Origin of the sequence: Gracilibacillus kekensis, from assembly GCF_900143085.1 — a bacterium.
GTDB lineage: Bacteria > Bacillota > Bacilli > Bacillales > Amphibacillaceae > Gracilibacillus > Gracilibacillus kekensis.
The window spans coordinates 15,526-73,196 of the sequence record NZ_FRCZ01000006.1; the positions used below are offsets into that span (position 1 = coordinate 15,526).

A 57,671-nucleotide genomic window follows, 5' to 3' on the forward strand; every position below is an offset into this window, starting at 1 on the left:
CCTCCGGCTCCTTTCTTTATAAAAGAAGAGATGAAGCAGTTGATGATATGGTATGAACAGGCTGAAACAAAAAAATTACACCCGGTTACTCGTGGGGCTATGCTACATGCTATTTTTGTTGGGATTCACCCATTTATTGATGGAAATGGTCGGACATCACGTTTGTTATTAAATTTAGAACTCATGAAAGCTGGTTTTCCACCAATTGTTATTAAAGTGGAAGATCGAATAACTTATTATGAAGCATTAGATAAAGCACATACACAAAAAGAGTATGATGACTTTATTAACTTAGTCGCGGGCGAAGTAGAAGATTCATTGGACCTATATTTAAGTACAATAAATAAAAACATTTAGTAAAATCCACAGTAAAGATGTTATGTTCTGGGTTTTAAAGATATCAGGGAGGAATATATAAAATTGTGATATACCGAATTTTTAACAATTATAGAAACATCGTCAAAGATAGTACACACTCTCTACTCAGGAAGGCATAATTTAATAGCTGCTCAAACTTTTGATGTATAATGAGAAGAGGTGGGATTAAATTCTATTGTTGCATCCAACAGATACTATGTTAATTCTAGAGTGAAGTCTTGTCCGGAAGATAAAAGAAGCGATTTATTAATACGTTTAAGTATTTAGGTATGATCTAAGCTGTTTTCGATTCACTTTGTAATATTTAGTGTCATTATAGTTTTTCATTTATTTTAATTGAGGATTTCAAAGAAAATTCAAACAAAGATAAGTTGGAAAAGTGACCGGAAACATTAAAAGTTACTAGAATTGAAATATCATAAAACCTTTAAAATGTTGATTTTAAAGGTTTTATATACATTGTTTATAGTTATTTTTAGATGTGTAAGCTGGGCGGCATGATGTAATATTAGAAAGCGGAAAGGGCTTGCCAGTCGCGACACGCATAAGCAGAGCACCTGCACTTAGGTCATTGAAGTGGAACTGCTTATGACGCGAGCTACTAGCTCTTGTTGCTGGACTGCCTATCCAACTCTTCATATGAGTGGTTTTTTAAGTAAGAAGAGAGTGTAATGCCTAACATTTTGCTCACATTGAAGATATTAACGGAGGCTTCTCATGAGTTCACTGAACTTTTTGGAAGCCTCTTTTTTCATTTCCTGCGCAAATCAAGGTATTGATGTCCCTGATGAGAAACCAAAAGTTGGTAAACGAATTCTGATATTTTTGGAATATTCCTTACTTGGGTACAAAATGATTTTGTTCTAGTAAAATCCATAATTGCTCAGTGATGTCTTCTGGGGAATAAGGCATTGATTCTATTATCCACCACTCTATTACACTAATTGTTGCCGAGGGTAAAAACTGTATAAGGATCTCCTTGTTTATATTTTGATTTATCCCGTTCAACTCCAATTGTTCCTTCATTCCTGCTTTCATGACATTTAATATTTTTTTTCGGAAAGTGGGGACACCTTTATTTGTTAACAATATATGGAAAGTAAATGAATGTTCCTCCAAATAGTTAAATGTCCGTAGTAAGGATGACTTAGAAGGGTAACTACCAGACCCTTCAGGTAGGCAAAAATTGAGCAATTTCTGTATTTTCCCTTCTATACATTGTTCTAATAAATCGAACTTGTCTTCGTAATGTAAGTAGATTGTACCTCTATTAACATCTGCTCTCTCCGCAATCGAATTAATGGTGATATCTATAAAATCATTTTCCGCCATTAAACTAATTAGTGCTTCCTCTATAGCTCTTTTAGACTTTTTAATTCTTTTATCCATAAAATTCTCCCTCAAGAATTATTTAAGCAAAATTAAACATGATATTTTTATTATAATTAACAAATGTCTAAAAAGAAACAGATGATTATTTTCTTTTCGTTGAACAAATATCTTTAATCTGTTCATTAATAAACAAAAGTGGTGTAATTAACGATTGATTTGAGGCCAGACTGTCACTAAACTTATAGATAATAAACATTTGTTGAATAAACACATAAATCTACCAATTTCTCAAAAAAACTTTTAACGATGAAGAGAGGTATTAAGATGAAAGTATTAGTTTATGGAGCCGGCGTTTTAGGTAGCCAGCTTGCCTACTCACTGGTGCGTGGGGGAAATGATGTTTCCATTTTAGCCAGAGGAAAAAGATATCAACAATTGGAGGATGATGGAATTGTTATTCGTCATTATCGCCGACGAACAAATACTGTCGTTACAGTTAATGTGATCGATAAACTGCAACCTGAAGAACACTATGATCTCATTTTTGTTGTGATGAAATATAATCAATTCTCAGCGGTTCTTCCGATATTAGCTGGAAACATAAGTAACAATATTGTGATTGTTGGGAATAACGCTGATGCAGAACGTATGCAAGCAACTCTCAATGAAAATAGCGAAGTCAAAAAGAATACTGCGTTTGGTTTTCATGTTAGTGGAGGGAAAAGGGAGGAAAGCGGTCGTGTTATTTCCATACGTGGAGGAGGTGGACAAATGGTAATAGGTGGTTTAGATGGTGATTTATCATTTAAATCTGCCATAGAACAGGCTTTTAAGGAAGCAAAGTTTAAACTAAGTTATAATGAAAATATTGATGCATGGCTTAAAAGTCATTTTATACCGATTGTTGCTATGAACTCAATTCATTATATAAATAACTTTGACTTTAAAAAAATAGCTAAGGATAAGAAGGCATTAATGCAGATGGTTTATGCAATGGATGAGGGCTTTATGGTTTTAGAAAGAATGGGATATCGAATTGATCCAGCATTTCAAGTGAAACTGGTTCGTCGCCATCGTAATTTTACCTACAACGGTTTGAAAATATTTCATAAACTTCCGATGATTAAATTGTTTGAGAGCTCCTTTAGTGAAATTGAAGCCTTGTATGAAAAATTTGATGAATTGAAAGAACAAGCAAATATTTCAACTCCAAATTGGGATGACTTAAAAAAACGATCAACTGCTAAATATAGAGATGAGGTTATTCGTTAGTCATTCTCACAGATAATGTATAATCTCGCTTAAACATTTTGCTAACACACTCCAATGAAAAACGGTAAATACTCGTTATAATTATTCAAACCAGCAATATACACAACGTTAATTAATCGCATTTTTTACAGCTCTTGATAACTATAGAAAAGTTAGAAGAGTTAACCAGATTACCTGACAGTGAGGAAAAATTGTTAATTGCAACAGGAAAATATGCAGGAGAAGGGTTTGATGATTCTAGATTAGATACACTCTTTCTTACAATGCCAATCTCTTGGAAAGGAACGTTGCAACAGTATGTAGGACGGCTTCATCGGGAACATAGTGGTAAAGACGAAGTGAAAGTATTTGATTATGTTGATTCAAATGTTGAAGTTTTACAGAAAATGTTTGAAAAGCGGTTAAAGGGTTATAAAAATATAGGTTATCGTATACGTGGTGAAAACAAAGAGAAAAACCAACAAATTCAGTTATTCTAGTGATTTTAAAAAATAAAGAGATCAAAACAATATGTAAAGATTCTACTGTTTTTTTGAATGTTTTTAGTATTAATGAAACCAGTAGAAATAGATTGGTGCGAATTAGAAATACCTTTAAATAGTCCTAGAAGGAATTACTGTTGGTGGCAAAACGCTACGTGAACACTTGGAGGTTATTAATCATTCATTTTGTAGAGGAGATTGTGCAAAAGGATGAACCTTTATCAGAATGGCAAATTAAAAATATACATCGTCTTGTACTAAAAGGAATTGATGATGAATATGCAGGGGTTTATAGGGATCAGCAAGTTTTTATTTCTGGTGCTAAACACATTCCTCCGGCTCCTTTCTTTATAAAAGAAGAGATGAAGCAGTTGATGATATGGTATGAACAAGCAGAAACAAAAAAATTACACCCGGTTACTCGTGGAGCTATGCTGCATGCTATTCTTGTTGGGATTCACCCCTTTATTGATGAAAATGGTCGTACATCCCGTCTGTTATTAAATTTAGAACTCATGAAAGCTGGTTTTCCATCAATTGTTATCAAAGTTAAAAATCGAATTGCTTATTATGAAGCATTAGATAAAGCACATACACAAAAAGAGTATGATGACTTTATTAAGTTAGTCGCGGACGAAGTAGAAGATTCATTAAACCTATATTTAAGTACAATAAATAGAAACACATAATAAACTATACAGTTATGCTAAAATTTTGCTGAAGAAATCCTAGTATATTCAAATATAACAGAGCCTTTTCATTATTGATTAACACATATGAGAAGGCTCTATTCTATATCACTAAGGCGTTGATGTCGATTTAGAAAGAGTAGTAAGATAAATTTATTATATGTCTAATTAATGACTGTTTACAAATACTAGTTCCTATTTAAGGTAACACTATGTACTTAATAGAACAAAGGGATAAATACATATACTCGATCATTGCATAAAATAATGGCATAATAAACATAAAATATAAAAGTAAGGATGACTAGATGAGACAGTTAATAGATGTAAAAATAAAATCAAAGTCGGTTAAAGCCATAAATAATGGTTATCCGTTACTCTCAAAAGAAGCTGTTAAAACTTCAGAAGCGAAGATAGAAGAGGGGAGCATCTTGCGTTTAATCGATCCGGCTGGTAAATATATCGCAACAGCTTATTACGGTATACAAAATAAAGGAATAGGCTGGGTTTTAACGCATAAAGAACAGGAAAAAGTCGATTTGAAGTTTTTTATTAAAAAAATTAGCGAAGCTGTGGCAAAGCGGGAAAGTTTTTATGAAGCAGAAGATACAACTGCTTTCCGCGTGTTTAATGGGGAAGGAGACGGTATCGGTGGATTAATTATTGATTTCTTTAACGGCTTTTATATGGTGAGTTGGTATAGTGAAGGCATTTATTCTTTCCGTGAATCTATATATCAAGCGTTGAGTGAAGTGGTAGATGTTCGTGGTCTCTATGAAAAATTACGTTTTAATAAAAATGGACAATACTTGGAACAGAATGATTATGTGTCAGGTGAAAAGGGAGAATTCCCTTTAATTGTTTCGGAAAACGGGATGAAATTTGCGGTAGATCTAAATGATGGGGCAATGACAGGTATATTTCTAGATCAGCGTAATGTACGAAAAAGATTACGTGATCACTACTCAAAAGGGAAAACTATTCTTAACACTTTTTCATATACTGGTGCATTTTCTGTAGCAGCAGTTCTAGGAGGTGTGACAGGGACCACGAGTGTAGACTTAGCAAAGCGTAGCCTGCCAAAAACAATCGAGCAATTTGCAGTCAATGATATTGATTATGAAGCACAGGACATTAAGGTGATGAATGTCTTTGACTATTTTCGTTATGCGGTCCGTCATGAGTTGAAATTTGATGTTGTCGTATTAGATCCACCAAGCTTTGCACGAACAAAGAAAATGACATTTAGTACGGCTAAAGATTATCCGAAACTATTAAAAGATACCCTGAAAATCACCAATGACGATGGAGTCATTATTGCGTCCACCAATAACGCTAGCTTCAATATGAAAAAGTTTAAAACTTTTATTGATAAAGCATTTACCGAAACTAACACACGCTACAAAATTATAGAGGAGCACCAGTTGCCAGAAGATTTTATTGTTCCACATAACTATCCGGAATTTAATTATTTAAAAGTTGTATTTATAAGGGTAATGAACTGAGGGCTAACAACCTTCAACTAGCTTCACTGACTAGAACCTATTTTTCATTATGATCGCTCGTCATAATTGATCTAAAAACAAGCATATAGTCATTCTCACAGACTAAATAAAGTAAGTTAACCGACCTTGCCTTTGCCGAGCAGGGGACAAAGGCAAGGTGGATGTCATTTACATAAGGGAAGACCGTTATCATCCGTAAATGATAACGGTCTATAGATGGATTAAAGCTGTTTGTTCAGCTATTTTAATCTCTCTCTTAAAAAATGATTAATGAGATAAGCACTGGTTTCCAAATCTTCCTCAAGAGGGAAATGTCCTGTATTTAATAAATGGACATCGCAATCTTTTAAATCTATTTGGAAAGCTAAAGCCCCTTGAGGGCCAAAGAACATGTCATTTTTTCCCCAAGCAACCAATGTAGGAGGTTGATAAGTTCTAAAAAACTCCTGCCAATTTGGATATTGTTTAAGGTTGTTTCTATAGTCGTAATACAAAGCAAGCTGTATTTCATCATTTCCAGGACGATCTAAAGCTATTTGATCCATATTCCATGCATCTGGACTAATTCGATCAGGATGACGAGTCCCATCTATATATTGATACTTTGTAAATTCTAAAGTCAAAAGCGATTTTAAATTATTCTTATTCTCTTCGGTAGGTTTTTCCCAATATTTTCGTATAGGATCCCAAGCAGGCATTAATCCTTCCTCATATGCATTGCCGTTTTGCGTTATAATAGCTTGGATTCGCTCAGGGTGTTTAGTTGCCAATCGGAACCCTACAGGAGCTCCGTAATCATGTATATAGATACTGTATTTTTCTAAATTTAATTTCTCTACGAATTGATTAATTAGAAGTGCGATGTTATCAAAAGTATAATCAAATTCATCCATTCCTGGTTGATCACTATTCCCAAAGCCTGGGTAATCAGGTGCGATAATATGGTATTCATTCATCAGAATCGTTATTAAATTCCGATACATATGAGAAGAAGAAGGAAAACCATGAAGCAATAAAATTGTAGGATTATTTCTTTCACCAGCTTCTCGATAAAAAATGTTAATGTTATTAATATTTACTGTTTTGTACTGTACTGACATATTTTCACCTCATTAAATTATTAAAATTTGTGTGACAATCGATTAAATACAAAAAATTTAGTTAATATTTATCCATTATATTTCACGCCCTTTTATAACCTCTAAAATAATCTTTTAACAGTTATACAATATCATGAATTCTATAACTTGTAAAATGTCTTTTTAGAGGTTAACATAATAAGTGAGGTGAAAACATGAATAAAATACAATTTACACTAGGTGGAACTGCGTGGATTAACCTGGTTAATACGAGATATCTATCAAATGAAAAAGAGGTTGATATTCTTCTTGAATCATCAAAAACTTTTAAATGGCTAGAGGAGAATCACTTATTACGGGAGTATGATGTAAAAGTATTAGAAGACAAAGAATGGTTAAATTTATTGACTAACGAGCTGATTTCACTTCGTGACCTTTGCAAAATGATTCTCTCTGACTTAAAACAGCAAGAAAAACTTTCTGTAACAACGATTGAACAATTGAGCAGAATGGTTCAGGAAATTAATGTTAACTTAGCAGTTATCCCAACGAAAGAAAAAATAAAATTGGTGTCCGAGGGCAAAACTACCAGAGATCATGTGCTGTACAATATTGTTTACTCAATAACTCACACATTGAATAGTATTTCTAACGAACGTATTAGAGAGTGCGAACATCAGGATTGCATTCATTACTTTGTTGATACATCAAAACCCGGAAAAAGAAGATGGTGCAGTATGGAGCTATGTGGAAATCGTCAAAAGGCAGCCGAATTTTATGCAAGAAAAAAGAATAAGAAGTAATATATAGTAATGGATTAGAACAATTATATCGTGTGAAATTTAAGCTTTAGAAAAATTATAATGGGTACTATCTTCTTGGTGATATAGCTTGCGCAAACTCGTGCCTTCAGTCGTGAGTAAGCAAGCTTCGGTTAGTGCATCGTTTTAGCGATGCTCATCAACTACGGGGATAGCTTGGTAAATAAGAGAAACCGCTGCTTGTAAAGAAATAAACGAGCAAGTAGGCTCTCTTCCCAAGAATCTCGTGACTTTAGTCATGAGAGGTTCAAATGCTTTGTCTACTTCTGCTAGCATTTCATAGGTACCTGCATATGTTTCACATACATCTCCAGGAATGGGAAATGGTCTGTGATTTTCCGTAATTGATTAAATTCATCATGTAAGTTAGGCTTATTTCCCTCAGCATTATTTACTTTTTCACTGATTCTTTCAAACAATTCACGTACTTCAAAGGCTTCTGGATGATTTTTACCATGGGCACGTGTAATCGCAGTGGTGAATAACTCGAGCTTTTCGAAATGGTTTGTGATTACTTCGTTAAATGTTTTTTCAGTCATCTTTTCTCCCTCTTTTTTAATTTTTTTGATTTGCTAAGCAGATTTTACTTTTGATTTGACGACCGGATAACCGAGGTCTTCAATTGCTTTTTCAATATTGTTAATAGCGACTGCTTCTGAATCAAAATTCACTTTTACCTTACTTGCATTAAATAATACCTTTAAGCTGTTTTGATCAATTCCGTTTATACCTTTCACCGCATTTTCGATTTTTTGCAGACATGATGGACAAGATAATGTTTCTAATTGAATAACTGCTTTTTGCATGATTCCTTCTCCTTTCAAAATATCTTTGGTTTTGTTTGAATTACCTCTTTTGCTTTACAATTTAAGTATAGCTCAGGTCCAATGGAATGAAATTGACGCGTATCAAGTTTTCGAGTAATTAAAGTATTTTATTTTTCTCTGTCTGCATACTCCCAAAAGTTCTATTCTAGTCTCATGCCCTTTTTAAACGGTATCGGAGCAACCTCATTCCATTTATAATAACGACTAAGATACTTAATTCGTGAACCAGCATTCCAATCGACATGTTCATCCATTCGCTAAATAGTAGGCTGGCAAGTAGAATCAATACGACACCGACTGCAATAATGATGTTTTGTTTCATGTTGTTTGAGGTTGATTTGGTCAGGCCTAATGCATGTGGTAAACGACTAAAGTCAGAGTTCATTAACACAACATCGGATGTTTCAATGGCAACATCTGTTCCACTCTCCATAGCGATACCAATATCCGCCAAGGCTAATGAAGGACTATCATTCACTCCGTCACCGACAAAGGCAATGATTTGGCCTTCTGCTTGCATTTTTTCAATATAGGCTGATTTTCCTTCTGGAAGCATATGACCATGTGCTTCAGTTAACCCAAGTTCTTGAGCAACCAAATCTACGGTTCCTTGGTTGTCCCCTGAAAGAACAACTAGATTTTTGACTCCTAGTTTTTTTAAGTGTTGAAGATCTTTTTTTACACCTGGACGGATTTGATCGCGAATACCCATCAATACTTTTAATTCGCTGTCGATCGCAGTTAACACAAGAGAGTTCCCGTTTTTCTCAAACCGTTCGACGTCTTTTTTTGCTTTTTCGCTTAATTCCACATTTTCTTTTTTCATTAAAGCAACGTTACCAACAGCTATACGATGATCGCCGATTTTTGCTACAATCCCGCCCCCTTTAACAACTTCGGTTTCTTCAACCGTATAAAAACTAGTCTTGCCAATATCTTGCAGGACAGCTTTTGCCAGTGGGTGATCCGATTCACGCTCCACACTTGCTAAGTATCCTAAAACTTCCTCGTTATTGTTTCCATAAACTTCTTTTTCGGCAACTTCAGGATTCCCTACTGTCAATGTTCCTGTTTTGTCAAAAACGATCGTATTTACTCTGCTAAAGTCGTTGATCACTTCACTACCTTTTAGAAGTACACCATTGCGTGCACCGTTTCCGATTCCAGCGACGTTCGATACTGGTACCCCGATCACTAATGCTCCTGGGCATCCTAAAACAAGTATCGTGATCGCGAGTTCAATATTTTTTGAGAATAACCAAACAATAAAACCAAGGATTAGAACAGCTGGCGTATAGTATTTTGAAAATCGATCAATAAATCGTTCTGCTTCTGATTTGGAATCCTGTGCCTCTTCCACTAATTCGATAATTCTAACAAATGTGGTATCTTCTCCAATACGGTCCGCTCTAATTTGAATGGTTCCGTTTTCTAAGATCGTTCCTGCAAATACTGCTGAATCAACTTTTTTACTCACCGGCACAGATTCTCCAGTAATACTTGCTTCATTAATATGGCCTTCACCAGTTAACAAGGTACCATCTACCGGAACTTTTGCACCGGTTTTAACCAACAGAATATCATCTTCTTCTACAGCATCGACGTCTATTTCTTCAAATTCTCCATTTTCCATTTGTTTAATAGCATTTTCTGGAGCAAGTTCTGTTAATTCCTTAATGGCAGAGCGTGTTTTATTCAAAGTTCGTTGTTCCAAGTAAGAGCCAAATAAAAATAAGAAAGTGACAATGGCGGACTCTTCATAGTTTTGAATCAATACTGCCCCAATAACGGCAATAGTGACTAATACATCGATACTGACTACTTTTACTTTTAATGCCTGATAAGCTTGAATCGCAATTGGTGCTACACCAAGAATGGATGCAATAATAAGCGATCCATTGAAGAGGAGATTGTTTTCTAAACCAAATCGGCCCAAGAATCCTAATGCAATTAAAATCGCACTGATCAGTGTAATGAAATTCTTCTTGCTTAGTATAAATTTTTGCATATGAATTACCATCCATTTCTATTTTATTTTTGTTCTTGTTGATGACTCTAGTATAGGGTCCTTTTTTAAAATAGAAATTGATGCAAATCAAGTTATGAAATTAATCTGACTAAGAAAAAAAAGTGGCTTTAATCATCTTGTATTTAAAAAGAGAACAATATGGATACTAAATATGAACCATGAGAGAAGAGAAAGTAATGAGAGAATTTAGGACGGGATAGAGGAGTTAATTTTAGAGTATTAGTGAGTTCATAAGAAAATTTTAAAATTTGTAATAACATGTAGAGAATTTTATCAACAACATGATCCTGTTACGAAATGCAACTCCCAATATGAGAAAATAACCCACTCTCTAATAGTAAATAGAGAGTGGGTGTGCTGAGTTATAATGTAATTTAATCAATAACACGTGCGACTTTTTCATTACAATGTTTACAGTAACCTTTAAGCCAAATGTTATAATTAGTGGAATCAACCTCGTAATTAACTATTGTTGTTTCTCCGCAATTGCTACAAAATACATTGCTTTCAAGTTTTTTACGCAAGTCACTTGGCATTTCCAACCATCTTTTTTTGCTAATTCATCGTTAGGCATAGTAATCCCCCTTTTAATTTCTATATAACGAAATGATTCAACTCTATTTTTCCTTACTTAAGTTTAACAGCATTATCAGTTAGTAATCCAATTTAATTAGTTGAATTTTAATTTTAATTATAAAAGATTCCTTCTAGGAGTCTAAGAGAACAAGGGATGGCTTGGTTTATTGATTATATAGTTGGAAAATAGGGTTGATAATTTGGATTAGCAAAATAGGGTGGTCTAGGTCCAATTATCGGTACCTTCCAGAGGGAAGGGTTATCATTATATAACAACATTTCTTTTTTGTGAGATTCTTTTACTAATAAATACACTACTTCAGGATTGTAATAATATTTCATTTTTTCACCTCCTGAAATTAGACTATGCACATTTCTTAGCAGGGAACCAGTTTGATTTGGCGAGAATTCTCATAAGACAAACATGATCAACGCCCAAAATACATAAAGTACTTCATACGGTAAAAAAGGTTGGAAGGAGGCTGAATCGGTGGATAATAAAGATCCGAGCAAGCAGAAGTATCCCATGCATCCCAATTATGGGAAGATAACTCGTTATGAAGAGGTTGCCTTGACGGTTCCAGAACAGCGGCAATTTCGGCAACCGGGAGTAGAAGAATTGATGGTCCCAAGGCCGATTATTGAAAATCCCAACTACAAGGGGAGTGGAAAATTACAGGATAAGGTTGTACTTATTACTGGTGGTGATAGTGGGATAGGCGCAGCTGCAGCAATTGCTTTTGCAAAAGAAGGAGCAGATTTAGCTATTGCTTACCTCGATGAACATAATGATGCAATCAGAACGAAGAATCGAATTGAAGAATTGGGCAGAAATTGCTTGCTATTGCCAGGGGATTTAAGAGATAAGGAACAGTGCATACACATTGTAGAAAAGACAATTGAAACATTTGGCAGGCTCGACGTTTTATGCAATCATGTTGGTATCCAATTTCAACAATTAAGTTTAGAGGATATTACCGATGATCAATTTGATGATACGTTTAAAGTTAATATATATTCGCATTTTTATACTACCAGAGCAGCACTAAAATACTTAAAAGCGGGAAGTTCAATCATTAATACCTCTTCTGTTGTTGCGTTCTATGGGTATGATCAATTGATCGATTATACAGCAACGAAAGGAGCAAATATTGGATTTACCCGTGCTCTTGCCAGAAACTTAGTTGATAAAGGGATTAGAGTAAATGCAGTTGCCCCTGGTAAGTTTTGGACCCCATTAATACCTTCCAGTTTCTCTGCCGATGAAGTCACACTTGCAGGTAATCCAATGGATCGTCAAGGGCAACCATTTGAATTGGCCCCAACGTTTGTTTATCTTGCCTCAGATGATTCTCGATTTGTCACAGGTCAAACATTACATGTAAATGGTGGTCAAATATTTGGTTAAGGTAAGTGTAACGGTGTAAAAGTTAGGTAGTGGCTAACTTCGTGATACGTTTTGGCGAGTAAAGTGAGTCTAAAACTTGCACTCAAAAAAGTCTCTCTTTACTTGTAGCTATTAATATTTCTTTCTAATTAAGCATAAATTGATCCATTTTGTACATAATAAAGCTATAATTTGTATAATTGGAGGTACTTATGACAGATAGAAAGATATATCTAACATCAGGTGAAATTGCTTCTTTATGGACGGCATATATGAATGAAAGTATGTTGAAATGCGTACTGCGTGTTATGTTGCAACATATTAAGGATTCTGAAATAAATGAAGTCATTCAGAGCGCTTATGACGTTTCTTCGAATAATCTGGAACAATTGCAAACTATTTTTGAACAGGATGATTACGCAATACCAAGTGGATTTAATGAATCAGATATTAATTTGGATGCACCGTGGTTGTATACTGATACATTTTGTTTAAATTATATAGCTCACCTGTCAAGAGTTGGAATGCTAGGCTATAGTGGCTCTCTCTCTTTGACTACGAGGAGCGATATACGAGATTACTTCACTCAAGTTTTGAATCAGTCTGTGAGCCTTTTTAATCATTCAAGTGAGGTTTCCTTATCAAAAGGAATAACGGCTAGGCACCCCTATATGGAAGTTCCAAAAGAACAGGATTTTGTAGAAAGTAAAAAATATATGAGTGGATTAAATCCATTTAATGAAACAAGACCACTAAACGCTGTTGAAATTTCTCATTTGTATTTAAATATTATGACAAATTCGATAGGTGTCAAATTGTGTTTATCATTCGCTCAAACTTCGCCAACGAAAGAAGTACAAGAATTTATGTTGCGAGGGAAAGAGGTTTCAAAGAAACATATTAAAATTTTCGCTGATACCCTTTTTGACGATGAAATAGAGGCCACGCGTCTTCCAGACCTTTCTGTTAGTGATTCTACTACTCAAACGTTCTCGGACAAATTAATGATGTTTCATATGTCACTGATGATGACAGCAGGAATCGGCAATTATGCTACTGCAGCAGCAACAAGTCAACGAAATGATTTGGTACTTAGTTATGAGCGACTATCATTGGAAGTAGCAAAGTTAGCCAAAAGCGGAGCAGAAATTATGATTAAAAATCATTGGTTAGAGCAACCACCAGGAATTAAAGATAAAGAAAAGTTGGCTAGAAAAAAATAAAAAAGCTGTTCATTCAGCTTTTTTTATTTTGCTTCTTTTCCCATATATATCTTTCTAGTAATTATTTGTATCAGTAACCCTACTGAGACCCCGGGTATTACGCTTATTATTGGAAGCCAAATAGGTCCTAATACTATCTCAAATATAGCAAAACTCGATGAGTAAATGGTTCCTACCGTTACAAAATAAGCAGAAAAAACAAAAGGCAAAAAAGAATAGGGTTTTTTCCCACCGCCAGCATCTCGATAGGCATCCCACATTGCAAAAAAATATAAACAAGGATAAAACAGAAGCCATTGATAGTTAGCGTGATCAATAGCTGCTTGAATTTCTCCGTAAAAGCTTAAAATCAGCACAGTGTTTAAATTACCTAGTACATTAACTAAAAATTCTAAAATAATGAGGATAATTCCTTTAACTATTTTTCTGTTTAGCAGTTGACCAAATCCAGGTAGTGCGATGCTCCATAATAAAGCTTCAGATGCCTTCACTTTGTTTAACCTTTCTGAAGGAATGAAACAAATGTTTTATAAGAGATACAATGTTATGTTTTTGATTCATTTCCACACCTTCTTTAAATAATTGTCAGTCCTATACCGGTAAGTCAGTAGTTCTAATGGATTTGACTTCTCAAGGGTAAATGACATCTTTAATATAGCTTTTCCTATGTTTTAGAGCATCTACCTACTGGATAGGTGTTCTGAAAATGCCGATCCTGATTGTGTCGACCCAAGTATAAGCATTTTTCTAAAAATGGTTGAACAAAAAAAGTATTCCTTTTTTGCTTCACCTGTTAACCGACTAAAATAAGAGTACAGCAATCTTATGTTTCATATAGCTAACAGAATTTGCATCAACGAATCTTTTATATAAATCATTTCAATGGTTATTAATCTCTTCTTTTTTTTCCCAACTTTACATGTTTCTATACTAATTAAAAACAGAAATTCTGTCAGTGGTAGTTATTGCTGAATTTATCTTGGGTAATTCGTGTATGTCTTCTTCGCAAAGGATCGATACAAAAAACGGGCACTAGCCTGTTTGCGAATGGTGGCTCTTAGAATACGATCTTGAGGCTCTTGGCTATTTTCACATTTGACGAAACCCAATTTGAGTAAATATCAGAAAGATACTGTTCGTTTAGCCTCCACTAATTACTAAAATGAAGCCAATTGACAAAAATATACATACTAACTTATAATTTTATACCATAAAGACCACTTTTCTAAAGGAGGTTTATATGAATAATAATTCTAAAAATGTAACCGCTTTCGATGATGAGGTCTGTATTAAGAAAAATCATCGCATGCTTCTCATGGTAGCAACTGCTATAGTGCTTTTTTATCTGTTAATTCCCTTTGTTTTATCTATTTTTTTAAAGGAGACAACATCCTTTTTTCTTTTGTTTGCTTGGGTATACGTCATTTTTCTGTTTCTCATGACATGGGGGATAGGGGTCTGGCATTACTTTTACATGAAAAAATATCATCTGATTTTAGAGAGAAATGTTAAACAGACCAATTAGGGAGAGTATTTATGAATTTTACTTATTTTATTTTCTTCGTTGTTATTGTGATAGGTACCCTCGTTATTACTCATTGGGCGGCTGAACGAAGCAGAACAGCGCATCAGTTTTATGTAGCTGCAGGGAGTTTGACAGGCATGCAAAATGGTATGGCAATTGCTGGAGACTTTATCAGTGCTGCATCATTTCTCGGCATTACGGGATTAATTGCATTATATGGTTATGACGGTTTCTTATATGCCTCGGGTTTTTTAATTTCTTACGTAATATTAATTTTATTAATTGTGGAGCCTGTTCACAGGCTTGGAACGTATTCTGTAGCAGATGTAATCTCTGCAAGATTTCCAGGCAATCGAATGCGAGCGGTTGTTTCAATTAGTGGTATTAGTATTTCGATATTGTATATGATTCCACAGCTAGTGGCCTCAGGTTTATTAATTCGGCTTTTACTTGGTGTGGATTTTCGAGTATCTGTGGTCATTATCGGTATTTTAATGACAGTTTATGTAGCCTTTGGTGGAATGGTCGCAACATCCTGGGTGCAAATTATTAAAACGGTGTTACTAATGGGTGGAACATTACTCGTTGTATTTATTTTACTTTCATGGATGAACTGGAATTTCTTTGATTTAATAAATCAGGCAGTTGAACAGAGTCCACATGGAACTGCTTATTTTTATCCAGGTAATTTGTTTACACATCCCATCGAGAAGGTATCACTCACCTTGACTTTATTACTTGGCACATCAGGGCTTCCACATATATTAATTCGTTTTCTTACCGTTAAAAACGCAAAGCAGGCTCGATTGTCCGCGATGTCCGCTTCATGGATCATAGGTATCTTTTACATTATGACACTTATCTTAGGAGTGGGAACGATTGCTCTTGTGGGTAGTGAAGCTTTAACACAAGTAGACCAAAGTGGTAATTTGGCTGCATTGTTACTCGCTGAAGCTGTAGGTGGCGACTTTTTGATTGCTTTTGTGATGGCAGTAGCTTTTGCTACTATCATTGCAGTGGTGACCGGATTAATTTTTGCCGCTACGTCTTCCTTTGCGCATGATATCTATTTTCACCTGTGGAAAAAGGAAAAGGTAGAAGAAAAGAAACAGCTCCAAGTCGCACGTAGGGTAGCTGTTGTCATCGGAATCGTATCGATACTTTTATCAATTGAAATGGAGCATAGTAATGTTGCTTTTCTTGTATCGAGTACATTTGCAATTGCAGCATCTACTCTATTTCCTTTATTAATTTATACAATTTATTGGAAGCGTTTTAATAGGAAAGGTGCTTACGCAACGCTTCTCATTGGATTTTTCACGTCCATCGCCTTAGTTGTGACTGGTCCAGAAGGGTTTGGTATTTCACCACTTGCTAATCCTGGAATTATTACCATACCGGCCGGTTTTGTTGGGGGAATCATTGGTTCGTTGATAGGTAAAGAAGAGGAACAAGGCTATCAGCATTTGCTTGTAAGGCTTTACAGAGAGAAACAGGAGGCTGTCTCGCATGATTGATCTCACCATTGTGCTATTTGAACGAATAGGTTTACTATTGCTGGCAGTTTTCATGTTGACACAAGTGCCAGGGTTTCGTACATTATTGGACCGGGATATCGCATTGGATACAGTGATTTACTTAGCGATCGTTTTTGGATTTATTGGAATATTAGGGACCCATACCGGTGTTTTAATTAGAATGGATACATTAATCGTGGAATCCCGAATAACAGACGTAACTTCTAACGAGGTACTGATAGGATTCAGTATGGTGGTAGTCATGATTGCGGGACTATTAGGTGGCCCGTATGTGGGTATTGGGGCAGGTGTAATCACAGGTATTTACCTATCATTTTTAGGAGGTGAAGCTTGGATCGCCAACAGTCTCATTAATCCGTTGGCAGGGCTAATTACAGGGTGGACAGGTCAGTTTTTTTCAGAAGAACGGGTGATTGCACCAGGAAAAGCTTTGTTTATAGGGATGTTTCCTCCTGTTTTACATATGGGAATGCTTTTGATTTTTATTTCTGATCAGGAAACAGGTATTGAGTTAGTCAATACGATAGGTATTCCGCTTGTAGTGACCAATGCGATTGCACTGGCTATATTTACAATGATGATCCGAGCAGCCCTTAACGAAACCGAAAGAGAAGCGGCAATTGAAACGAATCGTGCTTTATCGATAGCAGAAAAAGCAATCCCTATTCTTCAAGATACTTCTTTAATCACTCAAGCAGACAAAATGGCAGCCTTATTATATGAAGAATTGGATGTAGCTGCAATTGCGGTGACAAACAAAGAAAAGGTTCTTAGCCACGTTGGACTAGGAGATGACCATCATCGACAAGGGGAACCACTTAAGATGAGACTTTCCCAAAAAGCACTTGATACGGGCGATATCCAAGTGGCGTATGATCGAGAAGATATTCAATGTCGCTTTGAACCATGCCCATTAAAAACGGCAATTATGATACCAATTTACAGGTCCGGAGAAATCATTGGTCTTATCAATTTATATTTCAGACATTCCCAGCAGATCCGAGCAGTTGAAATTGAATTGGCCAAAGGGTTGGGTACTATAATATCCAATCAAATTAGTGGTTTTGAAGCAGAACGAATGAAGGAACTATTAAAAGAAGCAGAAATACGGAATTTACAAGCTCAGATTAACCCTCACTTTCTATTTAATACGTTTAATTTGCTTCATTCCCTGATGCGCGTTAATCAAGAAAAGGCACGTCATATTTTGATACAACTGAGTCATTATATGCGGTCGAACTTAAGTATTGCCAGCAAGTCACTTATTCCTTTGAATACAGAGTTAGAACATGTGAATGCCTATGTGGAAATTGTCACGGCTCGTTTTATGGATCAATTAAAAGTAAACAAAAGGATTGATCAAGGCTTAGATGAAGTGATGATACCGCCTGCAACTTTACAACCTTTAATAGAAAACTGCATTCAGCACGGATTAAAGGATAAACAAATGAGAGGGAAAATCGAATTAATTATTACAAGGGAAGAAGACTGGGTATTTATTGAGGTAACAGACAATGGTAATGGTTTTGCAGAAAATAGACTCAAGCTGCTGGGACAAGAGCCAGTGGATCCAAAGAATGGTAATGGTACAGCCTTATATAATATTAATGAACGTTTAAAAGGAATTTTGGGTGAGGAAAGTCAATTACACTTTCAAAATCACCCTATAAGAGGGAGTTCTGTTTCTTTCAAAATATTACTGAATAAGAAGGTGAAGGATAAATGAAGCTACAAGTCATGATTGCAGAAGATGAACGTTTGGCACGAGAAGAATTAAGTTATCTGCTTCAACAGGAAGAGGATGTGTTATTGAGTCCTAGTGCAGAGAATGGCGAGCAATTATTACAGTTATATCGTGAATGTAAACCAGATGTATTATTTCTTGATATTCATATGCCAGGCTTAACAGGTTTAGAAGTCGCTAAGATTCTGAGAAGTGAAGATGGAAAAGAGCCTGTCATTGTTTTCACCACTGCTTATGAAACATATGCCGTGGAGGCATTCGAGCTTCAAGCTACTGACTATTTGTTAAAACCTTTTGATGAAAAGCGGTTATCAACCACTTTAATGCGTGTTAGAGAAGAACTTCCGAAAAGGATGAATAAAAAGCCAAAGATTGATAAACTGATTATTTCCACAGATAAAAAAATGATGGTTATTGATCCATTAGAAGTCGGATATGCTGTGAGAGAAGGCAGACAGGTCCTTCTTCATACATTAACAAATGAAGTATTTGTAACAAAAATGAATCTGAAAGAACTAGAAGAAAAACTACGTGCATTTCCGTTTTACCGGCCACATCGCAGCTATCTTGTGAATCTAGATGCAATAGAAGAAATTACACCTTGGTTTAATGGTGCCTATAATATTGTATTAAAAGACAAAGTGAAATCACAGATTCCGATGAGCAGAACAGTAGCGAAAGACTTTTTTGATTTTTTACAGGGTTTATCGTAACCATTCAGACAAACAAAACAACATTTTAAACAAGAAAGTCTGCATTTCACAGAAATTAAAAAATTTAATACGTGATATTTAATATACTAAATACAATTGTTAGAGTATTTAGTATTTTTTATGGTTCATAAGTGGATGGGATTTGTGAACGTATAATGGATAGGAACGCTGAATAAACAACAGGGATCGTATTAACACCATCAATATGTAAGCGTTTACTAACATAACTAAATACTCTAACTAAAAACAGGAAGGATGGGGTGATAGAAAATGAAACAGACTCTTAATGAGAAACAAAGGTGGTACTGGAAGAAAAACATCAAATTAATATTGAGCTTGTTAGTGGTTTGGGCATTAGTTGGATATGGTGGAGCAATTCTATTGGCTGAGCCACTCTATCATGTTCGCTTTTTTAATGTGTCACTATCTTATTGGATAGCACATCAAGGTTCGATCCTTGTATTTATACTATTAATCTTAATTTATGCTCTTCGTATGGATAAACTCGATAAGAAATATAAAGCAATGCTGAAGGATGGGGAATAAAACAGTTTACATGGTGACAAATGATCGATGGAGTAATAACCTACTCTGATCATAGTCTCACTTTATACAGGAGGGGTTTTATGAGTGTAGAAGCAATTACTATTATATTGGTTTTAATTACGTTTGCGATATATACGGGCATTGGTTGGTGGTCAAGAGTTAATGACACATCTAACTTTTATGTTGCTGGTCAAGGTGTCCCTACTGTTGCAAATGGGGCAGCCATTGCTGCTGACTGGATGTCAGCTGCATCATTTATCTCAATGGCAGGGCTTGTAGCATTTCTAGGATATGACGGCACGATTTATTTAATGGGTTGGACGGGTGGATACGTTTTATTGGCTTTGCTACTTGCTCCATATCTGCGTAAATTTGGGAAGTTTACTGTTCCTGATTTTATTGGGGATCGTTTTTATTCAAGCAGTGCTCGTTCTGTAGCTGCAGTAGCTACGATTTTTATCTCACTTACTTATATATCGGGACAGATGCGTGGGGTAGGAATTGTTTTTAGTCGTTATTTGCAAGTAGATATTGTGGTGGGCGTATTGATTGGTATGGCGATCGTTGGTTTCTTTGCATTATTAGGTGGTATGAAAGGGGTAACCTGGACACAAGCAATTCAATATTTTGTTATTATTATCGCCTTTATTATCCCCGCTGTTGCGATTTCCTTGCAATTAACAGGTAATCCGGTTCCCCAATTAGCCTTAACGACAAGTGATATTGTTGATAGATTAGGTCAAATTCAAGTTGATCTTGGTATGACAGAATATATGGCACCTTTTACAGATTTATCTTTACTGAATGTGTTCATGGTGACACTTGCATTAATGGCAGGGACTGCAGGTCTTCCACATGTTATCGTTCGTTTCTATACGGTTAAAAGTGTTCGTGCTGCCAGATGGTCAGCTGTATGGGCAATTATTTTTATTGGCTTGCTTTATTTAACTGCACCTGCTGTTGGAGCATTCGCTAAATACAATTTAATTGATACAATTGCCGATAAACCAATCGAAGAGGTGCAGAGTATTGAGTGGGTTAGCAAGTGGGAAACTACTGGATTATTACAATTAGATGATCAGAATGGCGACGGAGTTGTTAATTTCACTGGTGGGGACGATAATGAAGTCGTAATTGATGGAGACATTATTGTGTTATCTACACCAGAGGTTGCCAATCTAGCTCCTTTTATTATCGCTTTAGTTGCCGCAGGTGGTTTAGCTGCAGCATTATCAACGGCATCAGGTTTACTTATAACCATGACAAGTGCAGTTTCACATGATATTTATTATCGAATTTTTAATAAAACAGCCTCAGAAGCACAACGGCTGCGTGTCGGTCGAATCACTTTATTAATTGCTCTAGGGATTGCCGCGTATGTGGGGATTAACCCACCAGGATTTGCTGGAGAGGTTGTGGCACTCGCCTTTGGTTTAGGGGCGGCAAGTCTCTTCCCAGTAATTCTTTTAGGTATTTTTGATAAACGTATGAATAAAGAAGGGGCAGTTGCTGGTATTATCACCGGTTTGAGTTTTACATTAATTATGATTGGTGCAATCCTCTCTCCATCTATTATTGGAACAGAAGAACCGATTCTCAACAGTTTCTTTGGCATTAATGCTCAAGGGGTCGGTGTAATTGGTATGTTGCTTAATTTCATAGTTAGTTTCATTGTTTCAAGAATGACACCAGAACCACCTTCAGAAATTCAGCAATTGATCGAAAATGTACGAGCACCGGAGTTAGACGAACAACCAGAACAGTCTGTTAACGAAAAATAAAAATGTAATCTTGTATTAAGGAGTGGTGAAAGGTGAACTGGACATTGATTTTAGGGAGTTTGATTATCTTGGTATATCTACTCCACCCATGGATGAATATAAAGACCTTTCAGAAGGTAATAGGGATTACGTTATTTCTTGAAATTTTTTATATAACAGGTCATTATTTAATGGAATGGCCATTCCCAACACCGATTGTTTTTGGACAGCTTTTTGTGGTTGCTGGACTAGGTGTGGCTTTAGGTGTGTGTTTCTCAAGAATTTGGCCATTACCACTTGAAAAAGGGTTTGAACGAATATTTCGGACATTTTTACTCGTCATTCCATCACTTGGTTTTGGTATGGGGTTACAAATAATTTTACAAGGAGCCTATGCAACACAGGCAATTTATTTGATTTTTGCGTGTGCAGCATGGTTAGGGTCAGGTAGGTTCGTAAGGGAAGAAAAAAACCTTCCAGTACAAAATAAAAGAGTAGAACAAACGATTTAAGTAAAAGAAAGCTTCTCAAACGTTCAGCATACGTTGAGAAGCTTTTTTTGTTAAAGATTAAAAACAAAAATATAAATAGACAAATTTCTACAATACATGTTACGATAATGGTAATAGGAAAAAAGTCACGTAAAGATATCGGCAAACCTTTCGAAAGAGTGGGACGCAAAGCTAAAGGGGCTAACCATTAATGTAATGAATGCCAGCCAGTTGCGCTTATAAGGAGAAGTTAGAAACCTTTGCAGCGGAGGTTTCTTTTTTATCTATTTAAAAATTGTGTTAGGGGTGATCACTATGTTTGTTTTACCTATACTTTATATTGTATCTTCTTTTATATTAATAAGTGGAGCTACAGTTATATACAATGGTAACCGCAGAAGTATAAAGTATAAGACATTTGCCTTGATATTTGTGGCAATGGCTGTTTGGCAACAGTCTGCTCTGCTAATTTCACTCCTGCCACCTGAACAAGCCAATGTTGTTTTTATATATGGTCTAATTCCAACAATTCTTGTTACTTTTCTATTGCTGTTACACGGTGTTTACCTGATTACAAATGTTTATTCACGAAAATATGCATTTTATTATAAATTGCTTTTCATTCCACCTGTAATCAATATATTGTTATTACCTGTTGATGGTTGGTTATATCAAGGTGAGGTTTTGGTTTATAGTGAGCATTCTTTACCGGGTCCTGGAGGCTTTTTAAATTTTGGGATTATGTTTTTCTATTTAGTAATAATGATTGCTTTGTTAATGCCAAAAATTCTACAGAAAAATCGTCCAAGTCAAATCTGGATGACCGGTCTGGTTTCATTTGTCTTATGGTCTTTAGTTATCGTTGTGTCTGGTGAGATGACGGGAGATTGGGATAGTTTTTCACTTGTTCCATTAGGTATTAATTTTTGGGCATTTGCCGTGTATATAAGTGTTCACCAATATGACTCACTACCTTCCTATGAAAGAAGATACAATCTATTATTTGAACGAGCACCTATTGGGATTATGATAACAGACAGTAAGGGCACGATTCATGAAGTTAGTCCACGAGTTTCAGACTTTTTGGAATTGCCATTAGACGATCTTCTTGGTCAGAAAATCTACAAATGGTTAGAAAATGAGGAGCAAGAAAAGATGCTCAGCGTATATTTTGATAATTTTGAAAAAAGAAAGGCATTTCAAAATGAAGAGCATTCTTTCTATAATGAGAAGCGTCAGATAAAATGGCTTGCGATTAGTTCAGAGTTTACCGAAATGGAAGGAGATCCCTATCAGTTACTGATGATCCATGACATAACGGGAACAAAACAACGTGAGAAACAGATTCATGACTTGGCCTATTATGATCATCTTACTAATTTATATAATCGCGTATCCTTCAACCATACTTTTGAAAATTGGCTGAAAAATAAGTCTACATTTGCTCTTCTTATTTTGGACTTAAACTCTTTTAAAAGCATTAATGATAAGTATGGCCATTACACAGGGGATCAAGTTTTGATGTATTTTGCAGAGCAGTTGAATACAAGTGTTGGGCCATCCGATTTTGTTGCCCGTTTATCAGGTGATGAGTTCGTCATCATGTTAAACGATGATAAACAAACTGAGTATGTGATAAATAAGATAAGATCCAACTTAAAAGAACCATTCGAACTTGCTGATAATCAATCATTACTGATTTCCTCCAGTATAGGTGTCGCTATTTATCCAAGGGACGGAGAAGTCCTTGACGATCTATTCAAGGAAGCGGATGATCGAATGTATGAGGATAAGAGAGATGGAAAAAGTATCCATGACTGATTTTTTTTACGAGAAACAAAAAGGGGTTGTTCAAGCAATCATTAGTTTGATTTTGAACAACTTTTTCTTTCTCTATTATACTTGTCCCTCCACTACAATGAATCTCCCATCTATCCTAATTACTGATCGAGTTAAATACTTTTTTGTTTTTGTCGGTAACCCGAAGGAGTTGTCCCAATAAATTTTTTGAATGTTCGATAGAAATGCGGTGTACTATCAAACCCGCTTAGTTCTGCAATGTGTGAAACAGGATAATCCGTGTTCCACAATAGCTCTTTCGCTTTATAGGTTCTTTTTTTGTTCAAATAGACAGTAACCCCAATTCCGGTCATTTCTTTAAATACTCTACTGAAATGCGCAGGACTAACATGTGCTTTTTCCGCTAAAAGACTTAGAGAGATCTTGCCTTGTAGATTCTTGTCAATATACGCAAATATCTCATTCATCCAAAAACGATTATAGTTTTCTTCCCTAAAGGTTTGATCAATCTGCTCGATACTTAATCGAGATAAAAAAAGCAATATTTGATGAGTTATTAAGATAGCGGCATGAATGGAGCCTGTTTGTTTTTCACTTAATTCCTTGTCAATATCATTTAAAAATTGTTCAAGAGTCACTTGTTTCGTTTCTGAAAGCGATAATTTATAATATTTGTGCTTTTTAATTTTTTCAACAATAAACAAATACGAAAAGTTTTCATCAATCGGTATGGTTTGAATTAAAGCAGGACTAAAAAAGATGACTGATGACGTCACTAGATCGTCTTGGTTGGGTACAGCATGATGAATCGTGTCATTGGGGATCAAAAAGACATCCCCTTTGTTCATATTATAGAGCGTATTATTAATGAAAAAAGTACCCGTACCTTTGTGAACATAAATAATTTCATGGAAATCATGCATGTGGGTTGGTAATTCATTTTGAGGTTCTTTACTGCCTTTATAAACAAAGGAAAAAGGAAATAAAGATTGAGCATTTTTTTTTATCGCTTTCATATAGATCACCTGACTTTACTCTATATCAAAAAACAGTATAAATAAAGCAAAAAATGCAATTTTTATTTCAATTTATTTTTGTTACTCTATATTTACACAGTATATGAACATTTATAGGAGGCATAAATAATTGAAAACTATAGTTTGTGAAGAACCTAGAGTATTAAAGCCAATTAATCAGGAAAAACCTCAATTGGAAAAAGGTACTGCTATTGTTAATATAAAGCGAATTGGTATATGTGGAACAGATTTACATGCGTTTACAGGAAATCAACCATTTTTTAATTATCCCAGAGTTTTAGGACATGAGCTTGCAGGGGTTATCGAATCAATTGGAGAGAATCCTTATGGTTTAGAACAAGGTGATCAAGTATCTGTTATTCCATATATGGAATGTGGTGTATGTGTTGCCTGTAAAAAAGGATTGACCAATTGTTGTACAAATATGAAAGTAATGGGCGTCCATTTCGATGGGGGGATGACAGAACAAATTTCGGTTCCATGGGATCATCTAATTAAAACGAATGCCTTAAGCTTGGATCAAAGTGCTATTTTAGAGCCGTTAAGTATTGGTGCACATGCGGTAAGACGATCTGAACTGCGAAAAGGAGACATCGTTCTTGTGATTGGTGCAGGGCCAATTGGGTTAGGAGTTATGCAGGCTGCTAAGCAACAAGATGCGAAAGTCATTGCGATGGATATGAATGACGAACGATTAACATTTTCCAAACAGTGGGCAAATGCAGATGATACTATAAATGTATTAAACGAACCTGTGGAACAACTGATGCAAATGACGAATGGCGATATGCCGAGCATTGTTTTCGATGCCACCGGAAATAGTAAATCAATGATGGATGCTTTTGAATATCCAGCCAATGGAGGAAAATTAGTATTTGTAGGATTAGTTAAATCAGATATTACTTTTTCTGATCCTTTATTCCATTCAAAAGAACTTACACTAATGGCGAGCAGAAACGCGACAAAAGAAGATTTTGATTTTGTTATACAAGCAATTGAAAGTGGTTACATTGATGCAGACCGTTATATTACGCATCGTTCCACATTTGATCATCTAATAAATGAGTTTGAAAATTGGTTGAACCCAGAGTCCGGTGTAGTCAAAGCAATGGTTGAATTATAAACACAAATATTTCTTGGTTGAAATAATATGTAAACGCTATTATGTTTAAAGAAGTACGAAGGGGTGATGGAAACATGCGAATTGATGCACATCAGCATTATTGGAAAATAAATAGAGATGATTATGGTTGGATAACACCAGATATTCTTACATTATACCGTGATTTTCTCGAGGAAGATTTAGTTGAACACCTTAGAAATTCTGGGATAGACAAAACAATTGTTGTGCAAGCAGCCCCAACTTATGAGGAAACGGAATTCATTTTGTCACTAAGTGACGATGCTACTTCGGTAATAGGTGTAGTAGGATGGATTGATATCGAAGATCCATCCTATAAGGAGCAACTGGACGTATTCAGAAAACATCCAAAGTTTGTTGGAATTCGCGTTATGATTCAAGATATGCCAGATGAGAATATCATTTTAACTGAAAAATATTTGGATGTATTTTCTTATTTTGAAGAGATAGATCTTCCGGTAGATCTTTTAGTTACTGCGAATCAGCTTGGCGCTGTCTGTGAATTGTTAAAGCGTGTAAAGATACGTGGTGTCATCGATCACATTGCGAAACCGGAAATTGAAAAATGCAAGTTAGAACCTTGGAAAACACAAATGGCTGAAATCGCAAGTTATGAGAATATCTATTGTAAATTATCCGGAATGGTGACTGAAGCAAACCATGATAATTGGATGACGAAAGATTTCATCCCTTATGTCGATCATATTGTAGAGGTATTTGGCACTCATCGCATTATGTATGGCAGTGACTGGCCTGTCAGTTTATTAGCAGCTAGCTATGACCAGGTATACCAATTATTAAACGACGCTCTCCCTCAAGAAGTTACCAAAGCAGATAAGGAAATGATTTTTGGACAAAATGCAATCGACTTTTATAAATTAAATAGATAATGGAGGAGGGAAACATATTGAAATATAGAAAATTGGGTCAAACTGGGTTAGATGTTTCTGTACTTAGTTATGGAGCCTCATCATTAGGATCAGTATTTAGGGAGATTAATGAAACAGAAGGGGTTAAGACGGTACACGCAGCGATTGATCAAGGTATCAATCTGATTGACGTATCACCTTATTACGGTTTAACCAAGGCGGAAACAGTTTTAGGTAAAGCATTAGTCGATATCCCCCGTGACAAGTACATCCTTTCTACTAAAGCAGGAAGATTTGGTGAAAACAATTTTGATTTTTCAAAGAAAAGAATTATTAAAAGTTTAGAAGAGAGCTTGCAAAGGCTAGGTACAGATTATGTAGATATCTTATATTTACATGATATTGAATTTGGTTCATATCGCCAAGTAATGGAGGAAGGTATACCTGCTTTAGAAGAATTAAAAAGACAAGGGAAAATTCGCTTCCTAGGTGTATCTGGTTTGCCGCTCATTATTTTTGAAAAAGTACTAAGGAAGGTAGACTTAGATGTTATCCTTTCCTATTGTCATTATTCTTTAAATGATACATCACTTCTATCGCTTTTGCCTTTATTAAATGAAAAAAATGTAGGATTAGTGAATGCTTCGCCATTGTCGATGGGCTTGTTAAATTCACGTGACGTGGCAAATTGGCATCCAGCTGATAAAGAAATACAGCAACTGTGTATGCAAGCAGCCAAATTCTGTGAAGCACAAGGTGAAGACCTTGCGAAATTGGCGATTCAGTATGCAACTCGAAATGAATCGATTCCGACTACATTAGTCAGCACAGCAAGTGTAAAAAATATAACGAAAAATATTAAGTGGACCGAAGAACCAATAAATGAGGATCTATTAAAGCAAGTTCTAGATATACTTCAACCCATCCATAACAGGACTTGGCAAAGTGGGAATACAGAATGGAATCACTAAATTTTCTTAAAAAGGAGTAAACTTATGCAACGTATAAACAAAAGGATCTGGTATAAACAACCAGCAAAAGAATGGAACGAAGCTTTACCCATAGGCAATGGGCGATTAGGTGGAATGGTTTTTGGTGGCATTCATCGAGAACGAGTGCAATTAAATGAGGATTCTGTTTGGTATGGCGGACCTAGAGATCGAAACAATCCTGATGCACTTGAGCACTTACCGAAAATTAGAAAGTTATTAGCTGATGGAAGATTAAAAGAAGCAGAGAATTTGGCAGCACTGACCTTTACAGGAACACCAGAAACACAACGTCATTATGAACCACTAGGTGACCTGTTAATTAATATGGAACATAAGGAAACAGAGACATCAAATTATTCTAGAGAGTTAGATTTGGATAATGCGGTTACGAAGGTGCAATATACTATAGGCGATGTCACATTTAACCGCGAAACATTTACGAGCTATCCAGATCAGGTGATGGTGATTCGTTTAACATCCTCTGAATCAAAGTCCATCTCCTTTCGAACTCTGCTCGATCGTGGAAACGCAAGAAACTACGATGAGCTTGAAGCACTATCTAATAATTCGCTGATCATGAGAGGAGAAACGGGTGGTAAGGATGGCATTGTATTCCGCAATGCAATAAAGGCAACAGCAGAAAAAGGATCAGTCAAAACGCTTGGGAATCATTTAATTGTTGAAAATGCGGATGCGGTAACGTTGGTGCTCTCAGCTGCCACATCCTACCGTTATGAGGAACCTGAGCAGCAATGTTTGAAAACTATTGAGAAAGTCTCAGCAAAAACCTACCAAGAGTTGCTGCAACGTCATATAGAAGATTATCAGAAATTATTTAATAGAGTTACATTAAATTTAGGTGATGATAACGAAGAGAGTACTGATTTGGCGACAGATCAACGCTTAGATGTAGTGAAAGAAGGTAAAGAGGATCTATCATTAATTAGTACCTACTTCCAGTTTGGACGTTATTTACTTATTTCTTCTAGTAGACCTAATTCATTACCGGCAACATTACAAGGAATTTGGAATGAGAAGATGCTGCCGCCGTGGGACAGTAAATTTACGATTAATATCAATGCACAGATGAATTACTGGCCAGCTGAGATCTGTAATTTGTCTGAATGCCATGATCCGCTATTTGATCATATTGAAAAAATAAAGAAAAATGGCAAAAAAACGGCTGAAAGCATGTACGGATGCCGAGGATTCACCGCCCATCATAACACAGATATTTGGGGAGATACTGCACCACAAGATATCTATATGCCAGCGACGATTTGGCCAATGGGTGCGGCATGGCTTTGTTTACATTTGTGGGAGCATTTTGAATTTACACGTAATGAGGAATTTTTGAAAAATTCCTACGATACATTGAAAGAAGCCGCTTTATTTTTTGTTGACTTTTTAGTGGAAAATGAAAAAGGTTTGTTAATAACTACTCCTTCTGTATCACCTGAGAACACGTATATATTATCCAATGGAGAAAAAGGAACATTATGTGAAGGTCCGTCAATGGATAGCCAAATTATATTTGCTCTCTTTACTAGTGTTATAGATGCTAGTGAGGTTTTAGACGTGGATCACGCGTTTCGACAACAATTGCTTCAGTTACGGGAGGATTTACCAAAACCGAAAATTGGCAAACATGGTCAAATTCAGGAATGGTTAGAAGATTATGATGAAGAAGAGCCAGGTCACCGTCATATTTCCCACTTGTTTGCATTGTATCCTGGAAAACAAATATCACCAGGCATGACACCGGACCTAGCAGGAGCAGCAAAAGTAACACTAGATAGAAGGCTGCAATCTGGTGGGGGACATACTGGATGGAGCCGTGCCTGGATTATCAACATGTGGGCCCGTTTAGAGAAAGGAGACCTAGCTTATCAGCATATTCTAGAATTGCTTAAGTCTTCTACTCTCCCTAACTTATTTGATAACCATCCACCTTTTCAAATCGATGGAAATTTCGGTGGAACAGCAGGTATTGCGGAACTGTTGCTTCAAAGTCATACTGGTGAGTTACACCTCCTTCCGGCATTACCTAATAAATGGTCTTCTGGTCAAGTAAAGGGATTAAAAGCAAGAGGTGGATTTGAAGTAGATTTATCTTGGGAGAAAGGCGAATTAACAGAAGCAGTTATTCATTCCTTAAATGGAGGGAAATGTGCAGTCTTGTGTAATAATGAAAGAAAAGAGTTTGATACGACAGCTGGTCACACGTATCCTTTAGTATTTAACCAATGATTCAAAACAAGTGAATGAGAAAAAATTAAAATAGAAATGAGGACTTTAAATGAACACATTGAAAAATCAAGCCGTAAACCCTTATCTTCCATCTTGGGAGTATATACCTGATGCAGAACCATACGTTTTTAATGACAGAGTTTATATTTATGGATCTCATGATCGTTTTAACGGGCATGCTTATTGTTTAAATGATTATGTATGCTGGTCTGCACCCGTTAATGACATGTCAGACTGGCGTTATGAAGGAGTAATTTACAAAAAAACCGATGATCCATTGAATAAGGAAGCAAATATGTGTCTTTATGCACCAGATGTGACAGTAGGTCCTGACGGTCGGTATTATTTGTATTATGTACTGGATAAAGTTCCAGTAGTATCTGTGGCGGTTTGTGATACACCTGCTGGAAAGTATGAATTTTATGGCTATGTTCAGGATAAAGATGGCGGACGTTTAGGGGAAAGAGAAGGGGATGAACCACAATTTGATCCAGGGCTTTTGACAGAAGGAGACACAACGTATCTTTACACTGGTTTTTGTGCCATTGGTGATAGATCAAGAAGTGGTACGATGGCTACAGTGTTGGGAGCCGATATGCTTACGATTATTGAAGAGACGGTAACCATTACGCCGAGTGAGCCATTTAGTAAAGGGAGCAGTTTTGAAGGCCATGAGTTTTTTGAGGCGCCTTCGATGAGGAAAATTGGAGATACATATTATCTCATCTATTCTTCTATTGCTATGCATGAGCTTTGTTACGCGACTAGTAAACACCCTACAAAAGGATTTGAATACGGTGGTGTTATAGTAAGTAATAATGATCTCCATATTGCTTCCTATAAACCTGCAAACAAGCCTATGTATTATGGAGGAAATAATCATGGCAGCATCGTTGAGATTAGTGATCAGTGGTATATTTTCTATCATCGCCATACCAATGGTTCCAATTTCAGTCGTCAGGGATGTATCGAACCAATTGAAATATTAGCAGATGGCACAATTCCTCAGGTAGAAATGACCTCATGCGGAGCTAATGGGAAACCACTTATTGGGCGTGGAGAGTATCCTGCTTATCTGGCATGTAATCTTTTTTGCGATGATGAGGCCATGTATACTGGTGATCTTTGGATGGATACGCAATTTCCAAAGATTACACAGGATGGAAAAGATGGTGATGAGGAAATTGGTTATATTGCCAATATGACAGAATCGGCAACAGCTGGTTTTAAGTACTTTGACTGCCAGGGTATATCAAAGGTGAAAGTCAAAGTGAGAGGTTATTGTAACGGTGCTTTTGAAATAAAAACTTCTTGGGACGGATCTGCATTAGCAACATTGCCAGTTAATTTCACCAATGTATGGACGGAATATGCGTCTGACATCGAGATTCCTAATGGCATTCAAGCATTGTATATCACTTACACAGGTAATGGTCGGGCAAATCTAGCATCCTTTACTTTGGAATAAACTTTATTCCTAGTTTCTAAGCAAAATGAACTTGACATCTTTAAGCGTTCTATCAGGAGACAGACACTATAATTAAATCACAAAGGCAGGTAAACGTAGTGAAAGTAGTAAAATATACGCAAAAGGAAGATCATTTGCTTCTTGAAGTTGGTACAGGTTTAATGAAAATAATTCCCTACACAGAGTCTATCATTCGTATACGTTATACACTAGAGAACCAATACAGTACAAAGAAGAGTCTCTTTGTAGAGAAAAATTCTCAAAAAGCCATGGAGTTCATGGTAGAGGAAAAAGACAGTAGTATTATATTTTCTACAAGGAAGGTACGCATTCAGATAAATAAAGCTACTGCAGCCTTTACTTATATGAATGCTGCTGGGAATATTTTAACAAAGGAGCCGGATCGAGGTGGCAAAACACTGGTACCAACTGAAGTCCATAAACCTGTTTATGATGCTAATACTGAGATAGAAAATTCGCAAAATGCAGATGGCGCTCGTGCTAAAGCCGTTGCCATCAAACATGTGGTAGATCGAATTGCTTATCACACCAAACTTGAATTCGAATGGGCCAATGGTGAAGCACTTTATGGATTAGGTTCACATGAAGAAGGAGTGCTCAACTTAAGAGGAACACACCAATACCTGTATCAGCAAAATATGAAAGCGGTTGTACCGGTAATGGTCTCTACAAATGGATATGGAATTATCGTCGACAGTTATTCGACGATGACATTCCATGATGACATACATGGTTCCTATATTTGGACAGATGTTGATAGCGACATGGATTATTATTTCGTATATGGTCCCGAATTTGATCAGATTGTAAAAAGCTATCGTTATCTAACAGGTCAAGCCCCTCTATTACCGAAATGGGCTTTTGGATATGTACAATCGAAGGAACGTTATAAAACGCAAGAGGAATTAATATCGGTTATCAAGGAATATCGTAAACGAGAGATTCCTCTGGATATGATTGTGCTGGATTGGCGATCATGGACTGGAGATCTTTGGGGTCAAAAATCGTTCGATCCAGAAAGATTTCCAAATCCAACCGAAATGATGGAGGAGATTCACAAGCTAAATGCTAAATTAATGGTCTCGATTTGGCCGATTATGAATAATGAAGGTCCAAATCATGTAGAAATGAAGCAAAAAGGTTATTTGTTGGGGAACCAGGCAAACTATGATGCGTTCAGTGAAGATGCACGTAATCTGTATTGGAAGCAAGCAAATGAAGGTATATTTTCACATGGTACAGACGCCTGGTGGTGTGATTGTACAGAACCATTCGAAGCAGATTGGGTTGGAGAAGTAAAACCAGAGCCAGAGGAACGCCTTTTGATCAATACTCAAGAAGCTAAAAAATATTTAGATCCGGGGTATATAAATGCCTATTCGCTTCTTCATTCCAAGGGACTGTATGAAAATCAACGACTGACCACTGAAAGTAAGCGTGTAGTTAATTTAACACGATCTTCTTATGCTGGACAACAAAAGTACAGTGCGATTACCTGGTCTGGAGACATAGCTGCTAATTGGGAGACGATGCGTAATCAAATTGCAGATGGCTTAAATATGTGTGTCACCGGTATACCTTACTGGACATTGGACATTGGTGCTTTTTTTGTAGCGAACCGAGAGCAGTGGTTCTGGAATGGTGACTACCAAGAGGGATGTGAAGATTTAGGCTACCGTGAGCTGTATGTCCGGTGGCTGCAATATGGGGTATTTTTACCGATGTTCCGCTCTCATGGTGCAGATACGCCAAGAGAGGTATGGCGATTTGGTGAACCAGGTACGCCATTTTACGATACACTTGTAAAATATATTAAACTAAGGTATCGTCTCATGCCTTATATTTATTCAGTCGCTGGTTGGGTCACACACGAAGATTATACAATGATGCGTGCATTAGCTTTTGATTTTAGAAATGATCCGAACACTTATAATGTAAAAGACCAATATATGTTCGGCCCATCCTTTCTTGTTAACCCTGTAACAGATCCGATGTATTATGAAAGTGGTTCAATAGAATTGAATGGAGTCCCTAAAAAGCGATCGGTCTATCTCCCAGCCGGTACGGAGTGGTATAATTTTTGGACAAATCAACGCTTACAGGGTGGTCAAACCATTGAAGCAGATGCTGATCTTGAAACCATGCCACTGTATGTACGATCTGGATCTATCGTTCCAATTGGACCTGCTATTCAGTATACTTCTGAAGAAACGAACGCCCCTTTAGAAATACACATATATAGAGGGGAAGATGGAAGCTTTTTGTTATATGATGATGAGGGAGATACGTACAATTATGAAAAAGGAGACTATGCTACGATAGCGCTTCATTGGTACGATCAGAATAATTGTCTAGTAATGGAGGATCGCCAAGGCAAATTTTCGGGTATGAAAACTTCGATGGAATTCGTAATAACAATTATAGATGGACAAAGAAGTGAACTTTGTACAAAACGAGAAAAGTATATTGGAGAACAACTAACTATTCAGTTCTAGTAAAATAATTATCAGACGATAAATTTCAATTGTAACGATATCAAGACAATTGAAATTTATCATTTAGTCTAATGATTATAACTAATTGAAAGTTAATTTTATTATATATAATTTGAAAGCGCTTCCTTATTTTGATTTTATTTCCAAACTTAGGTAAAAACTTCTTATACTAATCTTCAACAACTATACTTATAATAACTGTAGCTATAATTTAATAAAAATATACGAATTCCATAAATTTCTAAGAAGGAGGTTTCATGATGGAACGTATCGTATCCTCCAAAATATTCAGAAGGTTTTTAATCTCTTACCTTATCATTTTAATTATTCCAATGGTGGCTGGTTTTATATCTTATCAGGTTTCTATAGATACTGCTGAAAAATACTCGATTATTAATAGTAAACAGGTTTTAAATCAAAGTAAAAGGATACTTGAACAAAACTTAGATGAAATGGATCGCTTTGTTTTACAGTTGTCGTTAGACAAGGATTTAAATAGTATACTTAATAAAAATGCTTCTGAGAAAAACAATATTGTATCTCTTCTCAGACAATTGGATAATAAAATTTCTCCTTATGCTACAACAAATGAATTTGTAGAGGATTTCTATATTTATTCAAAAAATTCCGATTTAATTATTATACCTGGTTCTGTTTATTATCGGCCATATCATTTCTATGAAAATAACTATTACGTAGATATGAGTCTGTCTGATTGGGAAGAAATGATACTGAATAATAAGAGACAAATTATTCCTAGCAGACCGTATATGCACGATGATACACCTACCAATGTTATTACATATATTCAGCCCTTACCAATGAATGATGTGTCAAACCATAAAGGTTCCATTATTATTCCCATAGAAAATCAAAAGCTAAATAATTTGATTAAAGAGGTAGAGAAACAGTTTAATGGTTGGGCATTTATTTTAGATGAAAATCATCAACTCATCACTTCTAATGGCATTGATAAGACAGAAATTGATGCACTTAAAGAAAGAGTGATAAATAAGGAAGGGCCCTTATATGTAAATAACGAGACATTATTGATAACGGAGACATCAGAAAAAAATGATTGGTTATATGTCGCCGGTATTCCACAAAAAACGTTAATCCAGGAAGCAGCTCCAATTAAGTATATTACGTGGACAGTTACTGGTATTACTTTTGTTATTGGTATAGTAATAGCACTATTTTTTGCCTATAGAAATAGTCGTCCAATCAACAATGTAATCAAAACATTAAAAGAATATGCAGAACCAGATTCTAAAAATGATTATGATTTTTTACATGGTAATATATCGAAATTAATCTCTACAAATACAGATTTGCAAATGCAATTAACAGAGCAAAAACCGCTGATCAAGGATGCTTTCCTTAAGCAATTGTTATCTGGTGAGATTACCGAAAGAACGACTAATCTTCATGAATTTGCGAAGCAAGCAAATGTAAGTTTATCTAGTAATCATGGTTATGTTGCAATTATAAAAGTAGAAGGTTATGAAGACATGTCAAGCAGCGAAATATATCAGGAGTTACATGCAATCCGCATCGTGATCCAGCAGGAATCAATGAAAATATGTGATAAGTTTTATGTAACCAATATTCATTCTGATAAATTAGTATATATTTTTTTGGAGCAAGAGGTAGGAAAGGCATTCAAGGAAAAAATAGAAAATATGTTCACATCATTGCAAAGTTTGTTACAAGAGGAGTATCGCGTTTTACTAAAGATTGGTCTTGGTCATCCATTTCATTCGTTATCTGGTATAAGTCGATCGTATAATGAGGCAAAACAAGCAATAGATTTTGCGAATTTCTCTTACGAAAAAAAAGGAATGTACTGGTACGATAATGTAATGAAGGAGACGGCGGTCTTTCATTATCCATTGGAATATGAATTTCGGCTTTTAAAAAGCTTGAAGGAAGGAGATTTTATAGAAGCTGAAGAAATTACTTATGAACTTTTAGATGAAAACATCGAAAAAAGAAGTTTATCAGTAGATATGCATGAACAATTTATTTATGAATTAAAAGGAACGTTTTATAAAGCGTTAGATCAATATATTTTTCGTAATGATAACACGGGTGAAGTAATAAGACAAAAGCTGAGAGTTATAACTATTGAGGAAAGTATGGAACAAATTGAAAGAAGATTAATAGAAGTTATTCAATTGTACTGTGCTTTTGTTAATGAAAATCGAAAAGAAACCAACCACTCGATAGTTAAAACGATAGAAGATTATATATTACAACATTATTCTAATGCGGAATTGACCATTTATATGATCGCTGAGCATCTTTCACGGCCTGAGAAATATATCTCACAAATATTTAAAGAAGAAACGGGAGAATATCTATATGAATATTTAGAAAAAGTAAGAATGGAAGAAGCGATGAGACTGCTAACTAATTCATCGAAAACAATCAATGATATTGCAGAACTGGTGGGTTATAATAGTGCTCATTCTTTTAGACGAGCTTTTAAGCGCATTCATAATATGACACCTAATCAATTTAGAAAAACAATTGAATAAATAAAGCGAAAGAGGTATGCGCAAAAGAATATTGCTATAAGAGTTATCCAAACGATTCGAATAGACTTTTGAATCGTTTGGATTTCTATGCGTATTAGGAAGATGCTGCGCAATAACTGATTTGATAATTTGACAATAAATATTTGCGTACCAACCGCTCCGGCTTGCCCACTTCGCTTTCCGGGGGGCGCGTCTTCAACTAACTTGGTAAAGAAGATCACTTTACAAAGTGGATCTTCAGATCGCGCTAATCCCCCTGGAGTCGAAGTGGACGCCTGCGCTAATTGAATATTCTACAACGTTAGCATAAGGTCGCATTATGACTTTCTCTCATAAAAAAATTCTTTGATAGGATTAACAGCTAAAAATGTTAGCTGTCACAAACAGTTGTCGAACAAATACATTAGCGTAGGCCGCCCGCTTTCACTCCTGTGGGAATGTTTTACCTGAAGATCCACTTTTTCGAGCGCTCTTTGCTTGAAAAAGTTAGCTGAAGGGAAAACCCCACGGAAAGGGAAGTGGGCAGCCGGAGCGGGTGCTAACCAATTAAAACAATTTCAAAATTACTACCTGCAGTTTCCTTATATTGCGTAACAATACATATTGTCGTTCGTGTTTGAAGTTACGTAAAATAGTTATGGCTCTGTTTCTTTTTCATTACGGCCACTTTATTTCAAAATTTCGCAGGATAGGTGGCTACTGAAAATAATACTTGAACAGTACGCGTAGCGCTTTTTCAGTAGTTTTTCGCAGAATGTACCCCGCATCTGAAAAGGTACTATTTAGTTAAATAGCTAAAAAACCGGTATTGTACCCTGTAAATTTAGTTGTCTGTATGCGGTTTCATCAAACCGTGTTAAATTCTTTGTAAGCGTTTCCTGAGTAGAATTTTTTCAGAAAGAAGGGGGTAAAGCTGAAATGGATCAATCACTTGATCAATCGAAAGAAATAAAGAAAGTGACACAACGGCATCTTGCCAAAAGAAGTTTTCAGAGGCATTGGCAATTATATATTCTTATGATATTGCCAGTATTGTATTTCATTATTTTTAAATATGTACCTATGTTGGGCGCAGTCATTGCATTTAAAGATTATAATGTGGTCCAAGGTATCATTGAAAGTCCCTGGGTAGGGTGGAAGCATTTCGAGAATTTTTTTAACAACCCGGTCGCCTGGGATTTGATAAAAAATACGTTATTTCTAAGTCTTTATCAGTTAGCAGTAACCTTTCCGCTTCCAATATTATTGGCATTAGCCCTAAATGAAATAAGAGACGGGATCTTCAAACGATCTGTACAAATGTTTACCTATGCACCGTATTTTATTTCTACAGTTGTTATAGTCTCCATGATTATCTTGATGCTCTCACCAAGAAGTGGAATTATAAATACCTTAATGGAAGCTGTAGGACTTGATGCAGTTAATTTCCTTGGTCAAGCGAGCATGTTTCGAGACATATTTGTTTGGTCCGATGCGTGGCAAATTACTGGATATTCAGCAATCATTTATTTGGCGGCGCTTGCAGGTGTTGATAAACAGCAGTATGAGGCAGCTAAAATTGACGGAGCTAGCAGACTGCAAAAAATTTGGAATGTAGATATACCGGCAATTATGCCAACTATCGTAATCATTTTAATTTTAAGTGTAGGGAATTTAATGGCGATAGGATTTGAAAAAGTATATTTATTACAAAATCCTTTAAATTTGGGAACTTCAGAGATTTTACAAACCTATGTGTACAAAATGGGTATTATCAATGCTGATTTTAGTTTTGCTACAGCTGTAGGATTGTTTAACTCCATAATTAATTTAATCTTATTGATCATCGTCAATGAAATTGCGAAGAAAGTTTCAGGTAATGGATTATGGTAGAGAGGAGTAGAACACAATGAGCAGTAAACAAGGAACAATAAAAGAATCCTCTAACGATCGAGTATTTTTAACGTTGATTTATATCTTTTTAAGTTTATTAATGATCGTCATACTCTATCCACTGGTTTATATTGTGAGTGCTTCCATAAGTAGTCCGGAAGCTGTCACATCTGGGCAAGTCTGGTTATGGCCAGTCGATTTTTCACTAGAGGGATATATTGAAGTTTTTAATAACTCAGATGTCATTAGAGGGTTTCGAAATTCTATACTTTATACGATTGGTTATACATTAATTGCGGTGTTCTTAACAGTGATTTTTGCTTATCCACTTTCCAGAAAAAACTTTTACGGAAAGTCCTTCTTCATGATTTTTATATTAATTACAATGCTTTTTTATGGAGGATTAATTCCAGAATATTTAGTTGTCCAGCAATTAGGGATGTTAGATACGCCATGGGCCATTCTTATACCGAAGGCGATGGCAGTTTGGCAAATTATTATTGCAAGAACCTTTTTCTATACAAGTATCCCAGAAGAACTAGTGGAAGCTAGTGAAATGGATGGTTGTAGTAGTATACGGTTCCTGTGGCACGTAGTATTACCTTTGTCGAAGCCGATTATAGCAGTACTCGCTCTGATGTACGCGGTATTTCAATGGAACAGTTATTTTGATGCAATGATCTTTTTAAGAACAGAAGAACTATTCCCATTGCAACTGGAATTAAGGGAAATATTAATCACTCAGTCTGAATCCGGCGCAAATCAAGACATTGCCGAGCAACAAAAAAGACAGCAATTGGCTAATTTAATGCAGTACTCCTTAATTGTTGTCTCAAGTATACCAGTATTGATTATTTATCCTTTTGCACAGAAGTACTTCGTTAAAGGGATGTTACTCGGTTCAGTCAAAGGATGATAAGTTGTTACGTTATTTAAGGAGGTGAGGAATTAGTAGGTTTTTTGTTATAATAATATTTTTTCTAACAATAAGGGAGGAAATTAGAATGAAATGGAAGGGCTATCATACTTGGTTGATTTTTGTAGCACTCATGTTAGTGTTAGTGGCTTGTAATTCGGATGAGGAAACAAGTGAGGAAGAAAATTCGGATGGTGCAACGAACATGTCGGTATTTATTGCGGAAAATGGGGAACAAGAGTTGGAAACAAACTCTTTTACTGAATTTGCTGAAGATAAATTTGATATAAAATTTGATTTTCAAAAAACAGGTTATGACTCTACAGCAGCTAAGGAGAAAAGACAAATTTCTTTAGCAAGTGGGGATTATCCGGAAGTTTTCTTCTTGGTGGATTGGGTAGATAAATTTTCACCTAGTGAAGTTTTAAAATATGGAGAACAAGGTGCTTTGATTCCTCTAAATGATCTAATAGAAGAGCACGCACCAAATATATCTAAAGTTTTGGAAGAGCGTGAAGATTTTAGAAAGATTGCAACTTCACCAGATGGAAATATTTATAGTATGCCTGGTTTAGAAGAGTGTTTTCATTGTACTTGGCCAAATAAATTGTGGTTAAACACAGAGTGGTTAAATGAATTAGGTTTAGAAGCACCTAAAACACATGAAGAATTAAAAGAAGTATTAACCGCATTTAAAGAACAGGACCCTAATGGAAATGGAGAGCAGGATGAAATTCCTTTAAGTGGTTCTGCCGCATCTCCTAATCATTCGGTGATTCCTATATTAATGAATGGATTTGTATATGATGATGCGCAAACTAGATTGCTTGTAAACGATGGGGAAGTTAGTTTTGCTGCAAATACACCAGAGTGGAGAGAAGGTTTAGAATATATTCGCTCATTATATGAAGAGGGACTAATTGACTCTGGCGCTTTTACTCAAAACAGAGATGCCTTTATTCAGTTAGGTAATAATGCAGATGCCCTTATTTTAGGTGCTGCTGCAGCTCAGCATCCATGGGAATTTATCGATAATGAGAACCATCCTGCCTTTGATGCAATTGAACCATTGCAAGGTCCAAACCACCAATATGCAACCTATAATTATCCGGTCACGAATGGTGGTACGTTTGCGATTACTAATAAAGCGAGTGAAGAGGTACAGGTGAAGGCAATTAAACTATTAGATTATATGTTCACTATCGATGGTATGATCCGTGCCCACATCGGTGTGGAGGGGGAAGATTGGGTGCAGCCTGAAGAAGGTGATGTAGCAATCAATGAAGAGCTTGAACCGAATGTGAAGTTATTACATCCTGAAGAGCCAACAAACAATAATTGGTCAGCGGCAGCTCAATATTATCAACCAAGAGAATTCCGTGATGGTCAAGTACAAGCAGAAGATATCTATACAGATGAAGGATTTGAAAGACGCCTTCAAGAAGCTACTTATTTGTACGAAGGCAAAGAACCTGAAGAAAAATTTCCATTTTGGGCAGCATGGTATCCAGAAGACGTGCAAGATGAATACTCAACTCTAGAAACCAATATCTTGGATAACGTAGAGCAAAGCGCTGTACAATTTATTACAGGTGAATTAAGTTTAGAAGATGACTGGGATGACTATGTAGCAGGTTTAGAATCTTTAGGTGTTGACAGATATGTTGAGATTAACCAAGCAGCATATGATAATTATGAAAATTAAAGTGAATTAATAAAGAAGCTGGCTTCATTGCCAGCTTCTTTACTTATCAACTGATGTATATACGAATTACAGCATTATGTTTGATTTGTTTTTTTTCTGCCAAACTTAATCGTAACCAAACCAATAATCGCTATAATACATAAACTAACCCAAAAACCTGGACGAATACTTTTTTCCATTAAAGTACCTGAAACAGCTGAAAAAAGTAATACCAAACCTAAGATCGCTATTATCTTATTCATGAATTTAATCCCATCTAAAACACGTAAAGATGAGATGATAATAAACGCCCAATTGTACAGCAATAAGATTCCAGCAGCAGTTGTGATATACTCGTATATTTTCTCTGGTAGCAATAAAGCAGTAATTATGGAGGCAGATAAACCGATCGTTGCTAACAATAAAGATGGCAAAGGCAAATCTTTGAACTTCTTTATTTTTTTAGAAAACATTTTCGGAGCATCTCCATCTTTCGATAAGGAAACTAATAGTGTAACAACACCAAATAAAGCCGCTGTCATCGTCGAAAACCCAGCAATTATAATAGCACCATTAAACAGATGTGGAAAAATCGACAAAGAATAGTCGGATAATGCTGTTACAAAAGGACTTTCATTTGGATTAAATTGATCTACCGATACCATTGTTACGGTTAAACCAAGTGATATAAGATAGATAATGGTAAGTAGGCTTAACATAACTAATCCAGCTTTTGGTGCTTCCTCTTTTTTCTTTAATCGAATCGCCATTAATCCAATAACTTCTATTCCTCCAAACGCATAGAAAGCATAGATTAGTGACGCCCAAAATCCGCGATAATTACCTGTGAATAATTTATCTATACTGGCAGGTATTCCTGGTGAAGATGCCGGTCCACCGCTTAGGCCTCCTGATATGGCAACAATTGCGATGATGATAAACATAAGAATGGCAGCTGTTTTAATGATTGCCAAAAAATCCTCAATCCGATCAAAACCTCTGGTTCCTAGTAAAATGACGGCAATTGACAATACGGCATAGACGGAAGCAAATACCCAAAGTGGTACATCTGAGAACCATTCTTTTGTTAAGATCGATAACGCAATTAATTGACTCCCCATAATTAGAATACTCGAGCACCAATAGTTCCATCCGCAGCTAAAACCTGCCCATTTTCCATAAGCCTTTTCGGCGTAATAACAGAATGAGCTTTCCTGAGGATCAGCTGCAGTCATTTTAGCTAATAAATGAAAGACGATATAGGTTCCAATAGCTGCGAGCAGAAAAGCAAACACAATAGAGGGACCTGTTAGAGAAATACCAATACTTGACCCAAGAAAGTACCCCGTTCCAATAGTACATCCGACACCAGTTAAGGCTAGCTGCCACCATGCCAATTGATTGGTTGATTTATCTTTAGAATGACTCACGTAAACTTCTCCCTATCCTAAAATTTGAACGTACTCTTTTTAGTATTTGATAAGAAGAAGGTTTTCATTATAAAAATTTCAAAATTAATTTGACAGCTTGGATACCAAAGTAGACGGCAAAACCGATAAGAGATAATCCAGTAATAGTGGAGATCATTTTTAATGTCTTAGTAGAAAACATTCGTCTGGAAGAACTGGAAACAAGGGCCATTGTCACATCCCAGATCATAACACCGATTAAAATAGCAGCTCCATACCAAAACAGGTGTAAGTTGTCATATTTATCTATGGTGTTAGCTAACACTGACCCATAAATTCCTAACCAAAATAAAATAGAAAGGGGATTACTTATCGTAATAAGAAAGCCAGAACGGAATGTTTTTGTTAAAGAATCTTTATTTCTTTCTTCTAAAGTATCTACTGCTTTTGTTGACAGCATGCTTTCAATTCCTGTATAAAGTAAAACAAATGCACCAAATGACCATAGGAAAGTTTTCATAAAAGGTGTCTCTAAGAAGTGAACGACTCCAAAAAAAACTCCTAATATGAATATAATTTCTCCTAATAGTGACCCGAGTCCGACCATCCAGGAATGTAAGAAACCATTTCTGATACCATGGTTTATTTGTGCAGCATTTATCGGACCTAATGGTGCTGCTAAGGATAAACCCAAAAATACATAACTAAGAAATACGCCCAATCGATTCACTCCTTACGAATAGCTTGTACCATCTATATAGTATATTGAGCTAACTCCGAGATATGTCTACGAATCCCTTTGTGCTGTATAATACAGATAAACCATTCAAATACTTAAATCAGGAGGTGGATCGGATGAATGTAAAACTACTCGTGAAATATCGCACACCAAAAGGAGTGGATGCTTTTTTTGAATCTCATTATTTATCGCCAGAACATGCCCTAAAGATAGCAGAGGATTTAGAGTCATTACAGAGAGCAAAAGAACTCCAGTTCATCGATGAACATGAAACAACATGGACAGTGAAAGAACTGCAAAATTTAATAGCAGAAATTGAAACGGAACCCCATGATATAAAGGTGTATTTTGACGGGGGATATGATCTGCACTCAAAAGAGGCTGGGCTTGGTTGCTTAGTTTATTATAGTCAGAATGGATCTACCTTTCGTATTCGAAAAAATGCGTTAATTGAAGAAATAGAATCGAATAATGAAGCAGAGTATGCGGCACTTCATTTGGCAATAAAGGAATTAAAAGAATTAGGTGTGCAATATATGCCAGTCCACTTCTTAGGAGATTCTAAGGTTGTGATCCATCAATTAAGTGGGGAGTGGCCATGTTTAGAAGAAACATTATCAAACTGGGCAGATCGGATTGAAAAGGAATTGAATCAATTAGGGATTACTCCCAAATACGAAACAATCTCTCGTAAAGACAATCGAAAAGCAGATCATTTAGCTTCCCAAGCGTTAAAACACATTGACATCAATAGTACTAAAGAGGTAAATTAATGTTTTTAGTTAGTGGAAGCAGGTTACACTGTTTATTGGAAATCTTAATAAAGATGCAGACAAATAATTGTAACTTATTCTTTGAATTTTCGTCTAATAAGACAAAAGATTTGAGGAGAGGTAGAAATGAATTTTAACCTTGCAAAGTGGGTTTCCTTTATCATGATAATTTTCCTGCTTTCTTTACTTGCAGATGGCGTTGGGGCAGAAGTGGGTTCAAAGGGGCTAACAAATGAAATAGTAGAGTTAGAAGAAGATGGCGTAGATCCTAATCATAGTCAAGCTAGAGAAAAAGTATTAGATTATATTAATACGAATGTGTCTGAAACATTCGCAGGCATGTATATTGATCGTGAAGAAAAGGACCTTGGTGTACTGGTATTTTTATTCACAGAGGAACCTTCAAACCACCATAAAGCACAGATGAAAAATCTTATAGAAGAACCAACAGAAATTTGTTTCAAGGAAGTAGCCTATACAGAACAAGAGTTAATGGAAAGACAGGATGAGGTTAATAAAGATGGGCTAGATTACGAAAATTTTACTATCTATCACACAGGGATTGATATCATTAACACAAAAGTTGAAATAGGAATCGCTCCTTATAGCGAAGAAAATGCCCAAAAATTGTATGATAAATATGGACAGGATCTTATTAATGTGGTTGAAGGCAGTAAAGCATCTACACTAGAGATGCAACCGTTAGAAACTGCAGAAGAAGGTAAAGTAACAACAATTAAACCAGAAGAGTCAACTAGTGATGACGAAGGATTAAATTTCTTCCAAAAAATCATAGAAGCGATAAAAGGCTGGTTTCAATAAGCTAGAGAAAATCCCGTACTTTTTCGGGATTTTCTCTAGCTCTCACATCAAACTATTTTATATGATCTATAAAGAAATAAAGATGTTCCAGTGTACTGATGTTTTGATTGCAAACTTCCGAGTCCTTGCAAATATAATTACCTGATTTGGAATAGGTTCCTCGAATTCTACCTTTTCTTTCCGCAGTGAAAAGCGAAACTTCCTCTAAACCATTACATATTGAACAAATTCCTTTGTGCTGGGTTGGCTCTAAAAACCCCTGAAGGCTCACTAATTTTTCCTCATTGGGCGCTAACATATAGGTCTTATTACTACCTTTATCATACCAGCGGAGGTAGACAGTTTCTCTAAGATCGATATTTTCCATAGCTGGTGCTTTTAATTTTTTTGCTTTTGGAAAAGCTTTTTCTACCATCTGTTGGCTGATTTTTGGGAAAGGAATCACCTGTTTTTTTAAGGAATATAGGCAAGTTTCCATTTCTTCTTTATTACTGATATGATGAATCGGTTCGAGCGTATTTTTCTGGTCATCCGTTAGATTTATAAACGCATTATAAATTCTTTCAAGTGCCATTTCTCTGACCGCTTCAACGACATTCAAGTCTGTTGAACTATCTTTCGCGTATACGATCGTTTTTAATTGTTGTTTTATTAAATGAAATTGATGAGGATAAATAAATTCATGCATCTGCGGTACTCCTTCCTTACTACCTTTTTCACGGTATAAACGAGCGCTAACTTCCTGTTAAACCTTTCTAAATTGTAACAAATTTTCCGTAAAAAAATATGGCAAGAATGATTAGAGAGTATTCTTGCCATACGGTATGTTTTATTCTTTTCGATATATAATTTTTTTGATTGTTTCTATTGCTAAACAATACTGTGTTGCTAAATCCTCGATATCCCTTCCATTGTAAAAGGCTTCTTTAATTTGTTGATTACGTTTATCGTAATATTCACGATTACCAGATTGAGCTCCCCATTGCAGTCGCCCCTGTTTCTTTGGAATATATATCGTCTCTCCTTGAATATGTTGTTGCAATTTCTGTAACAAGTCTTCAGGAATAATTTCTTGTGCTTTAGTTACTTTCAATCCAGCCAGCTCCTTATTTTTAAATCTATAAGGGCAAAGCATGAACAAACAAGGCGATGCACCGTCACCCCATACAAAGTATCGCCTTATTTGTCAGACTTTGCATGGGCTAGTTTAAAGTGAGGCAATAACGCATGGGTTGCCATTTCAAACACCTCCATCTAATTATATTTTAAATTATTACTAGATTGTTTTCTACAAGATAATAAAAATTTAACCTAGAAATAGTGCATTAGTTATTTCCCTCACTGTAATTATTGACAATTAAGCCATCCGATTCCGACCATTCCGCATAATAAATGTCCTTAATCGTCTTGTGACCGTGTTCTTCCAGCACATCTATTAACCATTCTTCACTTTTATTGATTTCACTGAGGACATTATATTGTATTTCTCCTTCGTCTACGACTAAATGCGATAAAGTAGTTTCCTTTGGCTCCATATTTAGCATATCTGCTGTAATAGGTCGCTCTCTTTCATATTCCATAACACTAAGATCACCACTAGGCTCTAATATCGCATATTTCACCTCTTTGATGGAAAAGATCCCTTGCAGTCTTAACATGGAACGTAATTGTTCTGATTCTAGCTTGTTTTTCTTTAAACTTTTTATATTTAATACCCCTTCATTAATGATTACAGAAGGTGATCCCTTAACGATAGGTCGCAGCCATTCAAAGTTTCTAACTAATAATTCTAAAATGAAAATAAGTACCGACCATAAACCAAGTGAATACAATACTTGCCATATTGTAACACTTTTATCATAGACCGCATTTTCCATTAATCCACCAAGCACTAGCAAATAAACAAAATCGACTGGAGTAATTTGTGTTAACTCCTTTTTGCCCATGATTCGTAACACAATTAACAAGGCTATAAACCCTGCTATTATTTTTATTGTAATCGTTGTATCCATAAGAACTTTTCCTCTCTTTTTTCTATTCCTTATTACATACCCTTTATTAGCAAGAAAAAACTGCTTGTTTAATTGCAAAAAAATGTGGTATTTGTCTATTGTATCCAGAAAATGAATTAGTAATTGGAGGTAATAGATATGAAAGGTTGGAGATTAATTGACTATCGAATCTTTCTTCCGTCTTTATTAATTATTGTGGCGATCAGCATACCTTTTTCTATGTATGAATCTGAATCATTAAACTTATTGAATGCTATTTTTGATACGATTGTAGATGTGTTTAGTTGGGGATATATTTGGTATGCATTGATCCTGTTAGGAGCAGGTTTATACTTATCTTTTTCTAAATACGGTAAAGTGGTGTTAGGTAATCCCAATGAAAAACCCCGATTTACGATGTTTGAATATGCTTCGATTTTGATTGCGATGGGCGTAGGATCAACCATAATGAGAACAGGAATGGTGCAATGGACACAAGTTGCTCTTGACCCGCCATTCGGGATTTCACCTGAATCACAAGAAGCGTTACTATGGGGGAATGCCTATAGTATGTTTTTATGGAGCTTTCAAGTATTTGCAATTTTTGTGATGGCTGCTCCAGCAATGGCATACGTTATTCACGTCAAGAAAAAACCGATGATGCGAATATCAGAAGCATGTCGTTGTATCTTTGGAGATAATTTCACTGATGGATTAGGAGGCAAAGTACTTGATGTTCTTTTTCTTGTAAGTATTTTGTCAGGTGCAGCGGTTACCTTAGGATTAGGGACCCCGATTATTACTTATAATGTTTCGGAACTATTGAATATTGACGTTACTTTCGGATTAACGATGATTGTTACGATTATCTGGGTCTTCTTATTTTCGATCAGTGCTTACTTAGGTATTGAAAAAGGGATCAAGCGATTAAGTACATTTAATATGTATCTTGCTGGTGGATTAGCACTTTTCATATTAATAGCTGGACCTGGAATATTTATACTTGATTATTTTACAGACACAGTAGGACACTTACTTTCAAATTATTTAAGTTTATCTTTATATACGGACTCCATAGCAATGGAAACGACAACACATGTGCAAAGTCATATGGTGTTTTGGTTTGCTTATAGTGCCACATGGGCAATGCTGCATAGTATATTTGCTGCCAAAATTTCGAAAGGGCGTACCGTGAAAGAAATGATACTGACGTATTTACTGGCACCAACCATGTTATCATGGTTCGCAACAGGTGTGTTAGGAGGGCTTGGTGTAGAACGTTATTTAACTGGTCAGGTCTCCGTCTTAGATACGGTACAGAGTGAGGATCCGTTACATGCCATTCCAAATATTTTATCTTCATTACCATGGGCAAGCGTTGCAATCATTGCCTTCGTGATCGTTTCAATGATCTTTCTAACAACAACTTTGGATTCAACCACTTATACAATAGCTGCTTATACTAGTAAAAGGGATATGAGTAAAGTGGAGCCATCACGCAAGTTGAGAATAATTGTAGCAGCTATTATAACGACATTAGCCTTAATCTTGATGCAGATCGGTGGCCTTGCCCCACTAGAGGTAATATCAGGCTTAATGGGGCTTCCAATAATCGTGATTCAATTCCTAACCATCTACGCAGCAAAAAAAATGATGGATCAAGATAAAGCCTGGATATACAACGTAAGGAAAGAACAGTAGAGGAGAGTATAGCTACTTAAGTGAGAAAGAATGCTTAAGTAGCTATATTATTTTTGCAAGAAGAGGAGAGTGAAATGCAAGAAGAGAAATTATATAAAAAAGCGATAGAAACTATATTTCCTATCGCTTGTACTTCCCAAGCAAACTTTTCAGGTTATAAACTCTAAATTTAGTCCCTCCAATAGTCTCTACTCTCAATTTTCCTAAAATTCGAGATGTCGAAAAAGGTGAATCTACTAGTAAAAACCATTTCGCTTGTTTGTTATTGATGTAGTAACCAAATAGATAAATAAAATCACATAGTGCATCGATGTGTGCATTTTTATCACGATGACCACACATACTGCATGTCCAAGTTCCATGAGTCCATCGCATCACCTTTGGTTTACAATTCGGACAAAAAACACCTCTTCGTATATTAGATAAGACTTCCCTCTTAGGTTCCAAAAAAGTTAAAGAACGTTCTTGGTGTAGAGTCACTAATTCTTTACTAAGCTGTGACAACTGATCCATTCCATAGATTCGTTCATTATAGTTAGAAACTAACTTTTGCAAAAGGTAAGGAAACTGTTGAACAGGGATCATATCAGGATGATGGAAAGATAATTGAGCTTGATCATGAGTGAAAATCGCCACAGGGTGGACGGGGATATCTGGATAGCCGAGGGTTGTTAAAAGAGGCTGAAGTTGTGTTTTCTGTAGATTCGCTTGAGTTAAAGGATGTTGATAGACTTTTTCTACTTGATCTTTAATTTGAATCAATTGATTGGATTCATTAATAAAGAGTTTCCCTTTTAGATGTTTTACTTCTGTAATTAAGAAAAAGGTAGGGAATAGGAATAATCCATCGATTTGGAAATAGTGGTGATGAGGCTTCAAACGTAAGCTATATAAATCATAATGGGAGGTAGTATTAGTTAGATCTACATAATAGGGTAGGCTTTTTTCACCCAAGTAACCAGATAACTCACGACGGAATAAATCGAGGGTCTTGGAGGGAATATCGAGGTAACGCTCGTTCATTACTTCTAATTGCAGTAAATGTTCGTTTTTTTTTAGGTGGTTTTACAATCAATAGATCATCTCCTATACAAAACTTTTCCTCTTCAGTATAACAAAAATCTTCCATATGATATACTAATTTTTAAAAAGGAGCGGGTCGAATATGGAAACGAAAAATCAACAATTATTTAGGGAATTTAATGAAGCATTTGTAAAAGGTGATATCGAAAAAATACTAGCAAGTGTAACAGATGATATCGTTTGGCGCATGGTTGGTAATGATACAATTAAAGGAATCGATAACTTAGCAACCGCACTTCAAGGTATGGATAATGGCAACGAATTCGAATTAGAGATCGAGCATATGATTACACATGGAAAAGAAGCTGCAGTGAATGGGATTATTCATTCAACAAATAAAGATGGTGAGCAACGTCATTACAGTTTTTGTGATATTTATAAATTGAATAAACACAAGGATGGCAAGATTAAAGAAATTATTAGTTACGTGTTGGAGATCTGATTGTGCGTCAGTTATGGAGATTTGGATTAGAACAGGCAAAATCCTGTGTTTTTGCAGTCGTTATTTTTTCCACATTAGCTCTTACCCAATTAATCGAGGTACCTTTTATTCAAAGATATGACTTGATTTTGTTTATTTGTATTATAACCCAAATTTTAATGCTTGTATCCAAATTGGAAACATGGGATGAATTAAAAGTGATCTGTGTGTTTCACTTGATTGGCCTTGCTTTAGAAATTTATAAAGTACATATGGGTTCATGGAGTTATCCAGAAGAAGCTATTACAAAAATTTTTGGCGTGCCACTTTATAGTGGTTTTATGTATGCAAGTGTGGCTAGTTACTTATGTCAAGCGTGGCGGAGATTAGATGTGAATTTAGAAAAATGGCCACCGACATGGACAGTGGCATTGTTAAGTGGAGCGATCTATTTTAATTTTTTTACTCATCATTTTATTTATGATTTTCGCTGGTTATTAAAAATTGCCACCGTACTATTATTCTTTCAAACTATAGTATATTTTAAAGTCAACTACCGCACCTATAAAATGCCTGTCGTTCTATCCTTTGTATTAATTGGTTTCTTCATCTGGATAGCAGAAAACATTGCCACCTTTTTTGGTGCATGGCAATATCCAGGTCAGTCAGAAACATGGGAACTCGTGCATTTTAGTAAAATTAGCTCATGGTTGTTATTGGTGATTGTAAGCTTTTTGATCGTTGCGATGTTGAAGCATATTAAAGAAAAGAGTGCCTAATAAAGCACTCTTCACTTCTCTTGATCCAAAATATTCCGATTATAAATTTCTTCAATATAGCCAATATAACCTTCTGTTGTTTCTTCATTGCTATTCTCTTCCATTCGAGTTGCCAACGATGCTAAAATGAGAATACTACAACACAATACTAACCAAACAAAAATACCAAATAAGATATTCATCATCCAACCTCCTAATGATAGTTTAGAGGATGGAACGCGTTTCAGAGCAAGTACTTTTTATGAAAAAAAGAGGGAGAATATATGACGAATATTCGTGATATTGCTAGAATGGCAAATGTTTCGGTAACAACCGTTTCTCGCGTGATCAATAAGCATCCTTATGTTAGTGAAGAAAAAAGAGAAGCTGTTCTCAAAGTAATGGAAGAAGCTGATTATCAGGTCAATCTGACTGCAGTTCACCTTAGTCAAGGAAAATCTCATCTCATTGGTGTTGTTGTTCCTTTTGCAAATCATCCTTATTTCGGTTTGTTAATCGAAGGAATAGCAAAAAAAGCAGTCGAAAGCAATTATCATTTTGTGTTAATCCAAACGAATTATGACAAAGAGAGGGAACAGGAAGCCCTTAACATGTTGAAGCATAAGCAAGTTGATGGGTTGATTATTTGTTCCAGAATTTTGGAGCTGGGTACAATTACTGAATATCGCCAATACGGTAAGATTGTCGTCTGTGAGAATGCGGACGGAAACAATGCGATCGATTCTGTGTATGTTGATCATTATCAGAGCTTCTTATCTGCACTGGAATACTTATATGAAAAAGGCTATCGAAATATTGGTTACTCAATTGGGCGGGACACAGGCTCAAATAGTTATTTTCGTCAACAAGCATATCGGGATTTTTTGAAGCAAAAAGAAATTCCTTATCATGAATCCTTTGTCTTTACGGAGAATTACAATTTAGAAGATGGACAAAAAGTAGTGGACTTGATACTCCAACTTTCTGTTAAACCGGATGCATTATTAGTAACAAGCGATGTGGTTGCAGCAGGTATTATAACAGCTTGTAACCATACGAATTTGAGAGTTCCTGAAGATTTGGCAGTTATTGGTTTTGATGACCAACCGATCGCAAAAATGATGGGCATCACCACATTTGAAATGCCAATTGTCACAATGGGCGAAAGGTTATTTCAACAAGTAATCGGAACAACATCTGCATCACACCAACAATTAAATGTTACATTAATTGAGAGAAATACAGTGTAAAATAAAAGCCAACGCGTAATGCGTTGGCTTTTCTAGTCATTTATTCTTCTACAACAAACTCAAATCCACCAGAGAATTTAACATCTTTACCGATTAGTACGCCACCAGTTTCAAGTGGAGCGTTCCAAGTTAAACCATAATTTTCACGGTTGATTTTTCCTTCTACATCTGCACCTGCAATTGTATTACCTTGCATTGGATCTTTTGCTTTACCATTGTATTCAACAGTAAACGTTTCTTCTTTTGTTACATCTTTGATTGTTAAGTCACCAGTTACTTGATATTCAGAATCTCCTGACTTTTTAATGTTTTTACTTACAAAAGTAATATTCGGATATTTTTCAACATTGAAAAAGTCTTCTGATTTCAAGTGACCATTACGATCATCATTGTTTGTTTCAATCGAAGCAACATCGATTGTTACTTTAACACTAGCGTTATCAAGGTCATCAAAGCTGCCATTAAAATCAATATCGAAATTTTGGAATTCACCTTTTGCTTTTGATACCATCATATGTTTTACTTCAAAATTCAATGCACTGTGTACTTTGTCTAAATTTACGTTAGCCATTATTAAAATTCCTCCTAAAAAATATTAACTTACTTTATGTAACTAAGTATACAAATAATAATTAATTACGTCAAGTAATTAATTTATTTTATTTCTGTAACAAAATTTGCTATACTATTATTAAAGAGGTGAGAGCGATGGCAGATAAAACAATTTGCCCGAAGTTTGAATCGGCATTAAATATATTAAATAAACGTTGGACCGGATTAATCATATTTCAACTATTAGAAGGTGCACAGCGTTTTTCAGCAATAGAAGGTAACATTGGTATTAGTGGTCGAGTTTTATCAGAAAGATTAAAAGATCTTGAAAAACAAGGTATTGTGAAACGAAAAGTATACGACGAAACCCCAGTTAGAATTGAATATGCCTTAACAGATAAAGGAAAAGCACTGGAACCAGTCTTACAAAGTATCCAACACTGGGCAGATGGCTGGGTAAACAAAGATACAAAATCTATTGTATAGTAGATATTCCCAATATTTACTATGCTCAAACTGCGATTCATTGATTCGCAGTTTTTTTGTTGCCAAAGATACTCTTCTTGCATATTGGACTGTTCTTCTTGTAGATTCACCCTCTCTTCTTGCATTTATATATATTTTACATCTATTTAATAGCGGTTTATCATTATAAGTAAGTGAATCGAATTAGGCGCTTGATCTCTATTTTTAAGCAGGAGGAAGAAGGATGGAAAAACGACCAAAAATTACAGTGATTGGCAGTATCAATATGGATTTAGTTACATCGACAGATCTTTTTCCAAAACAAGGAGAAACTGTTAGAGGAAGTGCTTTTCAGACGGTTCCAGGCGGGAAAGGTGCAAATCAAGCGGTAGCATCCGCACGCTTAGGAGCACAAGTTAACATGATCGGTTGTGTTGGAAGCGATTCTTTTGGGGGGGTGTTACTTAAGAATTTGCAAAAAGAGAACATTAACATCGACAATATAAAACGTATCGAAGATTCCCCATCTGGGTTAGCAAATATTATTTTGTCAGAGAAAGATAATCGAATTATAATAATCTCAGGAGCCAATGCACATGTGACGCCAGAATTTATAGAAGAATCTAAGGCAACTATTTTAGACAGTGACTATGTGCTTGTGCAATTTGAAATTCCGAAAGAAACAATCGAATATTGTATACATATGTGTGCTGACCATCAAATTCCGATTATTGTGAACCCAGCACCAGCTTTTGAATTATCACACGCTACGTGTAATAAAGCGAGCTATATTACACCAAATCAAACAGAATGGCAGCAATTATTTAATAACAATTGGAATGAAAAATTAATTGTAACCAAAGGAGCGCAAGGTGTTTCTTTTATGGAAAAAGGTAGTGAGAAACATATAAGCTCTCACGCTGTAGAAGTTATCGATTCTACGGGAGCAGGAGATACGTTTAATGGAGCGTTAGCAGTAGCCTTGGCAGAAGGGAAAAGTAAGAAAGAAGCAGTGAATTTTGCCAATGCAGCTGCCGCATTATCGATTGGTAAACTGGGTGCACAAGGCGGCATGCCAACAAAAGATAAAGTAGAACAATTTCTATCAAAAGGATGAAATATATGACAACAAAAATTCTCAAAAATGATTGGGCGGACATACTAAAATCCGAGTTTGAAAAGGAGTATTACTTACGCTTGCGGGATTTTTTAAAACAAGAGTATCAACAATACACGGTCTATCCCCAAATGTATGATATATATAATGCCTTACATTACACACCTTTTCATAAAGTGAAGGTTGTAATACTAGGACAAGACCCATATCATGGGCCAAATCAAGCACATGGATTAAGCTTTTCAGTGAAACCAGAGGTAGATATTCCGCCATCACTAAAAAATATATATAAAGAATTGCAAGCAGACATAGGCTGCTCGATACCGGACCATGGGTATTTAGTTAAGTGGGCTGAACAAGGTGTTTTGTTACTTAATAATGTGTTAACTGTGAGGGCTGGGCAAGCACATTCTCATCAGAAGAAAGGCTGGGAGCGAGTTACCGATCATGTTATCACTAGCTTAAATGAGAAGACTACACCTGTTGTTTATCTATTATGGGGAGCAGCGGCACAGAAAAAACAAGCACTAATTGATAGTTCCAAACATTTTATAATAAAATCTCCTCATCCAAGTCCATTATCAGCGCATCGAGGTTTCTTTGGGAGTAAACCATTTTCTAAAACGAATGATTTACTGAAACAACAGCAACTCACTCCAATTGATTGGGAAATACAATAACAAAAGAGGGACAAGGTACCTGTCCCTCTGTCCCCCTACTTCTGTAGCATTTCTTTGATTTCTCTGATTTCTTTACGCAGTTCTTTAATTTCGCTTGTATCGTCTTTGATTTCTTCTGCTTCTTCTTCGAAATCATCTGTGATCTTTTGTGCATTATTAACAATTTCCCCAACAATTAAGTTGATCATAATAAACGTTGCAATTACGATAAAGGAAAGGAAATAAAGCCATGACCATGGTTCTTCTGCAAATATAGGTCTGAAGATACCGCTTGCCCATGATTCCAATGTGAAGATTTGAAATAATGTCACAAAGCTTAAAAAGATATCACCAAAATATTCAGGTGAAATATCTCCGTAAAAGGAGGTTCCTAAAATAGCATACACATAAAAAATAATTGTCATAATCAATAGGACACTGCTAATAGTAGGGACCGCCATAAATAAGGCTGCCACAATCCTCCTTAAGGTTGGAATGGTGGTAATCGTACGGAACACTCGTAGTACACGAAAAATACGTAACACACTTACAAATGGGGTACTATATAAAATAAGACTACCTAAAACAATTACAAAGTCAAAAATATTCCAGCCATTTGTAAAAAATCGTTTTTTGAGTACAATGATCTTTAGAATGACTTCCAATGTAAAGATAGCTAGAATAATAAGATCTATTATGACAAAATAGGTATGATATTCTTGATAAATAGTCGGAAAAGTTTCTAAACCTATTAAAACGGCGTTAAAGATTATCAAAGCTGTGATAAATCTATTGAATCGTATATCCATTACAAACTTACTTAGATTTTCTGAGGAACGCATACCATTTCTCCTTTACTGTGTGCTCGATCACACAATCACTACCCTAAATATTTTAAAATGAAATGAGCATAAACACAAATTTTAACATAGATAATAACAAAGGAGTAGATAAGATGAAGAGACATGAAGCGTTGTATCCGTTATCTCATCACCATCACTATACATTGGCAATGGCTCAGGAATTAAAAAAAGCAGATGATAAAAGTAGTATTCAAAAAATGACAAGAGATGTGATTGATTTTTGGGAAAAGGATGGAGAGGATCATTTTCGTGACGAAGAAGAAGTACTTTTGCCACTCTATGGACAATACGAATCTGTTGAGCAACCTGAGATAAGAGAGATGCTGATTCAACATGTGCAAATTAGAAGTTATGTCTATCAAATAAGAGGTACGAAAAGACCAGATCGCCAGTTGTTCCGTGAATTGGGAACGTTATTACAAGAGCATGTCCGCTTAGAGGAACGTGTCATTTTTCCGATGATAGAAAAAGCCGTACCAGAAAATTATCTGTTTCAGGCAAATGGCAGATTTCATCGCGATTCGTATAGTGGGTATTAGAATAAATCGATTGTTGCCATCTTTTTCATAAAAAAAGGTGATTAACCCGACAGGATATGGTAAACTATCGACTAGTTTCATTATATTGAAGGAGAACGAAAATGATGGCAATTTTAGATAAAATAAAAGAATTGATGAAGAATTGGTCTGCTATTCATCATATAGTTGTATATTACTTATTAGCTGTGATCGTATCGACAATAGTGGTAAGCTTACCTGTTTTTCATAATCCAGGTGTGGAGCTTTCCTTTATTGATGCGATGTTTACCGCTGTTACATCAATAAGTGTTACAGGCCTAACCGTTATTTCAATATCGGAAGTATTTAACCCAGCAGGACAGATTGCCATTGCCGTTATTTTGCATTTAGGCGGAATTGGGATCATGACGATGGGGACATTTATATGGGTTGTTTTAGGTAAAAAAATAGGTATTCGAAGCCGGAAAATGATTATGGTTGATCAGAATAGTAAAACGTTGGCTGGACTTGTAAAACTGATGCTTGAAATTTTTAAATTAATGTTAATTATTGAATTTATCGGTGCAGTTATTCTATCGATTCATTTCCTGAATTATTACGACACAATGCCTGAAGCGTTACTACAAGGTGTGTTTGGGGCAATCAGTGCCACTACTAATGGTGGATTGGATATCACTGGAGCTTCTCTGGTACCATTTGCAAATGATTATTTTGTGCAATTTATAAATATGATTTTAATTATTCTCGGTGCAATTGGTTTTCCGGTATTAATTGAAGTACAGGAAGTGTTAAGAGGTAGAGTATATGGAGTCAATGATCGCCATAAATTCTCTTTATTTACCAAAATCACTAGTGTGACCTTTTTTTGGCTAGTTGTGGGCGGAACGGTTTTAATCTTTTTGTTGGAAAAAAATGCGTTTTTTGCTAATAAAACATGGCATGAAACTTTGTTTTATAGTCTTTTTCAATCTGTAACAAGCAGAAGTGGTGGCTTATCCACAATGGATGTTTCTGAATTTTCATTACCAACATTGTTCTTAATTAGTGCTTTAATGTTTATTGGTGCATCGCCAAGCAGTGTTGGTGGTGGTATACGAACAACCACTTTTGCCATTATGTTATTAACGATTTGGAACTATGCCAAAGGAAATTCTAGTGTGAAAGTATTTGGACGAGAAATACATCAGGAAGATATTTTACGGTCTTTTATTGTCATTACAACTGCTCTCATGCTTTGCGTAAGTTCAGTAATTATCCTGATGAAAACAGAAAGTTTCCCTTTGATGGAGGTTGTTTTTGAAGTGGCCTCTGCCTTTGGAACAACAGGGCTTTCGCTCGGAATTACCCCTGAGCTATCAACGTTTGGGAAATGTCTGATTATGGCGCTGATGTTCATCGGTAGAATTGGTGTCTTTACCTTCCTGTTTATCATTCGTGGTGACGATACAAAAGATCGATTCCATTACCCAACAGAACGAGTAATCATCGGATAACCTCAAGGAAAGCCTTGAGGTTATTTTAATAAAATGTTCTTCACTGGATAATTAC

General features: G+C 35.8%; 54 protein-coding genes and 1 riboswitch. Of the genes, 37 read left to right on the top strand and 17 right to left on the bottom strand.

The window, feature by feature from the left end:
* The coding region (locus tag BUC25_RS19605; protein WP_244535193.1) for a Fic family protein at positions 1-357 on the top strand (357 nt) is incomplete at its 5' end.
* An 858-nt stretch (positions 358-1,215) separates the two neighbouring features.
* Here the strand turns inward: BUC25_RS19605 and BUC25_RS13930 are convergent.
* Positions 1,216-1,767 carry a TetR/AcrR family transcriptional regulator gene (locus BUC25_RS13930; RefSeq protein ID WP_073202508.1) on the bottom strand — a complete coding sequence of 184 codons (552 nt, stop codon included), beginning with the start codon at positions 1,765-1,767 and terminating at the stop codon, positions 1,216-1,218.
* A gap of 267 nt (positions 1,768-2,034) precedes the next feature.
* Between BUC25_RS13930 and BUC25_RS13935 the strand changes: the two genes are divergently transcribed.
* The 4 genes from BUC25_RS13935 to BUC25_RS13950 all read left to right on the top strand — a co-directional run bounded on the left by BUC25_RS13935 (position 2,035) and on the right by BUC25_RS13950 (position 5,658).
* Entirely contained in the window at positions 2,035-2,982 is a 948-nt protein-coding gene (locus BUC25_RS13935) for a ketopantoate reductase family protein (RefSeq protein ID WP_073202509.1), read from the top strand.
* A gap of 134 nt (positions 2,983-3,116) precedes the next feature.
* On the top strand, positions 3,117-3,461 hold the full coding sequence (locus BUC25_RS13940; RefSeq protein WP_211619586.1) for a hypothetical protein: 345 nt from the start codon (positions 3,117-3,119) through the stop codon (positions 3,459-3,461).
* A 143-nt stretch (positions 3,462-3,604) separates the two neighbouring features.
* Positions 3,605-4,153 (top strand): Fic family protein, encoded by a 549-nt coding sequence (locus BUC25_RS13945; protein ID WP_244535194.1) that lies wholly within the window; start codon positions 3,605-3,607, stop codon positions 4,151-4,153.
* Between the two features lie 308 nt (positions 4,154-4,461).
* Positions 4,462-5,658, top strand: a complete 1,197-nt coding sequence (locus BUC25_RS13950; protein WP_073202511.1) for a class I SAM-dependent rRNA methyltransferase — start codon at positions 4,462-4,464, stop codon at positions 5,656-5,658.
* Between the two features lie 239 nt (positions 5,659-5,897).
* On the opposite strand, the gene BUC25_RS13955 is transcribed toward BUC25_RS13950, so the two are convergent.
* Entirely contained in the window at positions 5,898-6,758 is an 861-nt protein-coding gene (locus tag BUC25_RS13955) for an alpha/beta fold hydrolase (protein ID WP_073202512.1), read from the bottom strand.
* Between the two features lie 194 nt (positions 6,759-6,952).
* On the opposite strand from BUC25_RS13955, the gene BUC25_RS13960 reads away from it, so the two are divergent.
* Complete coding sequence (locus BUC25_RS13960) at positions 6,953-7,540, top strand: CGNR zinc finger domain-containing protein (RefSeq protein WP_073202513.1); 588 nt, start codon at positions 6,953-6,955, stop codon at positions 7,538-7,540.
* A 287-nt stretch (positions 7,541-7,827) separates the two neighbouring features.
* On the opposite strand, the gene BUC25_RS13965 is transcribed toward BUC25_RS13960, so the two are convergent.
* From BUC25_RS13965 to BUC25_RS19420, 4 genes are all read right to left on the bottom strand, one after another.
* Positions 7,828-8,097, bottom strand: a complete 270-nt coding sequence (locus BUC25_RS13965; protein WP_073202514.1) for a hypothetical protein — start codon at positions 8,095-8,097, stop codon at positions 7,828-7,830.
* A gap of 33 nt (positions 8,098-8,130) precedes the next feature.
* Entirely contained in the window at positions 8,131-8,364 is a 234-nt protein-coding gene (locus BUC25_RS13970) for a heavy-metal-associated domain-containing protein (RefSeq protein ID WP_073202515.1), read from the bottom strand.
* 172 nt (positions 8,365-8,536) lie between these two features.
* Complete coding sequence (locus BUC25_RS13975; RefSeq protein WP_073202516.1) at positions 8,537-10,393, bottom strand: heavy metal translocating P-type ATPase; 1,857 nt, start codon at positions 10,391-10,393, stop codon at positions 8,537-8,539.
* A gap of 768 nt (positions 10,394-11,161) precedes the next feature.
* Positions 11,162-11,332, bottom strand: a complete 171-nt coding sequence (locus BUC25_RS19420; protein ID WP_170862709.1) for a hypothetical protein — start codon at positions 11,330-11,332, stop codon at positions 11,162-11,164.
* A gap of 184 nt (positions 11,333-11,516) precedes the next feature.
* Here BUC25_RS19420 and BUC25_RS13980 point away from each other — a divergent pair, with 184 nt between their 5' ends.
* Both BUC25_RS13980 and BUC25_RS13985 read left to right on the top strand, forming a co-directional pair.
* Positions 11,517-12,398 carry an SDR family oxidoreductase gene (locus BUC25_RS13980; protein ID WP_073202736.1) on the top strand — a complete coding sequence of 294 codons (882 nt, stop codon included), beginning with the start codon at positions 11,517-11,519 and terminating at the stop codon, positions 12,396-12,398.
* 191 nt (positions 12,399-12,589) lie between these two features.
* Positions 12,590-13,600: a DUF3231 family protein gene (locus tag BUC25_RS13985; protein WP_073202517.1), complete on the top strand. Its 1,011-nt coding sequence runs from the start codon at positions 12,590-12,592 to the stop codon at positions 13,598-13,600.
* Positions 13,601-13,623: 23 nt separating this feature from the next.
* On the opposite strand, the gene BUC25_RS13990 is transcribed toward BUC25_RS13985, so the two are convergent.
* The gene (locus BUC25_RS13990; protein ID WP_073202518.1) at positions 13,624-14,091 is read right to left on the bottom strand and encodes a hypothetical protein; all 468 of its coding nucleotides are present in this window, start codon (positions 14,089-14,091) and stop codon (positions 13,624-13,626) included.
* Positions 14,092-14,840: 749 nt separating this feature from the next.
* Here BUC25_RS13990 and BUC25_RS13995 point away from each other — a divergent pair.
* The 8 genes from BUC25_RS13995 to BUC25_RS14030 all read left to right on the top strand — a co-directional run bounded on the left by BUC25_RS13995 (position 14,841) and on the right by BUC25_RS14030 (position 23,738).
* Positions 14,841-15,125, top strand: a complete 285-nt coding sequence (locus BUC25_RS13995; protein ID WP_073202519.1) for a hypothetical protein — start codon at positions 14,841-14,843, stop codon at positions 15,123-15,125.
* A gap of 11 nt (positions 15,126-15,136) precedes the next feature.
* Positions 15,137-16,642 carry a solute symporter family protein gene (locus tag BUC25_RS14000; RefSeq protein WP_073202520.1) on the top strand — a complete coding sequence of 502 codons (1,506 nt, stop codon included), beginning with the start codon at positions 15,137-15,139 and terminating at the stop codon, positions 16,640-16,642.
* Positions 16,635-18,389: a LytS/YhcK type 5TM receptor domain-containing protein gene (locus BUC25_RS14005; protein ID WP_073202521.1), complete on the top strand. Its 1,755-nt coding sequence runs from the start codon at positions 16,635-16,637 to the stop codon at positions 18,387-18,389. The genes BUC25_RS14000 and BUC25_RS14005 overlap by 8 nt, the downstream gene beginning before the upstream one ends.
* Positions 18,386-19,120 carry a LytR/AlgR family response regulator transcription factor gene (locus BUC25_RS14010; protein WP_073202522.1) on the top strand — a complete coding sequence of 245 codons (735 nt, stop codon included), beginning with the start codon at positions 18,386-18,388 and terminating at the stop codon, positions 19,118-19,120. Before BUC25_RS14005 ends, BUC25_RS14010 begins: the two co-directional genes overlap by 4 nt.
* A gap of 270 nt (positions 19,121-19,390) precedes the next feature.
* Positions 19,391-19,666 (top strand): DUF4212 domain-containing protein, encoded by a 276-nt coding sequence (locus BUC25_RS14015; protein WP_073202523.1) that lies wholly within the window; start codon positions 19,391-19,393, stop codon positions 19,664-19,666.
* Between the two features lie 80 nt (positions 19,667-19,746).
* Entirely contained in the window at positions 19,747-21,447 is a 1,701-nt protein-coding gene (locus BUC25_RS14020; protein WP_073202524.1) for a sodium:solute symporter family protein, read from the top strand.
* 32 nt (positions 21,448-21,479) lie between these two features.
* On the top strand, positions 21,480-21,938 hold the full coding sequence (locus tag BUC25_RS14025) for a hypothetical protein (RefSeq protein ID WP_084543473.1): 459 nt from the start codon (positions 21,480-21,482) through the stop codon (positions 21,936-21,938).
* A 130-nt stretch (positions 21,939-22,068) separates the two neighbouring features.
* Positions 22,069-22,156, top strand: a riboswitch (cyclic di-GMP riboswitch).
* A 76-nt stretch (positions 22,157-22,232) separates the two neighbouring features.
* Positions 22,233-23,738, top strand: a complete 1,506-nt coding sequence (locus BUC25_RS14030; RefSeq protein WP_073202525.1) for a diguanylate cyclase domain-containing protein — start codon at positions 22,233-22,235, stop codon at positions 23,736-23,738.
* Between the two features lie 131 nt (positions 23,739-23,869).
* Here BUC25_RS14030 and BUC25_RS14035 read toward each other — a convergent pair whose 3' ends face one another.
* Positions 23,870-24,733 carry an AraC family transcriptional regulator gene (locus tag BUC25_RS14035; RefSeq protein WP_073202526.1) on the bottom strand — a complete coding sequence of 288 codons (864 nt, stop codon included), beginning with the start codon at positions 24,731-24,733 and terminating at the stop codon, positions 23,870-23,872.
* Positions 24,734-24,863: 130 nt separating this feature from the next.
* On the opposite strand from BUC25_RS14035, the gene BUC25_RS14040 reads away from it, so the two are divergent.
* The 10 genes from BUC25_RS14040 to BUC25_RS14090 all read left to right on the top strand — a co-directional run bounded on the left by BUC25_RS14040 (position 24,864) and on the right by BUC25_RS14090 (position 41,023).
* A complete protein-coding gene (locus tag BUC25_RS14040; protein WP_073202527.1) occupies positions 24,864-25,877 on the top strand; it encodes a zinc-binding alcohol dehydrogenase family protein in 1,014 nt (337 codons plus the stop codon).
* Positions 25,878-25,951: 74 nt separating this feature from the next.
* A complete protein-coding gene (locus BUC25_RS14045) occupies positions 25,952-26,785 on the top strand; it encodes an amidohydrolase family protein (RefSeq protein WP_073202528.1) in 834 nt (277 codons plus the stop codon).
* Between the two features lie 17 nt (positions 26,786-26,802).
* Entirely contained in the window at positions 26,803-27,735 is a 933-nt protein-coding gene (locus BUC25_RS14050; RefSeq protein WP_073202529.1) for an aldo/keto reductase, read from the top strand.
* Between the two features lie 24 nt (positions 27,736-27,759).
* Complete coding sequence (locus BUC25_RS14055) at positions 27,760-30,006, top strand: glycoside hydrolase family 95 protein (protein ID WP_073202530.1); 2,247 nt, start codon at positions 27,760-27,762, stop codon at positions 30,004-30,006.
* Between the two features lie 49 nt (positions 30,007-30,055).
* Positions 30,056-31,474, top strand: a complete 1,419-nt coding sequence (locus tag BUC25_RS14060) for a family 43 glycosylhydrolase (protein ID WP_211619588.1) — start codon at positions 30,056-30,058, stop codon at positions 31,472-31,474.
* Positions 31,475-31,572: 98 nt separating this feature from the next.
* Positions 31,573-33,990 (top strand): glycoside hydrolase family 31 protein, encoded by a 2,418-nt coding sequence (locus BUC25_RS14065; protein WP_244535195.1) that lies wholly within the window; start codon positions 31,573-31,575, stop codon positions 33,988-33,990.
* A gap of 260 nt (positions 33,991-34,250) precedes the next feature.
* Entirely contained in the window at positions 34,251-36,530 is a 2,280-nt protein-coding gene (locus BUC25_RS14070) for a helix-turn-helix domain-containing protein (protein WP_073202531.1), read from the top strand.
* Positions 36,531-37,448: 918 nt separating this feature from the next.
* Positions 37,449-38,402, top strand: coding sequence for an ABC transporter permease (locus BUC25_RS14080; RefSeq protein WP_073202533.1), 954 nt, complete (start codon positions 37,449-37,451; stop codon positions 38,400-38,402).
* A 16-nt stretch (positions 38,403-38,418) separates the two neighbouring features.
* Complete coding sequence (locus BUC25_RS14085; RefSeq protein WP_073202534.1) at positions 38,419-39,318, top strand: carbohydrate ABC transporter permease; 900 nt, start codon at positions 38,419-38,421, stop codon at positions 39,316-39,318.
* Positions 39,319-39,406: 88 nt separating this feature from the next.
* Positions 39,407-41,023: a type 2 periplasmic-binding domain-containing protein gene (locus BUC25_RS14090; RefSeq protein WP_073202535.1), complete on the top strand. Its 1,617-nt coding sequence runs from the start codon at positions 39,407-39,409 to the stop codon at positions 41,021-41,023.
* A gap of 74 nt (positions 41,024-41,097) precedes the next feature.
* On the opposite strand, the gene BUC25_RS14095 is transcribed toward BUC25_RS14090, so the two are convergent.
* A complete protein-coding gene (locus tag BUC25_RS14095; protein WP_073202536.1) occupies positions 41,098-42,432 on the bottom strand; it encodes an amino acid permease in 1,335 nt (444 codons plus the stop codon).
* A gap of 67 nt (positions 42,433-42,499) precedes the next feature.
* Positions 42,500-43,132, bottom strand: coding sequence for a LysE family transporter (locus BUC25_RS14100; protein WP_073202537.1), 633 nt, complete (start codon positions 43,130-43,132; stop codon positions 42,500-42,502).
* Between the two features lie 134 nt (positions 43,133-43,266).
* Between BUC25_RS14100 and BUC25_RS14105 the strand changes: the two genes are divergently transcribed.
* Entirely contained in the window at positions 43,267-43,923 is a 657-nt protein-coding gene (locus tag BUC25_RS14105) for a reverse transcriptase-like protein (protein ID WP_073202538.1), read from the top strand.
* 126 nt (positions 43,924-44,049) lie between these two features.
* Positions 44,050-44,745, top strand: a complete 696-nt coding sequence (locus BUC25_RS14110) for a hypothetical protein (protein ID WP_073202539.1) — start codon at positions 44,050-44,052, stop codon at positions 44,743-44,745.
* Positions 44,746-44,797: 52 nt separating this feature from the next.
* On the opposite strand, the gene BUC25_RS14115 is transcribed toward BUC25_RS14110, so the two are convergent.
* The 3 genes from BUC25_RS14115 to BUC25_RS14125 form a co-directional block, all read right to left on the bottom strand.
* Positions 44,798-45,433, bottom strand: coding sequence for a FusB/FusC family EF-G-binding protein (locus BUC25_RS14115; protein WP_073202540.1), 636 nt, complete (start codon positions 45,431-45,433; stop codon positions 44,798-44,800).
* A gap of 141 nt (positions 45,434-45,574) precedes the next feature.
* Complete coding sequence (locus BUC25_RS14120) at positions 45,575-45,838, bottom strand: CD3324 family protein (protein ID WP_139251838.1); 264 nt, start codon at positions 45,836-45,838, stop codon at positions 45,575-45,577.
* Between the two features lie 232 nt (positions 45,839-46,070).
* Positions 46,071-46,757 (bottom strand): DUF421 domain-containing protein, encoded by a 687-nt coding sequence (locus BUC25_RS14125; protein ID WP_073202542.1) that lies wholly within the window; start codon positions 46,755-46,757, stop codon positions 46,071-46,073.
* A 138-nt stretch (positions 46,758-46,895) separates the two neighbouring features.
* Here BUC25_RS14125 and BUC25_RS14130 point away from each other — a divergent pair, with 138 nt between their 5' ends.
* Entirely contained in the window at positions 46,896-48,437 is a 1,542-nt protein-coding gene (locus tag BUC25_RS14130; protein WP_073202543.1) for a BCCT family transporter, read from the top strand.
* 120 nt (positions 48,438-48,557) lie between these two features.
* Here the strand turns inward: BUC25_RS14130 and BUC25_RS14135 are convergent, their stop codons facing one another.
* Positions 48,558-49,460, bottom strand: coding sequence for a nuclease-related domain-containing protein (locus tag BUC25_RS14135; RefSeq protein ID WP_073202544.1), 903 nt, complete (start codon positions 49,458-49,460; stop codon positions 48,558-48,560).
* Between the two features lie 142 nt (positions 49,461-49,602).
* Here BUC25_RS14135 and BUC25_RS14140 point away from each other — a divergent pair, with 142 nt between their 5' ends.
* Together BUC25_RS14140 and BUC25_RS14145 are read left to right on the top strand one after the other, a co-directional pair.
* Positions 49,603-49,962, top strand: a complete 360-nt coding sequence (locus tag BUC25_RS14140; protein WP_073202545.1) for a nuclear transport factor 2 family protein — start codon at positions 49,603-49,605, stop codon at positions 49,960-49,962.
* A 2-nt stretch (positions 49,963-49,964) separates the two neighbouring features.
* Positions 49,965-50,720 carry a DUF817 domain-containing protein gene (locus BUC25_RS14145; RefSeq protein ID WP_073202546.1) on the top strand — a complete coding sequence of 252 codons (756 nt, stop codon included), beginning with the start codon at positions 49,965-49,967 and terminating at the stop codon, positions 50,718-50,720.
* 11 nt (positions 50,721-50,731) lie between these two features.
* Here the strand turns inward: BUC25_RS14145 and BUC25_RS19425 are convergent, their stop codons facing one another.
* Positions 50,732-50,902 (bottom strand): hypothetical protein, encoded by a 171-nt coding sequence (locus tag BUC25_RS19425; protein WP_170862710.1) that lies wholly within the window; start codon positions 50,900-50,902, stop codon positions 50,732-50,734.
* Positions 50,903-50,983: 81 nt separating this feature from the next.
* Between BUC25_RS19425 and BUC25_RS14150 the strand changes: the two genes are divergently transcribed.
* Positions 50,984-51,949, top strand: coding sequence for a LacI family DNA-binding transcriptional regulator (locus tag BUC25_RS14150; protein WP_073202547.1), 966 nt, complete (start codon positions 50,984-50,986; stop codon positions 51,947-51,949).
* A gap of 40 nt (positions 51,950-51,989) precedes the next feature.
* Here BUC25_RS14150 and BUC25_RS14155 read toward each other — a convergent pair whose 3' ends face one another.
* Entirely contained in the window at positions 51,990-52,520 is a 531-nt protein-coding gene (locus BUC25_RS14155; protein ID WP_073202548.1) for a YceI family protein, read from the bottom strand.
* Between the two features lie 137 nt (positions 52,521-52,657).
* On the opposite strand from BUC25_RS14155, the gene BUC25_RS14160 reads away from it, so the two are divergent.
* The 3 genes from BUC25_RS14160 (at position 52,658) to BUC25_RS14170 (ending at position 54,763) form a co-directional block, all read left to right on the top strand.
* Positions 52,658-52,987, top strand: a complete 330-nt coding sequence (locus tag BUC25_RS14160; RefSeq protein WP_073202549.1) for a winged helix-turn-helix transcriptional regulator — start codon at positions 52,658-52,660, stop codon at positions 52,985-52,987.
* Positions 52,988-53,210: 223 nt separating this feature from the next.
* Positions 53,211-54,083 carry a ribokinase gene (gene rbsK / locus BUC25_RS14165; protein ID WP_073202550.1) on the top strand — a complete coding sequence of 291 codons (873 nt, stop codon included), beginning with the start codon at positions 53,211-53,213 and terminating at the stop codon, positions 54,081-54,083.
* A gap of 5 nt (positions 54,084-54,088) precedes the next feature.
* Complete coding sequence (locus BUC25_RS14170) at positions 54,089-54,763, top strand: uracil-DNA glycosylase (protein ID WP_073202551.1); 675 nt, start codon at positions 54,089-54,091, stop codon at positions 54,761-54,763.
* 35 nt (positions 54,764-54,798) lie between these two features.
* Here the strand turns inward: BUC25_RS14170 and BUC25_RS14175 are convergent, their stop codons facing one another.
* Positions 54,799-55,584 carry an ion transporter gene (locus BUC25_RS14175; RefSeq protein ID WP_073202552.1) on the bottom strand — a complete coding sequence of 262 codons (786 nt, stop codon included), beginning with the start codon at positions 55,582-55,584 and terminating at the stop codon, positions 54,799-54,801.
* A 113-nt stretch (positions 55,585-55,697) separates the two neighbouring features.
* Here BUC25_RS14175 and BUC25_RS14180 point away from each other — a divergent pair, with 113 nt between their 5' ends.
* Together BUC25_RS14180 and BUC25_RS14185 are read left to right on the top strand one after the other, a co-directional pair.
* Positions 55,698-56,144 (top strand): hemerythrin domain-containing protein, encoded by a 447-nt coding sequence (locus tag BUC25_RS14180; protein ID WP_073202553.1) that lies wholly within the window; start codon positions 55,698-55,700, stop codon positions 56,142-56,144.
* Between the two features lie 104 nt (positions 56,145-56,248).
* Positions 56,249-57,616, top strand: a complete 1,368-nt coding sequence (locus BUC25_RS14185) for a TrkH family potassium uptake protein (protein WP_073202740.1) — start codon at positions 56,249-56,251, stop codon at positions 57,614-57,616.
* Positions 57,617-57,671 lie beyond the last annotated feature (55 nt).

Excerpts from the sequence above, each read along its gene's own strand:
- BUC25_RS13965 (WP_073202514.1), bottom strand. The coding sequence starts at position 8,097 with ATGACTGAAAAAACATTTAACGAAGTAATCACAAACCATTTCGAAAAG.
- BUC25_RS13955 (WP_073202512.1), bottom strand. The coding sequence starts at position 6,758 with ATGTCAGTACAGTACAAAACAGTAAATATTAATAACATTAACATTTTT.
- BUC25_RS13985 (WP_073202517.1), top strand. The coding sequence starts at position 12,590 with ATGACAGATAGAAAGATATATCTAACATCAGGTGAAATTGCTTCTTTA.
- BUC25_RS14005 (WP_073202521.1), top strand. The coding sequence starts at position 16,635 with ATGATTGATCTCACCATTGTGCTATTTGAACGAATAGGTTTACTATTG.
- BUC25_RS13960 (WP_073202513.1), top strand. The coding sequence starts at position 6,953 with ATGAATAAAATACAATTTACACTAGGTGGAACTGCGTGGATTAACCTG.
- BUC25_RS14090 (WP_073202535.1), top strand. The coding sequence starts at position 39,407 with ATGAAATGGAAGGGCTATCATACTTGGTTGATTTTTGTAGCACTCATG.
- BUC25_RS14110 (WP_073202539.1), top strand. The coding sequence starts at position 44,050 with ATGAATTTTAACCTTGCAAAGTGGGTTTCCTTTATCATGATAATTTTC.
- BUC25_RS14015 (WP_073202523.1), top strand. The coding sequence starts at position 19,391 with ATGAAACAGACTCTTAATGAGAAACAAAGGTGGTACTGGAAGAAAAAC.
- BUC25_RS14115 (WP_073202540.1), bottom strand. The coding sequence starts at position 45,433 with ATGCATGAATTTATTTATCCTCATCAATTTCATTTAATAAAACAACAA.
- BUC25_RS14060 (WP_211619588.1), top strand. The coding sequence starts at position 30,056 with ATGAACACATTGAAAAATCAAGCCGTAAACCCTTATCTTCCATCTTGG.
- BUC25_RS13995 (WP_073202519.1), top strand. The coding sequence starts at position 14,841 with ATGAATAATAATTCTAAAAATGTAACCGCTTTCGATGATGAGGTCTGT.
- BUC25_RS14055 (WP_073202530.1), top strand. The coding sequence starts at position 27,760 with ATGCAACGTATAAACAAAAGGATCTGGTATAAACAACCAGCAAAAGAA.
- BUC25_RS14105 (WP_073202538.1), top strand. The coding sequence starts at position 43,267 with ATGAATGTAAAACTACTCGTGAAATATCGCACACCAAAAGGAGTGGAT.
- BUC25_RS14020 (WP_073202524.1), top strand. The coding sequence starts at position 19,747 with ATGAGTGTAGAAGCAATTACTATTATATTGGTTTTAATTACGTTTGCG.
- BUC25_RS13980 (WP_073202736.1), top strand. The coding sequence starts at position 11,517 with ATGCATCCCAATTATGGGAAGATAACTCGTTATGAAGAGGTTGCCTTG.
- BUC25_RS14130 (WP_073202543.1), top strand. The coding sequence starts at position 46,896 with ATGAAAGGTTGGAGATTAATTGACTATCGAATCTTTCTTCCGTCTTTA.
- BUC25_RS14000 (WP_073202520.1), top strand. The coding sequence starts at position 15,137 with ATGAATTTTACTTATTTTATTTTCTTCGTTGTTATTGTGATAGGTACC.
- BUC25_RS13975 (WP_073202516.1), bottom strand. The coding sequence starts at position 10,393 with ATGCAAAAATTTATACTAAGCAAGAAGAATTTCATTACACTGATCAGT.
- BUC25_RS14160 (WP_073202549.1), top strand. The coding sequence starts at position 52,658 with ATGGCAGATAAAACAATTTGCCCGAAGTTTGAATCGGCATTAAATATA.
- BUC25_RS14085 (WP_073202534.1), top strand. The coding sequence starts at position 38,419 with ATGAGCAGTAAACAAGGAACAATAAAAGAATCCTCTAACGATCGAGTA.
- BUC25_RS14045 (WP_073202528.1), top strand. The coding sequence starts at position 25,952 with ATGCGAATTGATGCACATCAGCATTATTGGAAAATAAATAGAGATGAT.
- BUC25_RS14135 (WP_073202544.1), bottom strand. The coding sequence starts at position 49,460 with ATGAACGAGCGTTACCTCGATATTCCCTCCAAGACCCTCGATTTATTC.
- BUC25_RS14175 (WP_073202552.1), bottom strand. The coding sequence starts at position 55,584 with ATGCGTTCCTCAGAAAATCTAAGTAAGTTTGTAATGGATATACGATTC.
- BUC25_RS13935 (WP_073202509.1), top strand. The coding sequence starts at position 2,035 with ATGAAAGTATTAGTTTATGGAGCCGGCGTTTTAGGTAGCCAGCTTGCC.
- BUC25_RS19425 (WP_170862710.1), bottom strand. The coding sequence starts at position 50,902 with ATGAATATCTTATTTGGTATTTTTGTTTGGTTAGTATTGTGTTGTAGT.
- BUC25_RS14150 (WP_073202547.1), top strand. The coding sequence starts at position 50,984 with ATGACGAATATTCGTGATATTGCTAGAATGGCAAATGTTTCGGTAACA.
- BUC25_RS13930 (WP_073202508.1), bottom strand. The coding sequence starts at position 1,767 with ATGGATAAAAGAATTAAAAAGTCTAAAAGAGCTATAGAGGAAGCACTA.
- rbsK (WP_073202550.1), top strand. The coding sequence starts at position 53,211 with ATGGAAAAACGACCAAAAATTACAGTGATTGGCAGTATCAATATGGAT.
- BUC25_RS14080 (WP_073202533.1), top strand. The coding sequence starts at position 37,449 with ATGGATCAATCACTTGATCAATCGAAAGAAATAAAGAAAGTGACACAA.
- BUC25_RS14125 (WP_073202542.1), bottom strand. The coding sequence starts at position 46,757 with ATGGATACAACGATTACAATAAAAATAATAGCAGGGTTTATAGCCTTG.
- BUC25_RS14170 (WP_073202551.1), top strand. The coding sequence starts at position 54,089 with ATGACAACAAAAATTCTCAAAAATGATTGGGCGGACATACTAAAATCC.
- BUC25_RS13970 (WP_073202515.1), bottom strand. The coding sequence starts at position 8,364 with ATGCAAAAAGCAGTTATTCAATTAGAAACATTATCTTGTCCATCATGT.
- BUC25_RS14010 (WP_073202522.1), top strand. The coding sequence starts at position 18,386 with ATGAAGCTACAAGTCATGATTGCAGAAGATGAACGTTTGGCACGAGAA.
- BUC25_RS19420 (WP_170862709.1), bottom strand. The coding sequence starts at position 11,332 with ATGAAATATTATTACAATCCTGAAGTAGTGTATTTATTAGTAAAAGAA.
- BUC25_RS14180 (WP_073202553.1), top strand. The coding sequence starts at position 55,698 with ATGAAGAGACATGAAGCGTTGTATCCGTTATCTCATCACCATCACTAT.
- BUC25_RS13950 (WP_073202511.1), top strand. The coding sequence starts at position 4,462 with ATGAGACAGTTAATAGATGTAAAAATAAAATCAAAGTCGGTTAAAGCC.
- BUC25_RS14185 (WP_073202740.1), top strand. The coding sequence starts at position 56,249 with ATGGCAATTTTAGATAAAATAAAAGAATTGATGAAGAATTGGTCTGCT.
- BUC25_RS14070 (WP_073202531.1), top strand. The coding sequence starts at position 34,251 with ATGGAACGTATCGTATCCTCCAAAATATTCAGAAGGTTTTTAATCTCT.
- BUC25_RS14155 (WP_073202548.1), bottom strand. The coding sequence starts at position 52,520 with ATGGCTAACGTAAATTTAGACAAAGTACACAGTGCATTGAATTTTGAA.
- BUC25_RS14030 (WP_073202525.1), top strand. The coding sequence starts at position 22,233 with ATGTTTGTTTTACCTATACTTTATATTGTATCTTCTTTTATATTAATA.
- BUC25_RS14035 (WP_073202526.1), bottom strand. The coding sequence starts at position 24,733 with ATGAAAGCGATAAAAAAAAATGCTCAATCTTTATTTCCTTTTTCCTTT.
- BUC25_RS14140 (WP_073202545.1), top strand. The coding sequence starts at position 49,603 with ATGGAAACGAAAAATCAACAATTATTTAGGGAATTTAATGAAGCATTT.